This window comes from Klebsiella sp. BDA134-6 (assembly GCF_015601345.1).
Classification (GTDB): domain Bacteria; phylum Pseudomonadota; class Gammaproteobacteria; order Enterobacterales; family Enterobacteriaceae; genus Klebsiella; species Klebsiella grimontii.
Genome location: NZ_CP064784.1, coordinates 1,723,509 through 1,781,003 on the forward strand (window position 1 = coordinate 1,723,509; position 57,495 = coordinate 1,781,003).

The window sequence follows — 57,495 nt, forward strand, 5'->3', positions numbered from 1 at the left end:
AGTGGGTTTTCGGCGGCGTCAGGCCGGATGTCGCGCAGTTATCAAGGCGGGTATGATCGAACTGGCCGGGCGCGCAGGCGGCGTTGTAGCGGGCGATAGTTTGCGACAAGCGCTCCGCGTCCAGCCCCAGCTGGCGAGCCAATTCTTCGATGGTATTGGCCTGGGCGCCGGGGAAAACGGGCGGCATAAAGTGGCCGATCGCTTTGCTGTCGATAATCGAGTAACCGATTTGGCCGGGCTGGTGGGCGACCAGCCTGCCCCAGATGGCATAACGTTTGGGCCAGAAATCTTCCCCTTCGTCATAAAAGCGCCCGGCGTCACGGTTGACGACCACCCCCAGCGACACGCAATCCACGCGCGTACAGATCCCGCCATCGTACAGCGGCGCCCTGGCGTCAATGGCGACGCAGTGGGATTGCGAAGGATCGCCGATGATGTCAGCCCCGGCGTCAATCATAAATTTGAGTAACACGCCCTGGTTGAAGCGGGTGCCGCGGATGAGAAAGTTATCGGCTGGCCATTCGCCACGCTCATTCTGTCCCCATGCTTCTCGCAGCCACTCGCGGTTAGATTCAAATCCGCCGGCGGCGAGGACGCAGGTTTTGGCGACGATCCTTTCTTCGCCCGCCAGCGCAGCAACGAATTCGCCATTAGATAATTCGAGCGCCTGTACCGGCGTGTTGTAGCGGATTTGTACGCCCATCTGCTCCGCGCTGCGGTAATAGGCGTTGACCAGGGCTTTGCCGCCGCCCATAAAAAAAGCGTTGGTGCGGGCAACGTGCAGGGCGCCGGAGAGCGGCGGCTGAAAGTTAACGCCGTGCTGGCGCATCCAGTCCCGGCATTGCGATGAGGTGCGGATCACCAGGCGCGCCAGCGCTTCGTTGGTGTTACCCTCGGTGACGCGCAGCAGGTCCTGCCAGTACTCTTCTTCCGGATAGCTGTCGATTAAAACATCCTGCGGAGCATCGTGCATACAGCGAAGATTCCGCGTGTGCTGAGAGTTTCCGCCTCGCCATTCTCGCGGCGCAGCCTCCAGCAGCAGCACGGACGCGCCGGCTTCCCGGGCGGTTAACGCGGCGCATAGCGCGGCATTGCCGCCGCCAATCACCAGTACATCCACCATTTTTGGCTCCATTACGCTTTGCTTGATTGTTAAATTTGTAATGGAAATGTATGTGTTTTGGCCGTGAGAACGCTATGGCGTATTGCTAAAGGGGGGTTTAGTGCGCGTAAAGGCTGGCGCCGGGCCAGCGGCCTGACTCCACGAGCTGACGCATGACTTTCGCCAGTATTACCCGCGCGGCAAGGCCCGCTGGGGTCAGTTCATCATCTGAAAGGCTGACGAGAAAGTTTGGCCGACTGAGTATTGGATTCTCGACGCCGATCACTCTCAGGGACTCGCCGTCGAGATGGGAAATCGCCGCCCCCGGTTGCAGCGTGGCGCCCAGTCCGTCGCGGACGGCGCGCATCAGCAGGGCCAGACCGTCGATTTCAGCCACCACATCAACGTTGAGGGCGTGCTCCTGGCAGATTGCTTCCAGCCTGCCGCGCAGTCCATGCCCCAGGCTTGGCATTATCAGCGGGATAGCGGCCAGCTGGCCAGGCGAGATGCTCGCTTCGGGAAGGGGGGCCAGCACGTCATGGGTGCCAAGCAGAAACAGACGCTCCTCGAGAATAGGCCTGGCGCTCCAGCGCACAAGCTTCTCCTTCTGAAACACGATAGCTAAATCAAGCTGGCGGGTGTTGATCATGCGTTCCAGATTACCGGAGAGGCTCTCGACCAAATGCAGGCGGACGTCGGCATAGCTTTCGCGCATCGCGTGAATAAAAGGGACCCCAAGCACAGAGGCGGTGCTGGGGGCCATACCGACGCTGACGTGGCCGGAAAGGCGCGCCTCGCGCGCGGCGAGAACCGCATCGTCGGCGTGACGCAGCGCGAGCTGCGCCTGGGAGTAGAAGGCGAGACCAGCGCTGGTCGGCATTACGCCGCGCGAAGTCCTCTGCAGCAGACGGATGGCGAGTTCGTTCTCAAGGCGCGCCATCTGTTGGCTCAGCGCGGAGACGCCGATATTCAGATCAAGCGCGGCGCGGCCCATACTGCCGGTTTCAATAATGCGGACAAAATAGCGTAGCTGGCGAAGCTCCATGTCGACTCTCCGTACACGTCAGGATGTACTGACAGTAAACGTATTGCAGCGTGAGAGAAAGAGGCAGCAAATTCCGGGCAAAAAAAAGCCAACCTTCAGGTTGGCTTTTTGCGGGATACGATGCGGTGATTATTTCTCTGCCGCGTCGTGGGCATGTTCATCTTCGCGGCAGTCGCCTTCCGCACAGTGACCGTACAGGTACAGGCTGTGGTTGGTCAGGCGAATACCGTGCCTTGCGGCAATTTCACGCTGGCGCGCTTCGATGGAATCATCGCTAAATTCGATCACTTTGCCGCAGTCGAGGCAAATCAGGTGATCGTGATGATGCTGCTGCGTCAGTTCAAAAACGGATTTACCGCCTTCAAAATTATGACGGGTGACGATGCCGGCGTCGTCGAACTGGTTCAGTACGCGGTAGACGGTGGCCAGGCCAATCTCTTCACCCATATCAATCAGGCGTTTGTATAAGTCTTCCGCACTGACATGATGGTTATCCGGTCCTTGCAGCACTTCCAGGATTTTTAATCTCGGAAGCGTCACTTTCAGGCCAGCTTTCTTTAATGCGGTATTGTTGTCAGTCATGCGGAATCTGTCCTGTTGCTAAACGATCTACTTCCATCAGCGGAAGTAATACAGAGAATCACCCGATGTAATGCGTCTCATTATAGAACTGCCATGGTGAAATGAAAACTGCAAGCATCGGGCCTTGTATGCTGTCAAAAACGAGGCACTCGCTACAAAGTGCTTCACGCGACCCCGTTAAATCAGAGGACATTGTACAGATATGTGATTAAAAGTTAAAAACTTGTAGCTATAACTTTGATTGCTTTTATCTATCAATTCGACGAAATCTGATGATTTCGTCGTTTAGACTCAGGCATTCTTGATTTCTTCGAGGTGCAGCTCTTCAGAAATCTGTTTTACCCATTTTTCCACGCGTTCGTTAGTCAATTCTGGCTGACGATCTTCGTCAATGGCCAGGCCAACAAAGTGATCGTCATCGGCCAGGCCTTTAGAGGCTTCAAAATGGTAGCCCGCGGTCGGCCAGTGGCCAACGATAGTTGCGCCGCGCGGTTCGATGATATCGCGGATGGTACCAAGCGCATCGCAGAAGTATTCAGCATAGTCTTCCTGATCGCCACAGCCAAATAGCGCGACCAGTTTGCCGTTGAAATCGATCTCTTCCAGCGTCGGGAAGAAATCGTCCCAGTCGCACTGGGCTTCGCCGTAGTACCAGGTCGGAATGCCGAGCAGCAGGATATCGTGACCTTCCAGATCCTCTTTGCTGCTTTTGGCAATGTCGTGAACATCAGCAACATCTTTACCAAGCTGCTTTTGGATCATTTTTGCAATATTTTCGGTGTTGCCGGTGTCGCTGCCAAAAAAGATGCCGATGATTGCCATGAGTAAAATAACCTCTTGAAACTTAATGATGTGGTAGTGGCATAATGCCCGCAGATAGGGGCAATGATAGCAGAACAGAGAAGGACGCGGAAACAGCAATCACGCCCAACTGCACACTCTGCTACATGAAAGCTTATTTTTTGAGGGTTTTAGGCTTTATCCTGGCCGCGCAGGGCCGCCAGCTGGCTCATCAGCATCTCTTCGATAAGATCGCTGCGGTTCATATTACGGGCTTCCGCCAGCTCATTAAGCGCATCGACCGCATCGGCATTCAGCTTTAGCTCCACGCGCTTAAGACCGCGACTCTTGTCGCGTTTAAGCTGATTGCGTTTGTTGATGCGCAGCTGTTCATCACGCGAAAGCGGATTGGTTTTCGGTCTACCCGGCCGACGCTCGGTTGCGAACAAATCTAATGTCGTACGGTCCGTTTGTTCTTTTGCCATGATTCAGAGTGACTTCGGGGGAAACAAGCTATCGGGCATAGCCGACGCAGACAGCGCGCCATAATACATCAGGCGACGGGCTGCGCCAACGACCGCGGGCATTAAGCCGCGCGGTCGGGCAGATTTTAGCCAGTCAGGCGGCGATAGAGGTTAAATAACGACGAATTGCGCGGATCACGGCCTCCGGTTTTTCGGCATGCACCCAGTGCCCGGCGCCGGCGATAACGTGCGCACGCGCCTGGGGAAACTGCGCCAATAGTGCGTCACGGTATGCGTCGGTGACGTAGGGGGAGTTACCGCCGGGGATAAACAGCGCCGGATGTGGCCAGGCCGGAACGGTTTGCCAGCCGACGATATTATCGTACTGCTCCCACAGCACCGGTACGTTAAACCGCCACTGGCCGTCTACGAAGGACTTCAGCAGAAACTGAATCACGCCCTCTTCGTTAAGGTGCTGACGCATGACTGCCGCCGCCTGTTGGCGCGTTGCGGCGCCCGCGTCGGTGACGGCGTTGATGGCGGCGAAGATTTCATCATGACGGCGAACCTGATAATCCACCGGGGCGATATCAATGGCGATCAGGCCCGCGATGCGCTCCGGCGCCAGCGCGCTCAGCGCCATCACCGCTTTACCGCCCATGGAGTGACCAATAAAGGTAGCTTTCTCAATCTGTGATTCATTGAGAGTATCAAGCAGATCCTGGGCCATCGCGGCATAGGTCATTTCCGGCGAGCGCGGCGAAAGACCGTGGTTTCGCATGTCGACCTGTAAAATATCGCGATCGTGAACCAGGTCGCGGGCGAGGATCCCAAGGTTATCCAGGCTGCCAAAAAGGCCGTGGACCAGGACGATAGGGGGATTATTGTGCGGATTCTGTGCAGATTGCGCTCGGCTATTTAATTTCATGGCAAAGTTCTTTTTTTCGCTCCGTCGGGTTAGGGTATTATGTTGGACATTCTGCCATCCGGCTGCAAGACCCGGAAGATTTCCGAGTTTTACCGCCATCCTGGTTTGACGCTATCCGCGGTTGGGATTTGACCCTATAATCCCGACAACTTGTATTCAGAAAAAGATATCGCACTGGATTAAGATGAAAACAATTGAAGTTGATGATGAACTCTATAGCTATATTGCCAGCCATACCAAGCATATTGGCGAGAGCGCATCCGACATTTTACGGCGTATGTTGAAGTTTTCCGCCGTTTCCCAGCCTGTCGCACCGGTAGCGAAAGCCGCTCCGGCCCCTGCGCCAACGCCTGCCGCTGAAGTGAAGCCCGCTAATCCTCTGAAAGATAAAGTCCGCGCGATGCGTGAGCTGCTGTTATCTGATGAGTACGCTGAACAAAAGCGCGCGGTAAACCGTTTCATGCTGGTTCTGACTACCCTCTACTCCTTAGACAGCAAAGCGTTCGCGGAGGCGACCGAGTCCCTGCACGGCCGCACCCGCGTTTATTTCGCTGAGGATGAGCGCACGCTGCAGAAAAACGGTAATCAGACGAAACCTAAGCAGGTTCCTGGTACACCGTGGTGGGTCATTACAAATACCAATACCGGTCGCAAATGCAGCATGATCGAACATATCATGCAGTCTATGCAGTTCCCTGCGGAATTGATCGAAAAGGTTTGCGGTACAATCTAGTTAATTAACTTTTGCACCAGAAGGATCAGGCAATGGCAATCGATAAGCGCGCGGGTCAACCTGCGCAACAGAGTGATTTGATTAACGTCGCCCAGCTGACTGCCCAGTACTATGTGCTGAAGCCGGAAGTCGGCAACGCGGAACATGCGGTGAAGTTTGGCACCTCCGGTCACCGCGGCAGCGCGGCGCGCCACAACTTCAACGAGCAGCACATTCTGGCGATTGCTCAGGCAATTGCGGAAGACCGCGCGAAGAACGGGATCGCCGGCCCATGCTATGTCGGGAAGGACACGCACGCACTCTCCGAACCGGCTTTCATTTCCGTACTGGAAGTGCTGGCGGCAAACGGCGTTGACGTCATCGTTCAGGAAAACAACGGCTTCACCCCGACGCCGGCGATTTCCAATGCGATTCTGGTGCATAACAAAAAGGGCGGTCCGCTGGCTGACGGTATTGTGATCACGCCGTCCCACAACCCGCCGGAAGACGGTGGTATCAAGTACAATCCGCCAAACGGCGGCCCGGCGGATACCAACGTGACCAAGGTTGTCGAAAATCGCGCCAATGAACTGCTCGCTGCCGGTCTGCAGGGCGTCAAGCGTATTTCTCTTGATGCGGCGCTGGCCTCCGGCCACGTTAAAGAACAGGATCTGGTGCAGCCGTTTATTGAAGGGCTGGCGGATATCGTCGATATGGCGGCGATCCAGAAAGCCGGATTGACCCTCGGCGTTGACCCGCTGGGCGGCTCCGGTATCGAATACTGGAAGCGTATCGCTGAGCATTACAACCTCAATCTAACCATCGTCAACGACCATGTCGATCAGACCTTCCGCTTTATGCATCTCGATAAAGACGGCGCAATCCGCATGGACTGCTCCTCCGAGTGCGCGATGGCGGGCCTGCTGGCGCTGCGCGACAAATTTGACCTGGCCTTCGCGAATGACCCGGATTACGACCGTCACGGTATCGTCACGCCGGCCGGGTTGATGAACCCGAACCACTATCTGGCGGTGGCGATTAACTACCTGTTCCAGCATCGCCCGCAGTGGGGCAAAGATGTCGCTGTGGGTAAAACCCTGGTCTCCTCGGCGATGATTGACCGCGTGGTTAACGACCTCGGCCGTAAGCTGGTGGAAGTGCCGGTCGGCTTTAAGTGGTTTGTTGATGGTCTGTTTGACGGCAGCTTCGGCTTCGGCGGCGAAGAGAGCGCGGGCGCTTCGTTCCTGCGCTTTGACGGCACTCCGTGGTCCACCGACAAAGACGGCATCATCATGTGCCTGCTGGCGGCGGAAATCACCGCGGTCACCGGGAAAAACCCGCAGCAGCACTACGACGAGCTGGCAGAGCGCTTCGGCGCGCCGAGCTACAACCGTCTGCAGGCCTCCGCGACCTCTGCCCAGAAAGCGGCGCTGTCTAAGCTCTCTCCGGAAATGGTCAGCGCCAGCACCCTGGCGGGCGACCCGATTACCGCGCGTCTGACCGCGGCGCCGGGTAACGGGGCGGCGATTGGCGGCCTGAAGGTGATGACCGACAACGGCTGGTTCGCCGCGCGTCCTTCAGGTACCGAAGACGCCTATAAAATCTACTGTGAAAGCTTCCTTGGCGCTGAGCACCGTCAGCAGATTGAGAAAGAAGCGGTGGAAATTGTCAGCGAAGTGCTGAAAAACGCGTAAGTGACATGATGATAATCAGGCCCTTTTCAGGGCCTGATTTTTTTCGCAGGGATAGCGATGAAACTGGAACAAAAAAACGTTTTTTGGTTTTGGGGCGGGATGGATCTCTTTTATCTCTTGCAGTTTATTGGCTGGAACATCTACCACCAGCGAGTGCCACTTTACGACGATATCCTCTCCTTTTTACCGCTGCTGCAAACCTGGGGCTCCGCGGCCGCCTGGCTGTTTTCACTTCATTTTATTCTGACTGTCAGTATTCCCGCGTCGATGATTCTCTTCTGGCGCCAGAGCCGCTATGCGCCATGGCTGGCCTATGCGCAGACGCCGCTGCGTCTGGCCTTTATGCTCCCGTCGCTTTCGCTGGTGGTCTGGCTGGCACAGGCGATGGCATTTAAAAGCGCGGCCTTCTTTATTGCTCTGCTGCTGGTTTCAGAAGCGGCAAAAGTCGTGACGTTATGGCGATGCCGCAAGGTTTGACCTTACGTGTTATCAAGACGACACAGGGTTGCCGGGTATTACGCTGACTGAATCGGGCATAAACGGGTATTATAGCTTTGACCGGGTTTGCCCGTTTTAGTGAATATGCTGCTAAAGCAAACGAACAATCACGGCTAATTCTGCGATTTTAATCACAATTTTATTCCATCCAAAATGAAAGTTACCTGATATATATGATCAACTTCAAACTAAAAAAAGCTAAAAACTTGTTTTGATTTTGTATGATTTATGTCACTTACTGATATGGACGATTTTGTTATATTTATGTCATTAAATCCTGAATGCTTTCTTGAGAACGTCTATGTTACAAGTGAAACGTCATTCATTAATTGTGGAATATGTCGTAGAAAAAGGATGTGCCAGAGTTAATGAACTCTCACAGATATTTGGCGTATCTCCAGAAACTATTCGTCGAGATTTAACCTCGCTGGCGAAAAATAAAAAAATAGTTCGCAGTTTTGGCGGCGCAATGATTTCTGAAAATAACGCATCATTTTTAGCTGCCGATACGCCGACAAATCACGGGAACTTTGTCGATAAAGCCGAGGCCTTTATTAAGCGTACCAAAGAGCAGCCAGAACGTAAGATGCGCATCGCTAAAGGTGCGCTGCAGTTTATTCATGAGCATGAGTGCATTATCATGGATAATAGCAGCTCCTGCTGGTTTTTAGCACGCCAGCTGCCTGACATCGAGCTGACGGTGATTACCAATTCTTTGAATATTATTCAAACCTTAGCCTGTCGTAAGAAAATAAGAATAGTCAGCGTTGGGGGTGAATATTCTGAGCGCCACGGTGATTTTCACGGTCCGGTCGCCGAGTTCATTATCAACAACTTTAAGGTCAATAAGCTGTTTTTTTCTTGCCAGGGGCTCGACGCCGGGCTGGAAATAAAAGACAGCAATGAAGTTAACGTCCGGCTGAAGCAGGAGATGCTCAAAGTTGCCGATCAAAAAATCCTGATGGTCGATAGCAGTAAGTTTGAACGCTATTCACTCTATAAAATATGCGATCTGGCGGATATTGATGTGTTGATCACTAACGAATTACCAGCTGATATCTATCGCCAGCACCAGGTACATATTGTCGAGACTAAATAGCCGTTCTGCCAGATATTTTACAGGCATTATTATTTAATAGTCCTTGTGCCAAATGGAGGAGTATTGCGCTAGCAATACTATTCCTCTTCATTATTTATCCGAAAAAGAGGTTTACGATGGAACAATTACCTGAAGGTATGAAAGCGGTTGTCTGCCATGGCCCCCAGGATTATCGCTTTGAGAAAATTCCCCGCCCGGTCGCCAAAGAAAAGGAAGTGGTTATTAAGGTTGACGGGTGTGGAATCTGCGCCGGCGACTGCAAGGCCCAGGACGGCGCGCCGATGTTCTGGGGCGATAATCCGTGGGTAAAAACACCGGTAGTACCCGGCCATGAGTTTTACGGTCGGGTTGCCGAGTTAGGCCCGGGCTCCGCTGAAAAATATCAATTAAAAATTGGCGATCGCATCCTGGCCGAACAGATTGTCCCCTGCCATGAATGCCGTTTCTGTAAAACCGGAAAATACTGGATGTGTGAAACCCATGATATTTACGGCTTCCAGAAAGATGTCGCCGATGGTGGTATGGCTGAATATATGCGTTTCTCCGAACGCGCGATTATTCATAAAATTCCTGAATCATTAAGTGAAGAAGATGCTGCGCTGATCGAACCTATGGCCTGCGCAATCCATACGGTACGCCGCGGAGATATCGAACTGGATGATGTGGTTGTTATCGCCGGCGCTGGGCCGCTGGGGCTGTGTATGGTACAGGTCGCTCATCTGAAAACGCCGAAGAAACTGGTGGTCATCGACACGATGGACGACCGCCTGGCGCTGGCGAAAGCGTTCGGCGCCGACGTGGTCATCAATGCGGCGCAAGAGGACGCCATCGCTATCGTAAAATCCATGACCGATGGCTACGGCTGCGATGTGTATATCGAAGCGACGGGTGCCCCCATTGGCGTGACCCAGGGTCTGGAGATGATTCGTAAGCTGGGACGCTTCGTTGAGTTCAGCGTGTTTGGTAAAGAAACGACCGCCGACTGGTCGATTATTGGCGACCGTAAAGAGCTGGATATCCGCGGCGCGCATCTGGGACCTTACAGCTATGAAATCGCCATCGATCTCTTTGCGCGCGGTCTGCTGACCGCCAAAGGCGTGGTGACGCATTTCTATTCTATTGATGAATGGAAAGCCGCTTTTGAGATGGCTAAATCGCTCGATTCCATTAAGGTCGTCATTAAGCCATAAAAATTTTTAACTAGTTAAGTTCGCCATTTTTAATTATTACGCTAATGACCGTCGATGGCTGTTCATTAAATACTGCATTTCAATCATGGGGATAACTGAGATCAATATCGGTGGCTTCTGGCTATCCGTCAGCGGTGGATTTATTGCTCAGTATATCAGGCAGCATCCGTACCATGAAAACGCTGATAAATAATTTTTATTTCTCAGCGCATTACTCAATAAGGAGATAGTGAATGCCTGTAAAATTTAAGACTAAAGCAATACTCTCAGGACTTCTTGCGATGAGCCTGGTTGCCTGCGTTAATGCCAAACCTTTGACTATTGGTATGTCGTTCCAGGAATTGAATAACGAATATTTCGTCACCATGAAAGAGTCGCTTGAGCAGTCGGCAAAAGATATTAATGCCACCGTCTATACAGCGGATGCGGCGCATGATGTCTCCAAGCAGATTAGCGACGTTGAGGATATGCTGCAAAAGAAAATAGATATTTTGCTGATTAACCCAGCTGATAGCGTCGGTGCGGAAACCGCCGTACTGGCCGCTAAAAAAGCCGGCGTGGTGGTGGTGGCGATAGATGCTCAGGCTAATGGTCCGATAGATTCTTTTGTCGGCTCAAAAAACTATGATGCGGGCTTTATTGCCGGGGAGCACTTAGCCAAAGCGCTGGGTGATAAAGGCAACGTAGCGATTCTCGACGGAATTCCGGTAGTGCCTATTCTGGAGCGTGTGCGCGGCTTTGAAGATGCGATGAAAAAGCATCCCAATATTAAAGTGATTACCAAACTGAATGGTAAACAAGAGCGCGATACCTCCATGAGCGTGACGGAAAATATGCTGCAATCTAACCCGACGCTCAACGGTATTTTTAGCGTGAATGATGTTGGCTCACTCGGCGCTCTGGCGGCGATTCAGGCATCAGGACGCGATGTGAAGCTAGTGAGCGTTGATGGTTCCCCGGAAGCGGTCGCTGAAATTGCTAAAGGTAATACGCCGTTTATTGCCACCGCCGCTCAGTTCCCGCGCGATCAGCTGCGTATTGGTTTAGGCATTGCTCTGGCCAAACATTGGGGCGCGAATATTCCTAAGGAGATCCCTGTTGATGTGAAGCTTATCGATAAAACCAACGCCAAAGATTTCCACTGGTAATCGCCTTATTACGCCACAGCGGCTCTCGCTAATTCAGGTGAGCCGTGCCGGATTCTTATTAAAGTATGGCTCGCTATTTTACCGAGCCATTATGGAGCGATGTTTATGCCCAGCTTACTGGAAGTCAAAAACGTCAGTAAAAGCTTCCCCGGGGTCAAGGCGCTGGATAATGTCAATATCACCCTTGGCCGAGGGGAGGTGCATGCTTTATTAGGTGAAAACGGCGCGGGTAAATCGACGTTAATGAAAATCCTTTGCGGGATATATCAACCTGACGCCGGTAATATTTTTATTGATGGTAAGCAACAGCATTTTCATAACTATCGTGACGCGATTGCCTGCGGCGTAGGGATTATCTTTCAGGAGTTTTCTCTTATTCCCTATCTGAACGCTTATGAGAATATTTTCCTTAATCGCGAAAAGGTAAATAGTTTTGGCCTGTTAGATCGTAAAGCGATGCGCCGCGAGGCGTTGCGGATTTTTAAAGATCTTGGCGTGACCCTCGATCCCGATGAGCAAATTTGCCATCTCAGCGTCGCCGAGCAGCAGTTTGTGGAAATTGCCAAAGCGCTGTCGCTGGATGCGCGAATTCTCATTCTGGATGAGCCCACTGCGACCTTAACCCCGAGCGAAGCGGAGCATCTTTTCCGCGTGATGCGCGATTTAAAGGCCAAAGGCGTCGGGATGTTCTTTATTTCTCACCATCTAGAGGAGATATATGAGATCTGTGACAGCCTGAGCATACTCCGCGACGGCAAATATATCGGGTCGGCACAGGTCGACAATATCGATATCGCCGAGATGATCCAGATGATGGTCGGCCGTGAAGTGGAGAATATCTATCCCGAACGGCGGACGCTGGCGCATGATGACATACTACTAGAGGCGGAAATTCAGCTTACCGAAAGTAGCCAGGTCAATCGGCTGACGCTGCGCAAAGGGGAGATCTTAGGCCTCGCTGGGCTAGTGGGATCGGGACGTTCCGAAGCGATCCTGGCTCTGACCGGCGCGGATAAATGCTTCAAAAAACGCGTCCGCCTGGCCGGAAAAGAGGTGACGATAAAATCCACCGACCGGGCTCTGCGTCTGGGCATTGGTCTGTTGCCGGAAAGCCGAAAAACGCAGGGGCTGGTGCTGCCTTTTTCGGTCAAAGATAATATCTGGCTTAACAAACACGCCTGCCAGTTCTCGCTTATCCGCGATAACGAAGAGCGCCTGACCGCCGAGCGCTTAATTAGTCACGTTGGCGTGAAAACGCCGGATGCCGGGACCGCGGTGGGAACGTTGAGCGGCGGTAACCAGCAGAAAGTCGTTATTTCCCGTTGGTTGAATCATGATGTCAATATTCTTATTTTTGACGAACCGACTCGCGGTATTGATGTCGGAGCGAAATCAGAAATCTATCAGATTATGCGCGACCTCACCGCCCAGGGTATTTCAATAATTATGATTTCATCTGAGCTACCAGAGGTGATTGGCGTTAGCGACCGGGTGATGGTTTTTCGCGACGGTAATATCGTTGCCGAACTCGAGAGCGACCAAATCAATTCCACAGTGATTATGCTGCACGCTGCCGGTAATATTATTTAGGGAGTATTAAATGAGTAATGAAAACGTGTCATTAGCGCCCGCCGCATCTCCTGATAAAAATAAAAAGATGCTCCATGGTTTATTAAAAATGCCCGCGTTCCTGCCGTTTGTTGGTCTGGTACTCCTGTTCTCCTGTATGGCTATTTTTAATGACTACTTTTTAACGGTCGATAACTTATCGACCGTCGCCCGTCAGGTCTCGATTAATGCCATCATTGCTATTGGGATGACCTTTGCCATCCTGACCGGCGGGATCGACCTCTCCGTCGGCGCGGTCATGGCCCTGGCCGGTACCCTGATGGCGGGATTAATGAAGTACTACGGTTTAGATCCGTGGTTAGCCATTCTTATCGGCCTGTGTTCTGGCGTCGCCTTTGGCGCGCTGAACGGCTTTTTAACCGCCTACGGTAAAATGCCGCCGATTATCGTGACCCTCGGGGCAATGATTATTGCGAAGGGGCTGGCGCTAATCTATACCGGCGGCTATCCCATTTCCGGCTTACCGGATTCATTCGCTTTTTGGGGCCGCGAATATCTGTTCGGTATTCAGGTGCCTATTATTCTGATGGCGGTTTTATATCTCATCTTTTATATCGTCCTGAATCATATGCCGTTTGGTCGCTATGTTTATTCCCTCGGCGGTAATGAAGAAGCGGCGCGTCTGAGCGGCCTGCGGGTGAAATATTATAAATTGCTGGTTTACGTGATCAGCGGCTTTACTGCCAGTTTTGCCGGTCTTATTTTCACCTCGCGGGTGATGAGCGGCCAGCCGAATGCCGGCGTCGGATTTGAACTGGATGCCATTGCCGCAGTGGTACTCGGCGGGGCATCCATTGCTGGCGGTCGCGGAATGATTATCGGCACGCTGATTGGCGCCATGATGCTCGGCGTACTGAATAATGGTTTAAACCTTCTTGGGATCTCACCCTACGTTCAGTACGTGGTGAAAGGGCTTATTATTTGGGGCGCCACCTTTATTAGCTCAGCCAGACGTTAACTTATTTTAAATATGAGGCGAAGGGATATGAATTTTATCGGGGTTGATATCGGTGGTACGGTCACCAAAGCCGGTATATATAATGAGTTAGGGCAAGAGATTCACGTGGCGTCGCAATATGCGCAGGTATTATCTGAGCAGCCGGGCTTTACTGAGCGGAACATGCATGAACTATGGGACACCGTTTGTCGCGTGATAAAAAAAGCGCTGTATGAAAGCCAGGTGCCGCCGCTAAGCATCGGCGGGATCGGTTTCTCCTCGCACGGCAAAGGGCTCTACGCGATTGACAAAAAAGGCGAACCGGTGCGCAACGGGATTATCTCATCCGATACCCGGGCGCTGGCGTTTGTCAAAAAATGGTATCGCGAAGGTATAGACAAGCTGGCATACCCAAAAGGATTGCAGCAGCTGTGGACCGGACATCCGGTATCGCTACTGGCGTGGCTGAAAGCGCATGAACCGGCCAATTATGACAAGATCGATGCCGTTTTAATGGTGCACGACTACGTTCGTTTCCGCCTGACCGGCGAGGCGACGGCGGAGATCACCAATATTTCCGGCAGCAATTTTTATAACCAGTTTACCGCCCGCTATGACCGCGACATGATGGCGCTGTTTGGCATTGAGGAAGTGGCGGATAAAACCGCGCCGGTGGTGAACTCGACGGACTGCGTGGGCCACATTACCCTGCAGGCCTCGCTGGACTGCGGTTTATGCCCGGGGACGCCGGTTTTCGGCGGCTTTTTCGACGTGGTCGCCTCCGCCGTCTCCTCGGGCATTGATCGGGCGGATACTCTGAGCGCGGTGGCCGGAACCTGGAGTATCGCCACCTCGGTGACGGATAGTATTATTGCCAGTGACTTTCCCTACATCTGGGGGAAATACTGCATTCCGGGCAAATATTTCGTTCACGAGGGCAGCCCCACTTCGGCGAGCAATCTCTCCTGGTTTGTGAAGCAGTTTTTCCCTGACGATGACCGCTGCTACGACCATTTCGAAAGCTGGATCGCGCAAGATACCGACAGCAACCTCATTTTTTTACCCTATTTGTTCGGTTCCAATCTGGCGATGGATCTGCCCGGCGCGCTGGTGGGCCTCGCGGGGCATCATACGAAAAAGGATATTATTGCGGCCATCTATCGCGGGATCGTTTTTTCTCACCTGGTGCATCAGGACCGCATTATTGAACTCAATCGGGATATTCAAAAAATTCGCTTTACCGGCGGGCCGAGCCAGTCGAGAGGCTGGACGCAGATGTATGCCGATGCAGCCAATCTTCCGCTGGAAGTGGTAGATATCGAACAGGCCGGCTGTCGAGCCGCCGCGCTGTGCGCGGCGGCCGGTAGCGGAGCCTATGCTAACTTCAGCGAAGCGATTGCCGCCACGCAGCCCGAGGTGGTCTGCTATCAACCCGACGGCAATCGGCATCAGCAGCTGCGCGAAGGCTACGCCCGTTACTTAGCGGTCGCGCAAAGCCTCTCCAGGGCGACGGGAGCGGCGCAATGAAACCCAGACTTGGCATCTACGAAAAAGCGCTCCCCACGGCGCTGGACTGGCCGAAACGCTTCGAAATGGCGGCCGGCCTGGCGTTTGATTTTATCGAAATCTCCGTTGACGAAAGCCCCGAGCGGCAGGCCAGGCTGCACTGGAATCGGGGGCAGCGGCTGGCGTTCGTGGCGGACAAAATCAACAGCGGCATTGATGTGCCGAGCATGTGCCTCTCCGCGCACCGCAGCCATCCCTTTGGTAGCGTCAATCGCGATACACGGCTCAAGGCGCGGGAACTGATGCTGGATGCGCTGGATTTTGCCAGCCATGTCGGGATCCGCAACATCCAGCTGGCAGGCTATGACGTCTATTACGAATCCTCTTCGGCGCAGACCCGGGAATACTTTATTGAGGGCATCAACTGGGCGGTGGCCGAAGCGGCGAAAGCGCAGGTGATGCTGTCGATGGAAATTATGGATACCGCCTTTATGAGCAATATCTCCCGCTGGCTGGATCTCGAACGTAAGGTTTGCAGTCCGTGGTTTTGCGTCTACCCGGACGTTGGCAACTTAAGCGCCTGGCAAAACGACGTTCCCGAAGAGTTGAGTAAGGGCATTCATAAAATCACCGCCATTCATTTGAAGGATACCCAGCCCGTTTCGCACGCTTCGCTGGGGCAGTTTCGCGATGTGCCATTCGGGACCGGCTGCGTCGATTTTACCGAGATATTTCGCACGCTCTCGGCGCTGAACTATCGCGGCGCCTGGCTGATTGAGATGTGGGCAAAAAATGATGGCCTGGATAGCCAGCGAATCGCCGAGGCGAAAGCGTGGCTAACGGATAAATACCAGCAGGCGTTTCGTCCGCCCCAGTATGAAGGCATTGCGAATTCAGGAGTGAAGTATGTTGGATAACCTCAAGCAGGCGGTTCTTGATGCCAATCTGGCGCTGCCGAAATTTAATCTTGTGACCTTTACCTGGGGTAACGTCAGCGGTATCGATCGCGAGGCCGGGCTGGTGGTGATCAAACCCTCCGGCGTGGAATATGCCGTGATGACGGCCGAGGATATGGTGGTGGTGGAGCTGGCGACCGGCAGGGTGGTGGAGGGGCGCTATAAGCCCTCGTCGGATACGCCGACCCATCTTGAGTTGTATAAGGCGTTTAGCGGCGTGGGCGGAATTGTGCATACCCATTCGCGTCACGCGACGATTTGGGCGCAGTCGGGCAGGCCGCTGCTGGCGATGGGCACCACCCACGCCGACTATTTTTATGGGCCGATCCCCTGTACCCGCCCGCTCAGCGATGATGAAATCCGCGGTGATTATGAAACCAATACCGGTCACGTGATTATCGAAACGCTGGGCGCGCAGCATACCGATCCGCTCAGCGTACCCGCCGCGCTGGTCCACGGCCACGGCCCATTTGCATGGGGAAAAGATCCGGCGAACGCGGTGCATAATGCGGTGGTGCTGGAGGAGATTGCCTATATGAATATGTGGACCCGTCAGCTGAGCATTGACGAACAGCCGGTCTCTACGACGCTGCTGGATAAACACTATTTGCGTAAACACGGGGCAGGGGCCTACTACGGACAATAATCGCCGGCATTCCCCGGATGGCGGCGTAAACGCTTTATCCGGGCTACCGATTTATAGACGACGACGGGCCTGTAGCCCGGTTAAGCTAAGCGCGAGCCGGGGATCCGCTAAGGCATAAACCGGTAGCCGATCCCGGTTTCGGTCAGCAGATGTTGCGGGCGCGCCGGGTCGGCCTCCAGCTTCTGTCGCAGATGTCCCATATAGATCCGCAGATAGTGGCTGTGTTCCACCGCGTTCGGCCCCCAGACCTGGTTGAGCAACTGCCGCTGGGTCAGCACCTTTCCGGGATTATTGAGCAGTACCGCCAGCAGGCGAAATTCAATTGGCGTCAGATGGATCTCTTCGTCGCCGCGAACGATGCGGCGGGAGGGGATATCGACTTCGACATCGGCAAAACGCACCAGCGGCTCATCGGCCTGGGCGCCGGCATGGCGGCGCATTGCCACCCTCAGCCGCGCCTGCAGTTCACCGATACCAAAGGGTTTGCTGAGATAATCATCGGCGCCGGCGTCAAGCGCGGCGATTTTGTCCTGCTCTTCGGTGCGCGCCGAGAGGACGATAATCGGCATCTGGCTCCACTGGCGAACCTCGCGAATAAACGCGTTACCGTCACCATCGGGCAGGCCGAGATCGAGAATGGTTAAATCCGGCTTGCGGGTCGCGGCTTCGATCAGCCCGCGCTGCAGCGTTTCCGCTTCAAATACGCGCATGCCGTCGGCTTCCAGCGCGGTGCGCAGAAAGCGGCGGATAGCATGCTCATCTTCGATGATCAGAACGTTAATCACATTTCCTCGGCTAACTCTTCCAGTTCAGGGGGCGCTTCTCTCGGCAGTGTAACACGGAAACAGGCGCCGCCTTGCGGGCGCGTCGCGGCGCTAATCGTTCCGCCGTGCACCTCAACGATCGCCTGGCAAATCGCCAGGCCCAGACCGACGCCGGGGATCGCCGACTCTTTATTACCGCGGGCGAATTTATCAAAGATAGCCTGTTCCTGCCCGGCAGGAATACCCGGTCCGTTATCCCAAACCTCAAGCAGCAAATTGTGCGTGTCGACATGCGCGGTAATGCCGATTTGCGCCTCTGCTCCCGCGTACTTCACCGCGTTTTCCAGCAGATTAATCAGCACCCGTTCAAATAGCGGCCCGTCGACGTGAACCAGCAGCAGCGGGTCCGGCAGTGCGAGCTGAATATGCCGGCCGCCAAGCCCCGGCTCCAGCATACGCAGCGAGCTACCGACCACCTCTTCCAGCGTTAGCCACTCTTTATGCAAATTAAAGCCGCCGGATTGGATCCGCGCCATATCGAGGAGATTATTCACCAGCCGGGTGGTGTTGAGCACGTGCTGGCGAATCTCATTGGCCTGCGGCGCGTGTTTCGACCCTTCGCTGGCGAGATCGAGCGTCAGGATTTCCGCCTGGCCGAACAGCACCGTTAACGGCGTCCGCAGATCGTGGGACAGTGCCGCCAGTAGCGAGTTACGCAGGCTTTCTCGTTCGCTGTTCAGCCGCGCCTGCTCTTCGCTGGCGGTAAGCGTCAGTCTCTCCAGCGCGCTGGCGACCAGCAGGGTGAAGGTTTCCAGCAGGCGCTGCTGTTCGGGGATCATCAGCTGGCGCAGGTTGGCGGGTTCCACAACCAGCAACCCCCAGGTGCGGGCGGCGCTTTTCAGCGGCAGGATTTGGTACGGCACGCCGGGTAGCGTATCGGTACCCGCGCCGGCGGGCTGTCCCTTATCGAAGCTCCAGCGGGCAATGGCGTCATCCCAGGTGATGGCCGCCGTTTGCTGAGTTAGCGGAGAGAGCTGGTTTGTTTCATTGGGCAGCAGCAGCTGGCTGCGCGCCTGAAACGTCGAGGCGATAAAGCGCTCGCTGGTGGCGGCCACATCCTCACGGCTGCGGCCCACCGCCAACGCTTTTGACATTTCATACAGATGCCGGGTGCGCTGTTCGCGATAGCGCGCCACCCGCGCCTGGTAGCGTACGCCGGCGGTGAGATTGCCGATAAGCAGCCCGACGGTGAGCATCACGCTAAAGGTCAACAAATACTGCACATCGGAAACCGCCAGCGTGCCGCGCGGCGCGACAAAAAACAGGTCGAAGCTGACCACGTTAATCACCGTCGCCAGCACTGACGGCCAGCGGCCGTACAGGAGGGCGATAATCACCACGCCGAGCAGATACAGCATCACCAGGTTGGCGGCTTCAAAAGCCATCAGCCACTGCATGGCGACGACGGTTATCACCGCGCACAGAGCGATGGCGACGACGCATCCCTGGAGCTGCAAACGCCATTTTTCCATTGCGGTCCGGCCATCGCTGGCGCGAGCGGGCAGGGGAGCGGCCTTTTCATCCAGCGCGATCACTACCAAATCGAGGTCCGGCGCGTGGCGGGCCAGACGATCGGCGAAGCCGCTGCGGTCCCACCAGCGCCTTTTTTGCTGGCGGCCAATCACTATCTTGCCGAGATTATGTTCGCGGGCATAGTGCAGAACGGCCTTCTCTTCAGAAGGATCGGCGAGGGTGGCGGTTTCCGCTCCCAGCTCCTGAGCCAGCCTGAGCGCGGCGAGGATCGCCCGCCGTTTCGCTTCCGGCAGGCGATGCAGAGAGGGGGTTTCTACATACACCGCATGCCAGACGCTCCCCAGCCTGGCCGCGAGGCGGGCAGCGGCGCGAACCAGCTTTTCGCTGCCAGTGTTGTGGCCGATGCAGAGCAAAATGGCGTCACGGGTGTGCCAGACTTTTTCCTGTCCCTGACGATCGCGCCAGGCGCGCATTTGCTCATCGACCCGATCGGCGGTACGGCGCAGCGCCAGCTCGCGTAGGGCGATCAGGTTGCCCTTGCGAAAGAAGTTCTCAATAGCCCGCTCGGCCTGGCCGCCGATATAGACTTTCCCTTCATTGAGCCGCTGGCGGAGATCGTCGGGAGGCAGGTCGACCAGTACCACATCGTCGGCGGCGTCGAAGAACGGATCGGGGACGGTTTCACGGACCTGCACGCCGGTAATGCCGCTGACGACGTCGTTCAGGCTCTCCAGGTGCTGGACGTTAACGGTGGTAAACACGTCGATGCCAGCTTCCAGCAGCTCTTCGACGTCCTGCCAGCGTTTAGGATGACGGGAGCCGGGCGCGTTGCTGTGCGCCAGCTCATCGACCAGGATCAGCGCCGGGCGGCGGGCCAGCGCGCCGTCAAGGTCAAACTCTTTAACGTAGCGCCCGCGATGGGAGAGGCGGCGCTGGGGCAGGGTACTGAGCCCTTCAAGCATCGCCGCTGTCTCTTTACGCCCGTGGGTTTCCGCCACGCCAATCAGAATATCCAGACCCTGGGCGCGCAGCCGCTGCGCTTCCGCCAGCATCGCCCAGGTTTTCCCCACCCCTGCGCAGGCGCCAAAAAAAACCTTTAGCTTACCGCGATGCGGGGCGGCGGTGTGTTGCAGCAGGCGGTCAGGGTCCGGACGCAGCGGCTCGTCACTCATTTCACTTATCCTTCAGGGCATCCAGCGACATATTCAGCTGCAGTATATTTACCACAGGTTGGCCGAGAAAGCTGAGCAACGGTTTTTGCGTTGCCTCGTTGACCAGCTGCGTGACCTGCTCCACGCTCAGCTGCCGGGCTTTGGCGACGCGCGGCGCCTGCCACAGGGCGGCGGACGGGGTCAGACTGTAATCCAGTCCGCTCGCCGAGGCGGTGACCAGCTCCACCGGAACCCTGGGCGTGGCGTCCGGGTTGGCGGCGCGCAGGGCCTGCACTCGTTCGCTGATGGCTTTATCCAGCGCCGGATTGCTGGCGGCGAGGTTGCTGCCGCCGGATGCCAACGGATTATCCGGCATCTCCGCCGTGGCGGAAGGGCGCCCCTGGAAATAGCCCGGCGCGGTAAAGTTCTGCCCGATAAGGCTTGAACCGCGCACTTCGCCGTCAATCCTTAGCAGCGAGCCGTTGGCCTGCTGCGGGAACCACCACTGCCCTAGCGCGGTGGTTAATAGTGGATAGACGCCGCCGGTAAGCAGCGTTAACAGAATAAACAGCACAACAGCAGGACGAATCAATGACATGGTTTTTTCCTCACATCAGCCCGGTCAGGGTCAGTAACAGGTCGATCGCTTTGATACCGATAAACGGCACCAGCAGTCCGCCCAGGCCATAGACCCACAGGTTGCGGCGCAGCATCGCCGAAGCCGTCAGCGGCTTATAGCTCACCCCCTTCAGCGCCAGCGGGATCAGGAAGATGATGATCAGCGCATTAAAAATCACCGCGCTCAGGATCGCCGAAGAAGGCGAATGCAGATGCATCACGTTAAGCATCGCGAGCGGCGGATAGACCGCGGCAAAGGCGGCCGGAATAATGGCAAAGTACTTCGCCACGTCGTTGGCGATACTGAAGGTGGTTAATGAACCGCGGGTCATCAGCATTTGTTTACCGATATGCACGACCTCGATCAGTTTGGTGGGGTTGGAGTCCAGATCCACCATATTACCCGCCTCTTTCGCCGCCTGGGTACCGGAGTTCATCGCGACCGCGACGTCGGCCTGCGCCAGCGCCGGGGCATCGTTGGTACCGTCGCCGGTCATCGCTACCAGCCGTCCTTCCGATTGATACTGGCGGATCAGCGCCAGCTTGGCCTCCGGCGTCGCTTCGGCGAGAAAGTCGTCCACGCCCGCTTCCGCGGCGATAGCGGCGGCGGTCAGGCGGTTATCGCCGGTGATCATCACCGTTTTAATCCCCATTTTACGCAGCTGGGCAAAACGCTCTTTGATGCCGCCTTTGACGATATCTTTTAGCGAAATAATCCCCAGCACCCGCTCGCCTTCGGCGACCACCAGCGGCGTGGCGCCAAGACGCGCCACCTCTTCAACCTGTTTATCGACATCGGCCGGGAAGTGGCCGCCGTTAGCCTCAACGTGGCGGCGAATGGCATCCACAGAACCTTTGCGGATCATTCGCTGGTCAATGTTAATCCCGCTCATCCGGGTCTGGGCGGTAAATGGCACGAAGGTGGCGTGCAGCGATTGCAGATCGCGCTCGCGCAGATTAAAGCGCTGTTTTGCCAGCACCACGATGCTGCGGCCTTCCGGCGTTTCATCGGCCAGCGACGACAGCTGGGCGGCGTCGGCAAGGGTTTTCTCTTCCACGCCCTGCGCGGGCAGGAACGCTGAAGCCTGGCGGTTGCCGAGAGTAATGGTGCCGGTTTTATCCAGCAGCAGAACGTCGACATCGCCCGCCGCTTCAACCGCGCGTCCGCTGGTGGCAATCACGTTCGCGCCGAGCATGCGGCTCATCCCGGCGACGCCGATCGCCGACAGCAGACCGCCGATAGTGGTGGGGATCAGGCACACCAGCAGCGCCACCAGTACCGTCACGCTGACCGCGTTACCGCTCCAGGCGGAGAAGGGCCAGATGGTGGCGGTGGCCAGCAGGAACACCAGGGTCAGGGCGATAAGCAGGATCGTCAGGGCGATTTCATTCGGCGTCTTGCGGCGCTGGGCGCCTTCAACCATGGCGATCATCCGGTCAAGGAAGGTTTCGCCGGGATTGACGCTGCAGCGGATCACCAGCCAGTCGGAGAGGATACGCGTCCCGCCGGTCACCGAGGCGAAGTCGCCCCCGGACTCACGGATAACCGGCGCGGATTCGCCGGTAATGGCGCTTTCATCCACCGATGCGCCGCCTTCGATAACTTCGCCGTCGCAGGGAATAATATCTCCGGCTTCGACCAGCACCACGTCGCCTTTACGCAGATCTTCAGCGGGCACGTGGTCAATTTGCGCATCGTGCTGCGGCGCGCGCAGCTTACGGGCAAAGGCGGTCTTTTTGACCCCCTTCAGGCTGTTGGCCTGCGCTTTACTGCGGCCTTCGGCCATCGCTTCGGCGAAATTGGCGAACAGGACGGTGAACCACAGCCAGAGACTAATGGCGGCGGTAAAACCGGCGCTGCCGGCGATATGCCCGCTCGCCATGGCGATAGCGAGCAGGGTGGTCAGCAGGCTGCCGATCCAGACGATAAACATCACCGGGTTACGCCACTGTACGGCAGGACTCAGTTTTTTCACGGCGTCCAGCAGCGCCTGGCGCACCAGCGTCGGCTCCAGCAGGGCTAATGATTTGCGACTCATAACAGGTTGCTCCGCAATCGCTTAAAGTAAGGAAAAGTGTTCCGCCAGCGGGCCGAGTGCCAGCGCGGGAATAAAGGTCAGGGCGCCCACCAGCAGTACGGTGCCAATTAGCAGGCCGATAAACAGCGCGTCGTGGGTGGCGAGCGTACCGCTGCCGGCGGGCTGTATTTTCTTGGTCACCAGCGAACCGGCAATGGCCATCACCGGGACAATGACCGCGAAGCGGCCAACCAGCATGCAGAACGCCAGCAGCAGGTTCCAGAACGGCGTCGCCGCGCTCAGGCCGCCAAAGGCGCTGCCGTTGTTGTTGGCAGCGGAGGTGACGGCGTACAGCACTTCGCTAAAGCCGTGCGGTCCGGGGTTGAACATACCCGCGCGCCCGGCCTCGGTCATCATTGCCAGCGCCGTGCCGAGCAGCACCAGCGTCGGGGTTACGAGGATCGCCAGCGCGATCATTTTCATTTCGCGGACGTCGATCTTTTTGCCGAGGTATTCCGGGGTGCGGCCAATCATCAGACCGGCGATGAAGACCGCCAGCATGACGAACAGCAGCATGCCGTACAGGCCAGAGCCCACGCCGCCGAAGACCACTTCACCTATCTGCATCAGCCACATCGGCACCATCCCGCCCAGGGCGGTAAAGGAGTCATGCATGGCGTTGACCGCGCCGCAGGACGCGGCGGTGGTGACCACGGCGAACAGGCTGCTGGCGAGAATGCCGAACCGGCTCTCTTTGCCTTCCATATTCAGGCTGCTATCGGCGCCAAGGCTCAGCAGATGCGGGTTACCGCGCGTCTCCGCCCACATCACTACCGCCACGCAGACGATGAAGATCAGCGCCATCGCCCACAGAATCGCGCGTCCCTGACGGCGGTCGCCCACCACCTCGCCGAAGGCGAAGCACAGCGCCGCCGGGATGAGAAAGATCGCCAGCATCTGGACCAGGTTGGTCAGCGCGGTGGGGTTTTCAAACGGATGCGCCGAGTTGGCGTTGAAGAAACCGCCGCCGTTGGTCCCCAGCATTTTTATCGCTTCCTGCGAGGCCACCGGCCCCATCGGCAGCATCTGGCGTACGCCTTCAAGGGAGGTAAATCCCTGATTAGGCGCAAAACTCTGCGGTACGCCCTGCTGAATAAAGAACAGCGCAATCAGCAGCGAAATGGGCAGCAGCAGCCAGAGAGTAATGCGGGTCAGATCGACCCAGGCGTTACCCAGGGTGCTGACCTTCTGCCGGGCGTAAGCGCGGGTGAGGGCAAAGATCACCGCGATGCCGGTGGCGGCGGAGAGGAAGTTTTGCACCGCCAGCCCGGCCATCTGGCTAAGGCTACTCATGGTGGCTTCACCGGCATAGGCCTGCCAGTTGGTGTTGCTGACAAAGCTCACTGCCGTATTCAGCGCCAGATCCCATGACAGACCGGGCAGATGCTGCGGGTTAAGCGGCAGCGAACCCTGGAACATCAGCAGCGCGAACAGCGCCGCCAGACCCAGCGCGTTAAACAGCAGGATAGCGAATAAGTATTGATACCAGTTCATCTCCTGCGAACGAATGCCCGCCGCCCGCCATAAACCGCGTTCGATACCGGCCAGGCCCGGTAGCGGGACATCATTGATCATCGTCGCCAGCGCCGTGCCCAGCGGACGAGCCAGGATCATCAATAGCAGAATAAAGCTCGCGATGAGCAAAAATCCTTGAGCGGCCATCAGAATGCCTCCGCGTGTGTCAGGGCATAAACCAGATAAACCAGCAACAGGAACACCAGCGCTACGCCAGCGATTACGCCTGCAGTCACAATCCACCTCCGGGTGTATTTTCGATTTACGAGGAGAATAGGCAGTCGGGCGCAAAGATTTCGCAAAAATCAGCGACGGGGGTGTAAAAAAAATATAAAAATACCAAGCCCACAATTTAACTAATGGTTAGTATTAATTTAACTTTTTTGTAACTGAGTTACCGGATGAATGTAAATAAAGGCTAAATAGGTGCTTTTTAGTGGTCGGATGAGTAGTAAAATTACAGCCAAAGCGGTACTATTTTAAGCAGAGAAACATTGTAACTTTTCCGGCTTTGCTTGCCGGCCTGACAAAGGGGAGAGAAATTATGGCGTTGTACAAAACTTATCCTGCTCATATCATCTTTGCGCGTCGCGCTTTCGCCGTGACGGCTGGCGTGCTGGCGCTGCCGGTAATGCTGTTCTGGAAAGACCGCGCGCGTTTTTACAGCTGGCTGCACCGTGTGTGGGCAAAAACCAGCGAACAGCCGGTATGGATGGCGCAGGCGGAAAAGGCCTCCGCAGATTTTTATTAACCTTTGCAGATGGCCGAACGGCTAAGCCTGCTGAAGCGCAGGCGCTGCGCCTAAGAATTTTGTTATCAATCACGCCGCCGGTTTATCCGGCGGTTTTTTTTTGCCCGGAGTGGCTTACACTTATTAACCTCCCGCAGGCTAAGCCGGGGGGATAGCTGTTTAGACGTCGTATATATCCATTTTAATGATGAAAGGAATGTTATGGCCACCCATCTGGTCTGGTTTCGCGCGGATTTGCGCATGCACGATAATCTGGCGCTCGCTGCCGCCTGCCGCGACCCCCATGCAAGGGTGCTGGGGTTGTTTATCGCCACGCCAGGGCAATGGCGCCAGCACGGTATGGCGGCGCGCCAGGCGGCATTTATCGTTAGCCATCTTCACAGCCTGCAAGCGGCGCTGGCGGAAAAGGGGATCCCGCTGCACGTTGAACAGGCGGAAGATTTTGCCGCCAGCGTAAAACTGCTCGCCAGCTTCTGCGGACAGCAGCAGGTCACACATCTGTTTTACAACTATCAGTACGAAATTAACGAACGCCAGCGCGATGCCGCGGTGGAAAAAACCCTGACCGGAGTGACTTGTCAGGGTTTTGATGACAGCGTCCTACTGCCGCCAGGCAGCGTACTGACCGGCAATCGCGAAATGTATAAGGTGTTTACGCCGTTTAAAAATGCCTTTCTTCGCCGTTTACAGGAAGCGCTGCCCGAGTGCGTCGCCGCGCCGAAAGCTCGCGCGTGTGGCCCCATCGCTGCCGTGTCTGATGTGAAAATAGACTATCCGCAGACGCCCTTCGACGGCGAGCTGTTCGCCGCGGATGAAAAAAGCGCTATCGCCCGGCTCCGCGGTTTTTGCCAGCAAAAAGCGGCCGATTATGAACAGCAGCGCGATCTTCCCGCCGTCGAAGGAACCAGCCGGCTGTCGCCATGCCTGGCGGTGGGCGCGCTCTCGCCGCGCCAGTGTCTGCACCGTTTGCTGGTTGAGCAGGCGCGGGCGCTGGATGGCGAAGCCGGGGCGGTATGGCTCAACGAGCTTATCTGGCGCGAGTTTTACCGTCATCTGATGGTTTACTACCCAAACTTGTGTAAAGGTCGCCCTTTTATCGACTGGACCGATAACGTGGCGTGGTTGGATGATAAATCCGCGTTTCAGGCCTGGCAGCGCGGACAGACCGGCTTCCCGATTGTTGACGCCGCGATGCGTCAGCTCAATGCGACCGGCTGGATGCATAACCGCCTGAGGATGATTGTCGCCAGCTTCCTGGTTAAAGATCTGCGTATCGACTGGCGGCTGGGCGAGCGCTACTTTATCGAACAGCTTATTGATGGCGATCTGGCGGCGAATAACGGCGGCTGGCAGTGGGCGGCATCCACGGGTACCGATGCCGCGCCCTATTTTCGTATTTTTAACCCGACGACCCAGGGAGAACGCTTCGATAAAGCGGGGCGGTTTATTCGTCACTGGCTGCCGGAGCTGGCCGGAGTGCCAGAGAAAGCGGTGCATCAACCGTGGCTGTGGGCGGAAAAGCAGGGCGTAAGGCTGGATTATCCGCGCCCGATTGTTGACCACAAGCAGGCGCGGCTGGAGACGCTGGCGGCCTGGGAGGCCGCCAGAGAACTTAAGACTCCATCGCCAGGCGACGAGCCCTGATCTTAACGGAGTGATACAGCCAGATCGCCAGCACCAGGCCGACGCAGGCTAGCGCGCCCCAGGTTATCTGGCTGAACACCTCAATGTAGGCGTTAATCGAGTAGTTGATGGCCCCGGCGGCGTCGAACGACCCCTGCGAGGTCTGGTCGGCAATCACCCCCGCCAGATAGTTGGCGATAGCGCCGGAGAGCAGCATATAAATGCCGGTCAGCACGCCGGTCACGCCGGGGATCTGAATGCGGGTGATTTGCGACATCGCTACCGGGTCGATAAATAGTTCGGCAAAGCCCATCACCGCCAGACCTAATACCATCAGCGGCATCGAGGAGTGGCCATAGGCGGCTGACCAGCGGGCGCTGAGGGTCAGGATGCAGAACCCGGCGCTCATCAGGCCGAGGCCCAGCGCGAATTTGCCCCAGATACGTACGGTACGGTTGCCGTTGATATTCTCTTTCACCAGCCACGCCAGCACCACTCCGCAGAGCATCACCGCAAAGGCGTTGACCGACTGGAACATCGCGGTCGGTATTTCATAACCCATAAAATGCCGATTAACGAAACGGTCGATGTACAGGCTGATGGAGCTGCCACCCTGCTGCGCAAAGGCCCAGAACAGTAGACTGAAGCAGGTGAGCACCATAATCAGCCGCAGATCTTTACGCTGCCCGGCGGTCTCCGCGCGCAGGTAGATCCGCGTCAGTACCGCCAGACCGATAACTGTCGCCACAATCAGCGCATAGACCGACCACTCCTGCCAGAACAGCACGGTGATTAGCAGCGGCGCGGCGATCAGCAGCACCAGCAGCCAGCCCCAGTTTGGTAAAACAAAGCTCCGCGCCCGCAGCGCTTCGCGATTGACGCCCCGGGTATGGCGGAAATGGCGGTTGCCGCTGAGGAAAATGACCAGCCCGGCGATCATGCCTACCGCCGCCAGCGCAAAGCCCATCGCCCAGCTGTACTCCTCCTGCACGTAGCCGCAGGCGATTGGCGCAATGATAGACCCGACGTTGCCCGCCGCGTACATCAGCGAAAAACCGCCGTCGCGGCGCGGGTCGGTGGGTTCATACAGTTCGCCGAGAAGGCAGCTGACGTTGGATTTAAACAGCCCGTAGCCGCAGACAATAATCGCCAGCGACAGGTAGAGAAAGATGGGGGCGATTTCGCTCGCGCCGAGCACCAGATGGCCGATGGCCATCAACAGCGCGCCGAGCATCACCGCCATGCGGTTGCCCAGCAGCTTATCCGCCAGGAAGCCGCCGAGAATCGGCGTAACGTAGACTAAAGAACAGTAGGCGCTGAACAGCGCATAAGCATGATTATCGTCATACTTGAGCTGATTGGTGAGATAAAGAATCAGCAGCGCGCGCATGCCGTAAAAGCTGAAGTATTCCCAGATTTGCAGCGCGACGACGTAATAAATCGCCCGCGGCTGTGAGGATTGTGTGTTCATGTAATGCTTTGTCCTGCCATAAAAAAAGAAAGTCGATTTTTCTGCATGAATAACTATCAACTAGTGATATTCATGGCGTTATAGGCTTTCTGGTTATTTAATATGCTGTAATAGTGCATAAATATACACGAATGCGCGCTGGAGGGAGTAGACAAATTGCGGGATTTCGCGAAAAGTCAAAATGGACGGCGAAGCGGCAGAACTATCGACTGACCGGGCGGATACCGTTATGTTATCCCTCTGCATAGAATAATGACCTGGTGGAGCGGCAATGAAAAATAGTGAACTGGAACAACTGATTAATGAAAAGCTGAACAGCGCGGCCATCAGTGATTACGCCCCCAATGGGCTCCAGGTGGAAGGGCGCGAGACGATACAAAAAATCGTCACCGGCGTAACCGCCAGCCAGGCGCTGCTGGATGAAGCTGTGCGCCTGGAGGCCGATGCGGTGATTGTCCATCACGGCTATTTCTGGAAAGGTGAATCGCCGGTGATCCGCGGCATGAAGCGCAATCGCCTCAAAACGCTGCTGGCTAACGACATTAACCTCTACGGCTGGCACCTGCCGCTTGATGCCCACCCGGAACTGGGCAATAACGCCCAGTTGGCGTCGCTGCTCGGCATCAACGTGATGGGCGAAATCGAGCCGCTGGTGCCGTGGGGCGAACTGTCAATGGCGGTATCGGGCCTGGAGTTGGCTTCGTGGATTGAAGCGCGGCTGGGACGCAAACCGCTGTGGTGCGGCGACACCGGGCCGGACAAAGTCGTCCGCGTGGCGTGGTGCACCGGCGGCGGCCAGAGCTTTATCGACAGCGCCGCCCGCTTTGGCGTCGACGCATTTATTACCGGTGAGGTTTCAGAGCAAACCATCCACTCGGCGCGCGAGCAGGGGCTGCATTTTTACGCTGCCGGGCACCATGCTACCGAGCGCGGCGGAATTCGCGCGTTAAGCGAATGGCTAACGGAAAATACCGAACTGGACGTCACGTTTATTGATATCCCGAACCCGGCCTGATGAACGGAGGCAAAAGTGCAGCGAGCGCGTTGTTATTTGTTAGGTGAAACGGCAGTGGTACTGGAGCTTGAGCCGCCGGTATCGCTGGAAAGTCAGAAGCGGATCTGGCGGTTAGCCCAGCGTCTGGTAGGCCATACTGAGGTGGTGGAAGCCATCCCGGGCATGAACAACATTACCGTGATATTGCGTAATCCGCAGCAGACGGCGTGGGATGCGATTGAACGCCTGCAGCTCTGGTGGGAGGAGTGCGATACGCTCGAACCGGAGTCGCGGCAGGTTTCGGTCCCGGTGGTTTATGGCGGCGAATACGGACCGGATCTGGGGGAAGTTGCCCGCCATAGCGGCTTGAGCGAGAAGCAGGTGGTTGAGCTGCATTCGTCGGTGGAGTACGTGGTGTGGTTCCTCGGCTTCCAGCCGGGCTTCCCATATTTCGGCGGCCTGCCGGAGCAGCTGGCGATGCCGAGACGGGCGGAGCCGCGCCTGCTGGTGCCCGCAGGGTCCGTCGGTATCGGCGGGGCGCAAACCGGAATTTATCCGCTGGCGACGCCCGGTGGGTGGCAGTTGCTGGGGCGTACACCGCTGGCGCTGTTTGATCCGAAGCGCAAGGAGCCGGTGTTGCTGCGTTCCGGCGACCGGGTGCGTTTTGTGCCGCAAAAGGAGGGCGTATGTTAAAAATTATCCGCGCCGGAATGTATACCTCGGTGCAGGACGGTGGGCGTGAAGGGTTGCGTCAACTGGGCATCAGCCGCTGCGGCGCTATGGATAAGCCGGCGCTGGTCACCGCTAATCTGCTGGTGGGGAACGGCGCCAACGCCGCGGCGCTGGAGATAACGCTGGGCCAGGTGGATATTCAGTTTGAGCGTAACGGCTGGTTTGCGCTGACCGGCGCCGCCTGCGAGGCGAAGCTCGATGGCGAGCCGGTATGGGTGGGCTGGCGAACGGCGGTCAAGGCCGGGCAGCATCTGGTGCTCAAGAATCCCCAGCACGGCGTGCGCAGCTACCTGGCGGTGGCGGGGGGAATTGCGGTACCGAAGGTGCTGGGTTCGCGCAGCACTGACCTGAAAGTGGGGATTGGCGGCCTGGAAGGGCGACGCCTACAGGACGGCGACCGGTTGAAGCTGGGGAAATCGGATAAGCAGTTCCGCGGGCCGCGCGGCGTGAAGCAGCTGCCCATCGGCAACCGCATCCGCGCGCTGCCCGGGCCGGAGCACCAGGAGTTCGATAGCGTGTCGCAGGACGCCTTCTGGCGCTCGCCTTGGCAGCTTAGCCCGCAGAGCAATCGCATGGGCTACCGCCTGCAGGGGCAACCGCTGAAGCGAACGACCGATCGCGAGATGCTGTCCCACGGTCTGCTGCCCGGGGTGGTGCAGGTTCCGCATAACGGCCAGCCCATCGTACTGATGAACGACGCGCAGACCACCGGCGGCTATCCGCGGATTGCGACCATCATCGAAGCCGACATGTATCAGTTGGCGCAGATCCCGCTGGGACAACCGATCCACTTTGTTCCCTGTTCCCTGGAGGAAGCGCTGAAAGCGCGCGCCGACAGGCAACGTTACTTTGAACAACTGGCATGGAGACTTAACGATGAAGATTGATTTAAACGCCGATCTCGGCGAAGGCTGCGCCAACGATAGCGCGCTGCTGCAGCTGGTCTCTTCCGCCAATATCGCCTGCGGTTTCCATGCGGGCGATGCGCTGATGATGCTGCAGTGCGTTCGCGAAGCGCTGAAATATGGCGTCGCGGTGGGCGCGCACCCCAGCTTTCCCGACCGGGAAAATTTCGGCCGTACGGCGATGCAGCTGCCGCCGGAGACGGTTTATGCGCAAACGCTGTATCAGGTTGGCGCGCTGGCGGCGATGGTGCGCGCGCAGGGCGGCGAGCTGCGGCACGTCAAGCCGCACGGTATGCTGTATAACCAGGCGGCAAAAGATCCGCAGCTTGCCGACGCTATCGCCAAAGCGGTATATGACGTTGACGCGGGTCTGGTGCTGGTTGGCCTGGCGGGCAGCGAGCTGATTCGCGCCGGGCAACGTTATCAGCTGACAACTCGTCAGGAGGTCTTCGCCGACCGCGGTTATCTGGCGGACGGCAGCCTGGTGCCGCGCACCCAGGCTGGCGCGCTGATCGAAAGCGAAGAACAGTCGTTGGCGCAAACTCTGGAAATGGTGCAGCACAGCCGGGTGCGCAGTATCACCGGCGAATGGGCGCACGTAGTGGCGGAAACCGTCTGCCTACACGGTGACGGCGAGCACGCGCTGGATTTTGCACGCCGTCTGCGCGCGGCGTTTGCCGGACGCAATATACAGGTCAGTGCGGAAGTAGAAGAATAAAAACAATATTATCAATCAATTAACATTAGACAACAACTCACAACAACATACAGGATGTAATTATGGGAGAGTCATTATCTCTCTGGCCACTGATCGGTATTGCCGCGATCGTGGTCGGATTTGTTCTGCGTTTCAACCCGGTGCTGGTGGTTATTGTCTCCGGGATCATCACGGGTCTGACGGCGCATATGCCGATCGCGACCATTCTGGAGAAGCTGGGCGAAGGATTTCTCAATACCCGCAACCTGCCGTTTATTCTTCTGCTGCCGCTGGCGGTGATTGGCCTGCTGGAGCGGCACGGCCTGAAAGAGCGCGCGCAGACGTGGATCGCGAAGATCCGCAGCGCCACTGCCGGTCGTTTGCTTATCGTCTATCTGTTCGTGCGTGAAGTAACCGCGGCGATGGGCCTCACCAGCCTGGGCGGACATCCGCAAATGGTGCGCCCGCTACTGGCGCCGATGGCGGAAGGGGCGGCGGAGAAAAACTTTGGCGCCTTGCCTGGAGAGGTCCGCTATCGTCTACGCGCGATGTCGGCGGCGACCGATAACGTTGGCCTGTTCTTCGGGGAAGATATATTCGTTGCCTTCGGGGCGATTATCTTTATGCATAACTTTATGCTGGAGTCGGGGGGCATTCAGACTGAGCCGCTGCATATTGCCCTGTGGGGGATACCCACGGCGGTATGCGCCTTCCTGATCCACTCCGCCCGCCTGTGGCGCCTCGACCGTCATCTCCAGCGCGAGCTGGACAAGGTTAACGCCGGTCAGGCGAAAGGCGGTGCAGCATGAATTTTCAGCAAACCTGGCTGTACTGGTTGGCGGGCGTTGTCCTACTGTTGGTAGCAGTGATGTCATGGCGCGATAAGGCCAATCCGCGCAGGCTGACAACCGGCCTGTTCTGGGGACTGTATGGTCTGGTGTTTCTGTTTGGCGACTGGACCTATGAGCTGGTTGGCGACAAGCGCACCGTCAATATCGGCGTTGGCGTGGTGGTGGTGGTACTGGCGCTGATCGCCGGTTTTGGCGGCGTGCGCCTCGGCCGCTATCATCAGCGCTCGCAGGAAGAACGTACCGCCAGCGCCGCGCGTCTTGGCAACCGGCTGTTTTTCCCGGCGCTGGCGATACCGGTGGTGACGGTGATCGGCGTGCTGCTGTTTAATAATCTCCCCTCGCTGCAGGTCGCTATCTTTGGTCCGGGCAATCACGCCACGCTGATCACGCTGTTTTCAATGACCGCAGGTACGCTGCTCGGCCTGGTGATGGCTATCCGCATGACCCATGAAACCGCGGCGCAGCCGTTGCAGGAAGCTCGTCGCCTGCTGGATTCAGTGGGCTGGGCGTTTATTTTGCCGCAGATCCTCGCGGTGCTCGGGCTGCTGTTTACCGCCGCGGGCGTCGGCAATAGCATCTCCTGGCTGACCCAGCACTATCTGGCGGTAGACAGCCGGTTTATCGCCGTGGCCGTCTATACCCTGGGTATGGCGCTGCTGACGATGGTGATGGGCAACGCTTTCGCCGCGTTTCCCATCGTGACGGCGGGTGTCGGGATCCCGATTCTGGTGCTGCAGCACGGCGGTAACCCGGCGGTGATGGCGGCAATTGGCATGTTCTCAGGCTACTGCGGGACCCTGATGACCCCAATGGCGGCGAACTTCAATATCGTCCCGGCCGCGCTGCTGGAGCTGCCGGATAAAAATGCGGTGATCAAAGCCCAGGTGCCGACCGGCGTTATGCTGCTTATCGTGAACGTATTTTTGCTCTATTTCCTGATGTTCCTGTAAGGAGGGATCATGGCTGGCGTACTGATTACCGGTTTTGAACCGTTTGGCGGCGAAGCGGTTAACCCTTCGTGGGAAGTGGTAAAGCGGCTGGACGGCGCTATCATCGCCGGGCAGCCGGTGGTGGCGCGGCAGCTGCCGTGCGTCTTTGGCGAAGCCCTGACGGCGCTGAACGCCGCGCTGGAGGAGCTGAAACCTGTCTTAACGCTGGCGATTGGCCAGGCGGGCGGTCGCGTCGATATCACCGTTGAACGCGTGGCGATCAACGTCGATGATGCGCGGATCCCGGACAATAAAGGCCAGCAGCCGATCGATGTGCCGATCGTTGCCGGAGGCCCGGCGGCGTACTTTAGCACGCTGCCGATCAAAGCGATCGTGACCGCCCTGCGGAGCAAAGGTATCCCGGCGTCGGTATCGCAGACGGCGGGAACGTTTGTCTGTAATCACGTGATGTATGGCCTGCTGCATAGCCTGCGTAACGGCAGCGGCGCGAAGGGCGGCTTTATCCATATTCCGTATTTGCCGGAGCAGGCTGCGGCTCACCCTGGCGAAGCGAGTATGGCGGTAGACACGGTGCGTGCGGCGCTGGAAACGGCTATCGCCGTTGCCCTGCAGCAGGACGGAGACGTGAAAGTCGGCGGCGGCGCAACGCATTAACATAAGGATAAGATTATGCCGGAAGGTCCGGAAATTCGCCGCGCGGCGGATAGCCTGGAAGCGGCGATTAAAGGCGAACCCCTAACCGGGGCGTGGTTCGCCTTTCCGCAGTTACAACATTATCAATCTCAGTTGGTCGGCCAGCGAGTGACGCACATTGAAACTCGCGGTAAGGCGCTGCTGACCCACTTCTCCGGCGGGCTAACGCTGTATAGCCACAATCAACTTTACGGCGTCTGGCGGGTGGTGGACGCGGGGTCGCAGCCTGAAACGACGCGCGTTCTCCGCGTTAGGCTGCAGACCGCGCGCAAGGCGATTTTGCTCTATAGCGCCTCTGAGATTGAGATGCTGACGCCCGAGCAGCTCGCCCGCCATCCGTTTTTGCTGCGGGTCGGGCCGGATGTACTTGATATGCGCCTTAGCGTTGAACAGGTCAAAGCGCGGCTGCTGACGGCGAAATTCCGTAACCGCCAGTTCTCCGGTCTGCTGCTGGATCAGGCGTTTCTTGCCGGATTAGGCAACTATCTGCGGGTGGAGATCCTCTGGCAGGTGGGGCTGACCGGGCGGCATAAAGCCTCTGAACTGGATGAGAAACAGCTCGATGCGCTGGCGCAGGCGCTGCTGGAGATCCCGCGCTTGTCCTACAACACCCGCGGTGTGGTGGAGGAGAATAAGCACCACGGCGCGCTGTTTCGCTTTAAGGTTTTTCATCGCGAAGGGGAGGCCTGCGAGCGCTGCGGCGGAATTATCGAGAGGACCATGCTGTCGTCGCGGCCGTTTTACTGGTGTCCGGGATGTCAGCAATAAAAAAACGCGCCAGAAGGCGCGTTTTTTGTCGTAGCGATAGCCGACCTAGCGGGCGATATCGTTTTTGAAATCGCGCTTTTCGTAGCCGGTATACAGCTGACGCGGACGGGCTATTTTCATGCCGTCGCTGTGCATTTCGTTCCAGTGCGCAATCCAGCCCACGGTACGCGCCATCGCGAAGATAACGGTAAACATGGAGGATGGGATGCCCATCGCTTTGAGGATGATACCGGAGTAGAAATCGACGTTAGGGTAAAGTTTCTTCTCAATGAAGTACGGGTCGTTAAGCGCGATGTGCTCAAGCTCCATAGCCACTTCCAGCAGATCGTCTTTGGTGCCCAGCTCTTTCAGCACTTCATGGCAGGTTTCACGCATAACGGTGGCGCGCGGGTCGTAGTTTTTGTACACCCGGTGGCCAAAGCCCATCAGGCGGAAAGAGTCGTTTTTGTCTTTCGCGCGACGAACGAATTCCGGAATGTGTTCAACGGAGCTGATCTCTTCGAGCATCTTCAGCGCCGCTTCGTTGGCGCCGCCGTGCGCCGGTCCCCACAGGGAGGCAATGCCCGCTGCGATGCAGGCAAACGGGTTCGCGCCGGAAGAGCCGGCGGTACGCACGGTGGAGGTCGAAGCGTTTTGTTCGTGGTCGGCGTGCAGGATCAGGATACGGTCCATCGCGCGTTCCAGAATCGGGTTCACTTCATATTTTTCACACGGCGTGGAGAACATCATATTCAGGAAGTTACCCGCGTAGGAGAGGTCGTTGCGCGGATAAACGAAAGGCTGACCGATAGAATATTTGTAACACATTGCCGCCATCGTCGGCATCTTGGAGAGCAGGCGGAATGCGGCGATATCGCGATGGCGTGGGTTATTCACATCCAGCGAATCGTGATAGAACGCGGCCAGCGCGCCGGTGATACCGCACATAACGGCCATCGGATGTGAATCGCGGCGGAACGCGTGGAACAGACGGGTAATCTGTTCGTGAATCATAGTGTGGCGAGTAACGATTGTTTTGAATTCGTCGTACTGGGCCTGAGTCGGCTTCTCACCGTTCAGCAGGATGTAGCATACTTCCAGATAGTTGGAGTCGGTTGCTAACTGATCGATCGGAAAACCGCGGTGCAGCAGGATACCTTCATCACCGTCGATAAAGGTGATTTTAGATTCGCAGGATGCGGTTGAGGTGAAACCAGGGTCAAAAGTAAATACGCCTTTTGAACCAAGACTACGAATATCAATAACATCCTGACCGAGCGTGCCCTTTAGCACATCCAGTTCGATAGCAGTATCACCACCCAGGGTGATTTTTGCTTTAGCATCAGACATTTATGGTCTCCTTAGCGCCTTTATTGCTTAAGACTGCCGGGTGGTGGATTTGCATTCGGCCCGTAGCAGATGACGTTACCAGTTTGTTATGTTGCACATCGCTCTGCGTCGCGAAAAGGGCAGGGTACAGAGCAAGGGCGCTTGATGGTACGTCTTCAGCCTACGATGAAACAACAGCAAATCAGCGTTTTAGCAGCCCGAATATTATAAAACTATATACCACTAATAACTGTCCTGATTACATCGGTCAATACTCTCTCACTGTTGCATAACTTATTCTCAGGTAAAAGAGTGACCCCATAACTTTTGCGTATTATTGCATTTATCTGGTAATGGTTGTAACAATAATGTTTAATATTTGTCAAATCAGATGATTAAAAATTAAAAATATGTTGTTATCGTGACATTGATCACTGTTCGGGAGAAAACCCGACAAACTATATGTAGGTTAATTGTAATGATTTTGTGAACGGCCTATACTGCCGCCAGGTCTCCGGAACACCCTGCAATCCCGAGCCACCCAGCGTTATTTTGTCACGCTTTAACTCCTGGAAAGGCGTTTTAACATGACTTTTAGTTATAGATAAGGACGCTGTCTGACCCGCAAGCAGACCGGAGGAAGGAAACAATAAGAACAGCATGTGGGCGTTATTCATGGTAAGAAATGTGAAAAAACAAAGACCTGTCAATCTGGATCTGCAAACGATCCGGTTCCCAATCACGGCGATAGCGTCCATTCTCCATCGCGTATCCGGAGTGATCACCTTCGTGGCGGTCGGGATTCTGCTTTGGCTGCTGGGCACCAGCCTTTCCTCTCCCGAAGGTTTTCTCACTGCGGCATCCATTATGGATAGCTTCTTTGTGAAGTTCATCATGTGGGGCATCCTGACCGCGCTGGCGTATCACGCGGTAGTCGGTATCCGCCACCTGCTGATGGATTTTGGCTATCTTGAAGAAACCCTCGAAGTAGGGACACGCTCCGCCAAAATTTCTTTTGTTATTACTGTCGTGCTTTCACTTCTCGCAGGAGTCCTCGTATGGTAAGCAACGCCTCAGCACTAGGACGCAACGGCGTACATGACTTTATTCTGGTCCGCGCTACCGCTATCGTTCTGACCCTCTACATCATCTATATGGTGGGCTTCTTTGCCACCACCGGTGAAATTTCATGGGAAGTCTGGACGGGCTTTTTCTCCTCCGCGTTCACTAAAGTCTTCACCCTGCTGGCTCTCGTTTCCATTCTGATCCACGCCTGGATTGGGATGTGGCAGGTGTTAACGGACTACGTTAAACCACTGGCTGTACGCTTAATTCTGCAACTGCTGATCGTTGTTGCGCTGGTGGCTTACGTTCTTTATGGATTTGTTGTGGTGTGGGGTGTGTAATGAAATTGCCTGTCAGAGAATTTGATGCAGTTGTGATCGGTGCCGGTGGCGCAGGTATGCGCGCGGCGCTGCAGATTTCCCAGAGCGGCCAGACCTGTGCGCTGCTCTCCAAAGTTTTCCCGACCCGTTCCCATACCGTTTCCGCGCAGGGCGGGATCACCGTCGCGCTCGGTAATACCCATGAAGATAACTGGGAATGGCATATGTACGACACCGTTAAGGGGTCGGACTACATTGGCGATCAGGACGCCATCGAATATATGTGTAAAACCGGCCCGGAAGCGATTCTGGAGCTGGACCATATGGGGCTGCCGTTCTCCCGTCTCGAAAATGGCACGATTTATCAGCGTCCGTTCGGCGGCCAGTCGAAAAACTTCGGCGGCGAGCAGGCGGCACGTACCGCTGCGGCGGCTGACCGTACCGGTCACGCCCTGCTGCACACCCTTTATCAGCAGAACCTGAAAAACCATACCACTATTTTCTCCGAGTGGTACGCGCTGGATCTGGTGAAAAACGCCGATGGCGCGGTGGTCGGTTGTACCGCTCTGTGTATCGAAACGGGTGAAGTGGTTTACTTTAAAGCCCGCGCCACCGTGCTGGCGACCGGCGGCGCAGGCCGTATTTACCAGTCCACCACCAATGCTCATATCAATACCGGCGACGGCGTGGGTATGGCGATCCGTGCCGGCGTTCCGGTGCAGGATATGGAAATGTGGCAGTTCCACCCGACCGGTATCGCCGGCGCGGGCGTTCTGGTGACAGAAGGCTGCCGCGGTGAAGGCGGCTATCTGCTGAATAAACACGGCGAGCGCTTTATGGAGCGTTATGCGCCGAATGCGAAAGACCTGGCGGGTCGTGACGTGGTGGCGCGTTCCATCATGATCGAAATCCGTGAAGGTCGCGGCTGCGACGGTCCTTGGGGCCCGCACGCCAAGCTGAAGCTTGACCATCTGGGTAAAGAGGTTCTCGAATCCCGTCTGCCGGGTATTCTGGAACTCTCTCGTACCTTTGCTCACGTCGACCCGGTGAAAGAGCCGATTCCGGTTATCCCGACTTGCCACTATATGATGGGCGGTATTCCGACCAAAGTGAGTGGCCAGGCGCTGACCGTCAACGAGCAGGGCGAAGACGTGGTGATTCCGGGGCTGTTCGCGGTAGGCGAAATCGCCTGCGTATCGGTACACGGCGCGAACCGTCTGGGCGGCAACTCGCTGCTTGACCTGGTGGTCTTTGGTCGCGCGGTGGGTCTGCACCTGCAAGAATCTATCGCCGAGCAGGGCGTACTGCGCGACGCGACGGATGACGAGATCGACGCTTCGCTGGAACGTCTGAACCGCTGGAACGGCAACCGCAATGGTGAAGATCCGGTCGAAATCCGCAAAGCGCTGCAAGAGTGTATGCAGCATAACTTCTCGGTATTCCGCGAAGGGGACGCGATGGCGAAGGGCCTTGAGCAGCTGAAAGCGATCCGCGAGCGTCTGAAAAACGCTCGTCTGGACGATACTTCCAGCGAGTTCAACACCCAGCGCGTTGAGTGTCTGGAGCTGGATAACCTGATGGAAACCGCTTACGCCACTGCAATGTCTGCGAACTACCGTACCGAAAGCCGCGGCGCGCATAGCCGTTTCGACTTCCCGGATCGTGATGATGAAAACTGGCTGTGCCATTCCCTGTATCTGCCAGAGTCGGAATCCATGACGCGTCGTAGCGTCAATATGGAACCGAAGCTGCGTCCGGCATTCCCGCCGAAGATTCGTACTTATTAATGCGGAGACAGGAATATGAAACTCGAGTTTTCAGTTTATCGTTATAACCCGGACGTAGACGATGCTCCGCGCATGCAGGACTACACCCTCGAAGCGGAAGAAGGTCGTGACATGATGCTGCTGGATGCGTTAATCCAGCTGAAAGAGAAAGATCCGTCGCTGTCGTTCCGCCGCTCCTGCCGTGAAGGGGTATGTGGTTCTGACGGTCTTAACATGAACGGGAAAAATGGTCTGGCGTGCATCACGCCGATCTCCGCGCTGAATCAGCCGGGCAAGAAAATTGTTATCCGTCCGCTGCCAGGATTACCGGTTATCCGTGATTTGGTGGTAGACATGGGGCAATTCTATGCACAATATGAGAAGATTAAGCCTTACTTGTTGAATAATGGGCAAAATCCTCCGGCTCGCGAGCATCTGCAGTCGCCAGAGCAGCGTGAGAAACTCGATGGTCTGTACGAGTGTATTCTCTGCGCATGTTGTTCAACGTCTTGCCCGTCGTTCTGGTGGAACCCGGACAAGTTTATCGGCCCGGCAGGCCTGCTGGCCGCGTATCGCTTCCTGATCGACAGCCGCGATACCGAAACCAGCGAGCGCCTCGAAGGGCTGAGCGATGCTTTCAGCGTATTCCGCTGTCACAGCATTATGAACTGCGTCAGTGTGTGTCCTAAGGGGCTGAACCCGACGCGCGCCATCGGCCATATTAAGTCGATGCTGCTGCAGCGCAGTGCATAAGTAACCCGGTCTGTCCCGGATGGCGCTAGCGCTTATCCGGGCTACCAAAAGCAGTAGCCCCGGCAGCGTTCGCGCCGCCGGGAAATGAATACCCTAAATAATTCGAGTTACAGGACAAAACGGCTAGCCGTTTTGAACAGCGTTTGCGCTGGCCCCGTAGGGGCGAGGCCGAAGGCCGAGTCACGCGGCGACGCCGCGAATCCCCAGGAGCTTACTCAAGTAAGTGACTGGGGTGAGTGAGGAAAGCCAACGCACATGTAACTTGAAGTATGAAGGGGATGGCAGGAAATCTTTAAAAACCGCCAAATATGTACCAGTAATCAAGGCGTTCAGAGCGAGGTAAGGCGGCAACTGAACGCATCCCCGGGAGCATAGTGAACTATGTGACCGGGGTAAGTGAAGGCAGCTAACGCAACCGCAGCCTGAACGCCGAAGATTAATGGCAGTTTTTAAAGGTTCCTTAGCGGACGAAACCACAACTCATCCGCAACAAGTGAACCCCGGCACGTACAACTTCTGTGCGTGGTAGTTTCTACGGCGAAATAAGCATATAAATGCTTAAGGGATCACGATGCAGAACGGCGCAATGAAAGCCTGGCTGGACTCTTCTTACCTCTCTGGTTCGAACCAGAGCTGGATAGAACAGCTCTATGAAGACTTCTTAACCGATCCTGACTCTGTTGACGCCAACTGGCGTTCTATGTTCCAGCAGTTACCTGGCACCGGAGTCAAACCGGATCAATTTCATTCCAAAACGCGTGATTATTTCCGCCGCCTGGCGAAGGATGCCTCGCGTTACACTTCTTCGATTTCCGACCCTGACACCAATGTGAAGCAGGTTAAAGTCCTGCAGCTCATCAACGCATACCGCTTCCGCGGTCACCAGCATGCGAATCTCGATCCGCTGGGACTTTGGCAGCAAGAGAGAGTGGCGGATCTCGATCCGGCTTACCACGATCTGACCGAGGCCGATTTCCAGGAGATCTATAACGTAGGCTCTTTTGCCATCGGTAAAGACACGATGAAGCTGGGCGATCTGATCTCCGCCCTGAAGCAGACCTATTGCGGCTCCATTGGCGCGGAATATATGCACATTACCTCTACCGAAGAAAAACGCTGGATCCAGCAGCGTATCGAGTCGGTAGCGGGCAAAGCGAGCTTTAGCGCCGAAGAGAAAAAGCGCTTCCTCAGCGAGCTGACCGCGGCGGAAGGCCTGGAGCGCTACCTCGGCGCGAAATTCCCGGGCGCTAAACGCTTCTCGCTGGAAGGCGGCGATGCGCTGATCCCGATGCTCAAAGAGATTATCCGCCACGCGGGTAAGAGCGGCACCCGCGAAGTGGTGCTGGGCATGGCGCACCGCGGTCGTCTGAACGTACTGGTCAACGTGCTGGGTAAAAAACCGCAGGACCTGTTCGACGAATTCGCCGGAAAACATAAAGAGCACCTCGGTACCGGTGACGTGAAGTACCACATGGGCTTCTCGTCCGATATGGAAACCGAAGGCGGTCTGGTGCACCTGGCGCTGGCGTTTAACCCGTCGCACCTGGAAATCGTCAGCCCGGTGGTTATCGGCTCCGTACGCGCGCGTCTCGATCGTCTTGACGAACCGAGCAGCAACAAAGTGTTGCCGATCACTATTCACGGCGACGCCGCGGTTACCGGCCAGGGCGTGGTTCAGGAAACCCTGAACATGTCCAAAGCGCGTGGTTACGAAGTGGGCGGTACCGTACGCATCGTTATCAACAACCAGGTTGGCTTCACTACCTCCAACCCGCTGGATGCGCGTTCTACCCCGTACTGCACCGACATCGGTAAGATGGTTCAGTCGCCGATTTTCCACGTCAACGCCGATGACCCGGAAGCCGTGGCTTTCGTGACCCGCCTGGCGCTGGATTTCCGTAATACCTTCAAACGCGATGTCTTCATCGACCTGGTGTGCTACCGCCGTCACGGCCACAACGAAGCCGACGAGCCGAGCGCGACCCAGCCGCTGATGTACCAGAAAATCAAAAAGCATCCGACCCCGCGCAAAATCTACGCTGACAAGCTGGAAGCCGACAAAGTCGCGACGCTGGAAGACGCTACCGAGCAGGTGAACCTCTACCGCGACGCGCTGGATGCTGGCGAATGTGTGGTGCAGGAGTGGCGTCCGATGAACATGCACTCCTTTACCTGGTCCCCGTACCTTAACCACGAGTGGGATGAGAGCTACCCGGACAAAGTTGAACCTAAGCGTCTGCAGGAGCTGGCGAAACGCATCAGTACGGTGCCGGAAGCCGTTGAGATGCAGTCGCGTGTCGCGAAAATCTACGGCGATCGTCAGGCAATGGCCGCCGGTGAGAAGCTGTTCGACTGGGGCGGCGCGGAAAACCTCGCCTACGCTACGCTGGTAGATGAAGGCATTTCGGTGCGTTTGTCCGGCGAAGACTCCGGGCGCGGGACCTTCTTCCACCGCCATGCGGTGATCCATAACCAGAAAAATGGTTCAACCTATACGCCGCTGCAGCACGTCCACAACGGCCAGGGCCATTTCAAAGTCTGGGACTCCGTACTGTCGGAAGAGGCGGTACTGGCGTTTGAATACGGCTACGCTACCGCGGAACCGCGCACCCTGACCATCTGGGAAGCGCAGTTCGGCGACTTCGCTAACGGCGCGCAGGTGGTTATCGACCAGTTCATCAGCTCCGGCGAGCAGAAGTGGGGCCGTATGTGCGGTCTGGTGATGCTGCTGCCGCACGGCTATGAAGGTCAGGGGCCGGAGCACTCCTCCGCGCGTCTGGAACGCTACCTGCAGCTCTGCGCCGAGCAGAACATGCAGGTTTGCGTACCGTCCACGCCAGCGCAGGTTTACCATATGCTGCGTCGTCAGGCGCTGCGCGGTATGCGTCGCCCGCTGATCGTGATGTCGCCGAAATCGCTGCTGCGTCACCCGCTGGCGGTGTCGAGCATGGACGAACTGGCTAACGGCACCTTCCAGCCGGCAATCGGTGAAATCGACGATCTCGACCCGAAAGCCGTGAAGCGTGTTGTGCTGTGCTCTGGTAAGGTTTACTACGACCTGCTGGAACAGCGCCGCAAGAAAGAGCAAAAAGATGTCGCTATCGTTCGCATAGAGCAGCTCTACCCGTTCCCGCACCAGGCGGTACAGGAAGCGCTGAAACCGTATGCGCACGTGCATGATTTTGTCTGGTGCCAGGAAGAACCGCTCAACCAGGGCGCGTGGTACTGCAGCCAGCATCACTTCCGTGAAGTGATTCCGTTTGGGGCCTCTCTGCGTTATGCAGGCCGCCCGGCCTCCGCCTCTCCGGCGGTAGGATACCTGTCCGTTCACCAGAAACAGCAACAAGATCTGGTCAATGACGCGCTGAACGTCGATTAATTAAAGGATACATAATGAGTAGCGTAGATATTCTGGTTCCCGACCTGCCTGAGTCCGTAGCTGACGCAACGGTTGCCACCTGGCATAAAAAACCGGGCGATGCGGTTGTTCGTGACGAAGTGCTGGTAGAAATCGAAACTGACAAAGTGGTACTGGAAGTACCGGCTTCAGCGGATGGCATTCTGGACGCGGTCATTGAAGACGAAGGCGCCACCGTGCTTTCTCGTCAGATCCTCGGCCGCCTGCGTGAAGGCAACAGTGCGGGCAAAGAGTCCGGCGCGAAAGCCGATGCCAAAGAGTCTACTCCGGCCCAGCGCCAGCAGGCTTCTCTGGAAGAACAGAACAACGATGCGCTGAGCCCGGCGATTCGCCGTCTGCTCGCGGAACATAGCCTCGACGCGGCGGCCATTAAAGGCACCGGCGTTGGCGGCCGCCTGACCCGCGAAGACGTAGAGAAACATCTGGCGAACGCTCCGGCAAAAGCTCCAGCCCCGGCGGCGGCCCCCGCTGCTGCTGCTCCGGCTCCGCAGCTGGGCCACCGTTCTGAAAAACGCGTGCCGATGACTCGTCTGCGCAAACGCGTTGCCGAGCGTCTGCTGGAAGCGAAAAACTCTACCGCCATGCTGACCACCTTCAACGAAGTCAACATGAAGCCGATTATGGATCTGCGTAAGCAGTATGGTGACGCGTTTGAAAAACGTCACGGTATCCGTCTGGGCTTTATGTCCTTCTACGTGAAGGCGGTGGTTGAAGCGCTGAAACGCTATCCGGAAGTGAACGCCTCTATCGATGGCGATGACGTGGTGTACCACAACTATTTTGACGTCAGCATGGCGGTCTCCACGCCGCGCGGCCTGGTGACCCCGGTTCTGCGCGATGTCGACCTGCTGGGCATGGCGGATATTGAGAAGAAAATTAAAGAGCTGGCCGTAAAAGGCCGCGACGGCAAGCTGACCGTAGACGACCTGACCGGCGGTAACTTCACCATTACCAACGGCGGCGTATTCGGTTCTCTGATGTCCACGCCGATCATCAACCCGCCGCAGAGCGCGATTCTCGGAATGCATGCCATTAAAGATCGTCCGATGGCGGTGAATGGTAAGGTCGAAATTCTGCCGATGATGTACCTGGCGCTCTCCTACGACCATCGTCTGATCGACGGACGTGAATCGGTAGGCTATCTGGTCGCGATTAAAGAGCTGCTGGAAGACCCTACTCGTCTGCTGCTGGACGTGTAGTCAGCAAGAGTATTACCTACCGTAGGCCGGATAACACGCGCTAGCGCCGTTATCAGGCCTACAGGTTTATAATTATTCCCTGAAGGATGGACTGAACACATGAACTTACATGAATATCAGGCAAAACAACTCTTTGCCCGCTATGGCTTACCGGCGCCGGTGGGTTATGCCTGTACTACTCCGCGTGAAGCAGAAGAAGCCGCTTCAAAAATCGGCGCGGGTCCGTGGGTAGTGAAATGTCAGGTTCACGCTGGTGGCCGCGGCAAAGCGGGCGGTGTGAAAGTAGTTAAGAGCAAAGAAGACATTCGCGCATTTGCTGAACACTGGCTGGGCAAACGCCTGGTGACCTACCAGACAGATGCAAACGGCCAGCCGGTTAACCAGATCCTGGTGGAAGCGGCGACCGATATCGATAAAGAGCTGTACCTCGGCGCGGTCGTTGACCGTAGCTCCCGTCGTGTGGTCTTCATGGCCTCTACCGAAGGCGGCGTGGAAATCGAAAAAGTGGCGGAAGAGACCCCGCACCTGATCCACAAAATCGCCATCGATCCGCTGGCGGGTCCGATGCCTTACCAGGGCCGTGAACTGGCGTTCAAACTGGGTCTGGAAGGAAAACAGGTTCAGCAGTTCACCAAAATCTTTATGGGTCTGGCGACCATTTTCCTTGAGCGCGACCTGGCGCTGATCGAAATCAACCCGCTGGTGATCACCAGGCAGGGCGACCTGATTTGCCTCGATGGTAAACTGGGCGCTGACGGCAACGCGCTGTTCCGCCAGCCGGATCTGCGCGAAATGCGCGATCAGTCTCAGGAAGATCCGCGTGAAGCTCAGGCGGCGCAGTGGGAACTGAACTACGTCGCGCTGGACGGCAACATCGGTTGCATGGTGAACGGCGCGGGCCTGGCGATGGGCACCATGGACATCGTTAAGCTGCACGGCGGCGAACCGGCTAACTTCCTTGACGTTGGCGGCGGCGCTACCAAAGAGCGCGTCACCGAAGCGTTCAAAATCATCCTCTCTGATGACAACGTAAAAGCGGTTCTGGTTAACATCTTCGGCGGTATCGTACGCTGCGACCTGATTGCCGACGGCATCATCGGCGCGGTAGCCGAAGTGGGCGTTAATGTCCCGGTAGTGGTTCGTCTGGAAGGTAACAACGCCGAACTGGGCGCGAAGAAACTGGCTGACAGCGGCCTGAATATTATTGCAGCGAAAAGTCTGACGGATGCAGCTCAGCAGGTTGTTGCCGCAGTGGAGGGGAAATAATGTCCGTTTTAATTAATAAAGATACCAAGGTTATCTGCCAGGGCTTCACTGGTAGCCAGGGTACATTCCACTCTGAACAAGCCATTGCTTACGGTACGCAAATGGTTGGCGGCGTAACGCCGGGCAAAGGCGGTACCACTCATCTGGGCCTGCCGGTGTTCAACACCGTGCGCGAAGCGGTAGAAGCGACCGGTGCAACCGCATCCGTGATCTACGTTCCGGCGCCGTTCTGCAAAGACTCCATCCTGGAAGCTATCGATGCGGGCATTAAACTGATTATCACCATCACCGAAGGTATCCCGACGCTGGATATGCTGACCGTGAAGGTGAAGCTGGACGAAGCGGGCGTGCGCATGATCGGGCCGAACTGCCCGGGCGTGATCACCCCAGGCGAATGCAAAATCGGCATCATGCCGGGCCACATTCACCAGCCGGGTAAAGTGGGCATCGTTTCCCGCTCCGGTACCCTGACCTATGAAGCGGTTAAGCAGACCACCGACTACGGCTTCGGCCAGTCCACCTGCGTGGGCATCGGCGGCGACCCGATCCCGGGATCTAACTTCATCGATATCCTGAAGCTGTTCCAGGAAGACCCGCAGACCGAAGCGATTGTGATGATCGGTGAGATCGGCGGTAGCGCGGAAGAAGAAGCGGCCGCTTATATCAAAGATCACGTGACCAAACCGGTTGTCGGCTACATTGCCGGCGTGACCGCGCCGAAAGGCAAACGTATGGGTCACGCGGGCGCCATCATCGCGGGCGGCAAAGGCACTGCGGACGAGAAATTCGCGGCGCTGGAAGCCGCAGGCGTGAAGACCGTTCGCAGCCTGGCCGATATCGGCGAAGCGCTGAAAACCGTAATTAAGTAATAAGTAAAAAAACAGCCCTGACTTTCTGCATGGTTAAGGGCTGGTCCAATTTCGACATGGTTGGCCATCTGATGATGGCCTTTTTTTTTGCCCGTAACTCAGCTTTCCGCCAGTGCTTTCAGCCAACGAATTCCGCTTTCTGGCGAGGTCAAGACCGGAACCGGCGGAGTGGGTAGCTGCTGTAATACCCGGGCCATTGAGGCCTGTGCCAGCATGACCACATCCGCCTGGCTAAACGCGGTTTTTAGCCCGTCGGCGACAATCCGGTCATGGGTATCCATCTCTCCTGCCAGCAGCGCGTGAAAGGCCTCTTCCATTAATATGGGGGTAACGGCGCGCGGCTTACCGCTCTCCTGTATTTTGCGCTGGACGTAATCCAACGTCGGCTTTAGCGTGGTCGCTACGGTTGCCAGCACGGCGATACGCTCACCTTTTTCAATCGCTTCTTTGACCATCGCGCTGTCAATACGGGCGAGCTGGAGCGGCGTCAGAAACTGGCACTGTTCCACCGCCGTGCCAATAGAAGAGCAGGCGGTAATAAAAATATCGCAGTCCGCTTTTTCGGCAATATGCACGTAGTCGGCGATGCGGGCGGCAATATTCGGCGTTACCCCTCCGGCCTTCATGACCTGCTTGATCATGGATTCTTCCACCAGATGCATGACTTCCACTTCCGGCATGATATCGGCAATCAGCTGCTGCATCATCGCGAGCGTCGCTGAACTGGTGTGCAACATAGCGATCTTTTTCATTGGGTAATCTCCTCGAGCAAATTTTCCGCGACGGCCAGCGCCGCGTCGTGATCTTCCTGTGCCGATAGGCCGCCTACCGCGACGGCGCCGAGACATTTCCCGTCGTACAGAAGCGGGATCCCGCCGGGCAGGGCGGTAAAACGCGGATCGGCAAAGTAACTGATGTCCAGCTGCTCTTTTTGCAGGCGCTGTAAAAATGCCAGGGTGGTACAGCCGAGGCGACTGCTGGTACGCGCCTTGCGCTGAGTAAGTTCAATGGTTAACAATTTGGCATTGTCCATGCGTGCGAAGCTGAGCAGTTCCCCGCTGGCGTCGCACACCGCTACGCTTAGCGGGCGCTTTGTATAGCAGGAGTCAGCGAGGTCAAGCGCGAACGCTACGGCGCGTAAAGCCTGCTTCAGAGTGAGAGTCGTCATGGTGATTATCCTTTTGAAAGATGTTCAGAAACGGATTGAGCGGGATTTTTCGCGGCGGCCTGCGCCTGTCGGGCGTCCTTTTTGCGCCAGTAGTTCGCCAGCAGCGAGCCGCTGACGTTGCCAAGCGGAGTCATCACCGCGGAAGCAAGGCCCACCGTTGCCAGCTTGCCCATCGCGGCGGCAAGCCCCGATGCCATTCCGCCGTTTTGCAGTCCGACTTCAAAGGCCACGGTACGGGCGGACTGTACGTCCATGCGGAAGATCCAGCGACTCATCAGATAGCCAATCAGGAAACCGCCGAGGTTATGCATCAGCATGGCGAAACAGAGCAGGAAGCCGACCTGCACCAGGTTGTCGCGTCCCGCGGCGGCGGCGGTGGTCGTGAAGAAAATAATCCCTATCATCGAGATGGTCGGCATGATTTTCTTAATACCCTCAACGCGACCGTACAGCCAGTTGTAAAACAGCGCCCAGACGAGACCGCCAGCCACGAAGTTGACAACCACGGCGTACATTTGCGCTTCGGCGCCGGCGCTGGCGAACAGCGTGTTCCAGCCTCCGAAGCTCATATACAGCAGCCACAGGGCGCCGAGTCCGGCCAGTCCTTGCACAATACGACGGCCGCGTATGCTGGCGTAGGTTTTCAGGTAATCGTGTAAGATCGCCGCGCCGATAGGAATGAGCACGATTTTCACCACGTCCATCACCATTGCGGTCAGCTGAATGTCGATCATCGAGCCCGCCAGCAGGTTAACCCACAGCGGCGTCATCACCGTGGCCGCTAGGGTTGAAACCGCCGCTATCGATACCGCCAGCGCCAGGTTAGCGTTGGCGATGTAAACCATCACCGTCGAAGAGAGACCGCTGGGACACGCGCCAATCAGCAGGATGCCCACCGCGACTTCCGGCGGAAAGTTGAAGACCAGGGTAATGGTCAGGCCGAGCAGGGGCATAATGACAAAATGGCAGAAGGTACCGATAAACACCGCCCACGGCATTTTGGCGACATCGATAAAATCCTGGATCGTCAGCTTGGTGCCCATGCTGAACATGGTGGCCTGGATGACCAGGAAAACAATCCATTTATGGGTGATGTTAAAGCCGCCCCAGACGATCAGATCCGTAGACCAGGTCATCGCGGCAACGAAACCGGCGATGATCCACAAGGTAAACTGATAACTGCGTAACCCCGGCCAGTATCCTGCTCCCGCCGCAAAACCGGCGGTGAACATTACCAGCCCAGGCTGCCAGATCGCGGGTGAATGCATCAACGCACCTACCGCCGCCAGGGCGGCGCCGGCGATGCTGACGCCGAGACCGGTTTTGTGAATAACAGTGGTCATAGTCATAGCGAAATGTCCTTTCTGTTGTTATTGCTGCCGGGGTGGAATAGATAACATTTGCCGCGCAATATCGGGCGTGGCGACTTTCTTATCCATGCTGCGAATCAGGGTGGCGAGTTTGGCGACCTGCTGATAGTTATTGTGGGCTTTTTCTTCCGCGCTTAAATAATAGCTATCCTCAAAGCCAATTCGAACCTCGCTGGCGCCCATAGCGACCGCGGCAGCGATAATATCGAAATTCTTTCTGCCAAAATGCGTTATTCCCCATAAGGCCTCGCGGGGGAGCATACTGCGCATGGCAATTAATGCATCAACCGTGGCGGGGGTACTACCGCGATGCCCCAGTACAATATTAAACAGCATCGGTGTTTTGAATTTAATATTTTCCTGCAGAGCAAGGATGTTATTAATCATGCCAATTTCGAAAACTTCAAACTCGGGAATAATGTTATGGGTGATGATTTGTTTTGCACAATATTCGACGTCCGGACCGGGATTAAAGTAAACGGCATCGCCAAGGTTAACGGAGCCGACGTTAAGCGATGCCATCTCCACCCCTGAGCAGGCCAACGGCGCGCAGCGTTCGGCGATGGACAGCGAAGAGACTCCGCCGGTAGAGGCCTGAATTATCAGGTTTGAGTGGCGTATTACAGGGTCGATTGTGGCCTGAAAATCGACGGTGTCCGGCGTCAGACGCCCCTGCTTATCACGGACGTGCAGATGAACGATTGCCGCGCCATATTCCACGCTGGCGAGTATTTCCTGCGCCAGTTCTTCGGGTATGACTCGAGGGCAATCCGCGGCAACGGGTGCCAGCGAGATAATAACGGTATCCGACATGTTTTCCTCCGGTACAGAGAGATTAAAATTCCAGGTAAGGCGTTATCCAGCGTAATGATTCGGGGCCTGATGTTGACGGTTGATATTCACAACCAATCCAGCCCTCATAGTTCATATTTTTAATAAAATCGAATAACCATGCTTCATTTAATTCGCCGGTCCCAGGTTCATGGCGATAAGGAACAGAAGCAATTTGAATATGTTTGATAAGCGTAAAATAGCGTTCAATATTTTTGGCGACGTTGCCGTGAATTTTCTGGCAGTGATAAATATCAAACTGTAAACCGATATTGTCCCTGGCAACCTGGTGAATGATTGTGGCGGCCAGCGGAAAGCTATCAATAAAATAGCCGGGCATATCCTGCGAGTTTAATGGTTCAATCAGCACATCTATTCCCGCGACAGCCAGCACATCGCAGGCGATACGCAGCCTGTTGCGCAAGAGCTCAAGCTGGGCCTGATGCGTCAGAGTGTCGCAGCGCAACCCCGCCATAACGTGAACCCGGCGGCAGCCCAGCGCCGTGGCATAATGACGAGCCAGCTCCAGACTGCGATGAAACTCCTCTTCGCGCCCGGGTAGCGCTGCCAGCCCGCGTTCACCCTGAGACCAGTTGCCTGCAGGAGCGTTCATCAGCACCAGCGGAAGAGACGTTTGCCGTTGCGCCGCCTGCAGCTGTTCTAGCGGGTGTTGCCAGAGAAACAGCCCTTCAATGCCGTGAAAACCGGCCGCTTTTGCCGCCTGGAAACGTGCCGCTATCGGTAAATCGGTAAATAGCCAGTCGAGGTTAGCCGCGAGCTTCAGCATGATGCTCTCCCTCCCGGCTATCTACCAGATGCAGCTTCACGCCCTGGCTGGCAATAGTATGTTGCGCATCTTCCGGTAGCCGGTTATCAGAAACAATATCGGTTAACTGCTCCAGCCCGCAGATATGGAACATGCCGTATTTCCCAAATTTGCTGCTATCGCAGACCAGTACCCGACGCCGGGAAACGGTGAGCACCGCCTCCTTGACCGAGGCTTTCCCTTCGCTCGGCGTTGACATTCCGCGTTCGGTATCCCACGAAGAGGAGCTCAGAAACGCCACGTCAATATTAATGGTGCGAAGAAAGCTGGCGGCGCTTTTGCCAATGCTTGAGCGGTTGCGCTGATCCACCAGGCCGCCGGTGTGATAGAGCGTGATATGCGGCATATCCATCAGGTAGTGGCTGATGGAAAAGTCGTTGGTGACGACCGTCAGGTTAAAACAGCGGCTGGCGGCCACCGCTTTCGCCACTTCAAACAACGAGGTGCCGGCATCGAGGTAGAGCGTTTGACCCGGCTCGATAAGCATCGCCGCCAGCTGGCCCATTTTGCGTTTTACATCATGATGCAACTCCGCTTTTTCCCGCCACGGCAACTCGGATTTAAGCAGGTTATTAAGCTTCACGCCGCCGTTAATGGCGATAACTTTGCCTTCTTCTTCCAGCAGCTGAATGTCGCGGCGTACCGTCATATGCGACACGCTCATCAACTCCGCCAGTTCATTGAAAGAGGCGGCGTTTTTTTCATGCACGTAGCGGTAAATAAAGTCGCGCCGTTGTTCCGGGATCATCATCGCACCTCAGGCCTGTCGGGATTGTTCGAGTTCGGCCACCGCTGCTTCTGAGAGCGGGACATAGCCGAGCGGTTTTAAGGTCAGCCAGATACGGGCGCTGTCTTCCAGTTCCTCGGCGTTAAACACCGCCTCGCGCAGCGAGCGACCGCTCACTACCGGCCCGTGGTTAGCCAGCAGCGCCGCCGTATGGTCTGCGGCGATTTCACTGAGCGCGCTGGCAATGCCCTCGTGTCCGGGTTTGAAATAGGGCAGCAGCGGCAGCCGTCCGACGCGCATCACGTAGTACGGCGTTAACGGCGGCAGGCAGTTTTCCGGCGTGGTGCACGGTAGACAGGAGAGCGCGGTCAGCCACGGAGAGTGCAGATGTACTACGGCCCCGCAGGAAGGCCGGTGGCGGTACCACGCCAGATGCATAGGGACCTCTTTGGACGGCTTATCGCCGCTGAGATGCGCGCCATCGGCATCCAGTCGACTCAGGGTGGCGGCCTGCAGTTCACCCAGACAGGAATTGGTTGGGGTCACCAGATAGCCGCCATCCGCTAGCTTCACGCTGAGATTACCGGAACCGCCGCTGCTGTAGCCGCGCATAAACAGAGAGCGCCCATAGTGGACCAGTTGTTCGCGGAGTTGGTGTTCACTCACCGGATTCATGATGGATACTCCTGGGCCGTAAAAAAGAAATCTTCGTTGCCAAAATTGCCTGACTTCAGGGCCAGCGCCAGGCCGGAAGAGAAGACCCAAGGCACGCCCGGCGCGATTGCTCTGCCGACGGCCAGGCGCTTCACCTCTAGCGCTTCCACGACGGTGCCGGAGGTTTCTCCGCCAGCGACAATAAAAGTATTGATGCCTGCGGCCAGGAGTTTGGCGCTCAGCCGGGCGAAAGTGCGTTCGATTGCCCGGCTGGCGGCCTGTTCGCCATATTTCTGCTGAATGCGCTGTAGCGCCTCTGGCGGCTGGGTGGCATAAAGTAGCGGTGCGAGCGGGTTGCTGACATGCGCCATCGCCCAGGTAGACAGCTCATCGCTGTAGCTTTCGCTATCCGACAGGCAGCGGGCAACGTCAAGCAAACAGGATGCCGCCTGGGCTTTATAGCGGTTGACCTGGCGGTTACTCATCGCCGAACAGCTGCCGGAGAACACGACCGCTCTGACGGGAGAGGGAAAGCGGTGCGGCGACGCGACAGGATGACCGCCAGCGATAGCGGCCAGCGCGCCGCCGAGACCGGAACCTCCGGCCAGTAGCGGATATTCCTGCAGCGCCTGAGCCAGGGTATGGAGATCGGTGTCATCCAGCGTATCGACAATGACGTGGCGCGTCCCTTCAGTCTGATAGCCTTCTAAGGCGTAAGTGACCGCTTCCACACCGCTGCGAATCGTATTGAGAGCGATGTGCCCAACCGCGCTGGCCGTCTGCGCGGCCAGCAGGCGCGGTATGCTGGCATCGGTCATCGGATTTAGCGGATGTTTTTCCATACCGGATTCGTTAAGCAGTACCCCGTTCACAAACAGATGGCCGTGGACCACCGTGCGCCCATTTTGCGGCAGGGCGGGGCAGTGAACGATTAGCGGGGCCTGAATGTCGTTCATCAGCGCATCGCTTACCGGGCCGATGTTGCCCGCCGGCGTGGAATCAAACGTTGAGCAATACTTGAAATAGATCTGGCGGACGCCGACGTTTTGCCTTAGCCAGCGGGCGCAGGCCAGGGACTGGGCGACGGCCTGTTCTGCCGGTAAAGCGCGGCTCTTCAAAGAGATGACGATAGCGTCAACCTCTTCGTTCCAGCACTGAGTGATATCGGGCATACCGGGCAGAAGCGCGACTCGCCAGCCCTGTTCAGTCATAAAGCTTGCTATATCCGTTGCGCCGGTAAAATCGTCGGCGATAACGCCAGTAGTGACGGCCATGGATCCACTCCGTTCAAGTTGTTTTCACATTGAACCTATTATTCAGGAGGGCATTTCACATTCACATGATGATTCTCACAAACAGCAACATCACGAAAATGCATGAAATTTGCCTAATTAATTGAAATATAATAGTTAATTCTTTATCGGCCAGAAATTTATGCTCACAGCTTTCTGTGAAGATTCGTTAAAGTTTGAGAACGCTGGTCGCCTGAGCGCGGGCCGCTCTTTAGCATCGTCTTCCTGAACCGGCGTAACGGTTGTGCATTTTGATCATATTCATCTGTTTAAATGAGATTATTTTTTGCGTCAGTCATCATCCTTTTTATCCGCAATATTTTGCATATTAACTGCTTGCAAAAGCTTACGGAGAATAAGATGGCGGAAAATAAAATGGATAATCGCATCGTTTTTTTTAGCTCGTTAGCAGATGTTTTTTCCCGGGCAACGGGGCTGGCGGCGACGGTAATTAACGGATCAGACGATCGCTTACCCGATTGCTATGCGGGTGCAGAGTTCTTTTCCCTTCCGCTGGTTCAGAGCAATAAAATATGTGGGTATATTATTTTTGACCATCGAGCGGCAACCGATAATAATCATCGCTCGGCGGCGATAAGGCTACTGCATTTCATCGTTAGTCATTACTCAGCGGTGGAAGAAGCAGAGGAGGAAGGTGCGAGCCTGGCGCGACAAAAGAGCACTTTTTATTATGCGCAAAAATCGCCGCATGAAATAAAACTGGTGGCTGCTCTGCGCTATATTGATGAACATTTATATGATGAGCTGTCTCTGGAATCTGTTGCCGCCCATGTTTGTCTCAGTGCTAACTACTTCAGCCGTTTTTTTAAAAAGCGTCAGGGCGTAAACTTTAAGGTGTGGGTCAATCAGAAGAAAATGCAGCGTGCCGGAGAGTTGCTCGGTGACCCGGCTAATTCTATAGACAGCGTGGCGCGTAAGCTTCAGTTTGCGCAAACCAGCTACTTTTGCCGGGTGTTTCGCGCTGCTCACCGCACTACTCCTCAGTCGTTCCGCGAACGGAACCTCTGGAGATCTTCACCTCGCATCGGTTAACCTCGTATTCAGGTAATACAGATTTTTCCTGGAGCACTCATAATGTGTGCCCGATCGCGGAATTTTTCAATTATGCCCATGGCCATGTAATTAATTCCCATCGGCTCTCTTCATGTCTTCGCTAATAAACAAGTTAACGTGAAAAAATATTGACAACTTAATGCTTTTAATTGCGCATCAATCACGTTGTTTAAATTGTGTTTATTGTAGCGCCTGGGTATCATTGGTTATTATTTGATCGATTATAGTATGCATTAATCATGGAATAGATCAATGACATCTGAGGGTAAAATAAAATATAACACTCGGGGCTAATCTGATGTCCTTGCGCGCTTTTTTTATCTATTAAACAATTTTTGCACGGCGTAAATGGAAGACGTTATGAGAGGAAAAATACCCAAAACTGAATTACTGGTGACCTTTGAGGTTGTGGCTCGCCACGAAAGTTATACCCGGGCAGCGGAAGAGTTGGCTTTAACACAAAGCGCCGTGTTCCGACAAGTCACGGCGCTGGAGGATTTCCTCCATACGTCATTATTTAACCATGCTAAAAAAAGGATTTTTTTAAATGCGGCTGGCAAGCATTATTTGACTATCGTTAAGGAAACGCTTAACAAACTGGAGCGTGATACCAATTCGATTATGACATGGCAACCGACGGTGCAGGTTCTTGAGCTGGCCGTCAACCCTACCTTTAGCACCCACTGGCTAATCCCCAATCTGCGCGAGTTTAATAAATTACATCCGGGCATTATCGTTAATATTCATTCGCTGGCGAATATTGGCGATTTTCTTAGTCGCGAGTACGATGCCGCCATTATGCGCGAGGATTTTTGCTCTCCGTGGGCGGAGGTTGAGTATCTGTTCGAAGAGGAAATTCTGCCGGTGTGCGGCTGCGGGCTGTTGCCCGAACCCGGGCAGAAGCTGGCGGTGGAGGAGCTGCTGAGCGAGTTTCCGCTGCTGCATCAAAGCACGCGAATTCACGGCTGGCAGGAGTGGTTTGCGTTATCGAACATCACCAGCCCTCAGATCAACATTGGTCCGCGTTTTGACCTGCTCTCGATGCTGATTGCGGCGGTGCGTTCGAACCTGGGGGTTGCGCTGCTGCCGCGTTTTGCTATTCAACATGACCTGGATAGCGGCGAGATGGTGATCCCCTGCGATGTGCCGATTCGTACCGGAAACCGCTTTATTATGACGTGGCAGGAGGATAAAACGGAATCCCGGCATCTACAGGTATTCCGCGAGTGGCTGCTGCAAAAATCGGTGGTGTCGGCTGCCTGACGGCGTTTTGCAGAGAACTGTGAGCCCGTAGCCCGGTCAGCGCAGCGCCACCGGGAAGAAACCGCGCCGATGTATCAGGCCGGGCACATTCCCCGGAGGCGGCGCTGGCGCGCCTGTCCGGGCTACTGGCTCGCAGCCGACGGTGAACCGGTAGCCCGGCTAAGCGCAGCGCGAGCCGGGTAAAACTACCAGTCAATTCCTACCTGCGCCTGAATGCCCTTGTCAAAGGCATGCTTCACCGGACGCAACTCACTGACCGTATCGGCAAGCTCAAGCAATCGGGCGTGGCAGCCGCGGCCGGTGACAATCACGTTCTGCCCAGGCGGACGATTGACGATAGCGTCAATCACTTCCTGTGGATCCAGATAGTGATACGCCAGCATATAGGTGAGTTCATCCAGCACCACCAGATCGTAGCCCGGGTCGGCCAGCATCCGCTTGCTTTCCTGCCAGACGGCCGACGCCGCTTCAATATCCGCCTCCCGGTTTTGCGTTTCCCAGGTAAAGCCGGTCCCCATAATGTGAAACTCTACGCCGAGCGGTTGCAGAGTGTTGTATTCACCGTTATCCCACTGGCCTTTGATGTACTGCGCGACGCCGACGGTTTTACCATGCCCGACGGCGCGCGTTGCGGTGCCAAAGGCGGCAGTGGATTTGCCTTTACCGTTGCCGGTAAAGACGATCAGAATACCTTTTTGCTCTGTAGCCGCCGCCACGCGGGTATCAACCTGCGTTTTCAGCTTTTGCTGGCGCTGACGGTGGCGGTCAGGATTTCCACGCGCGTGCATAAACCCTCCTTAATGCCCCGCCGGACAGGTTGCGCAGCGATGCTGCTGCTCGAACTGGCTGAAGAAGTTATTACCCTTATCGTCAACCAGCACAAACGCCGGCAGGTTGTCGACTTCCATCATCCATACCGCTTCCATCCCCAGCTCCGGATACTCAAGGCAGCGTAAACTTTTCACATACTGCTGCGCCAGCAGGGCCGCCGCGCCGCCAATACTGCCGAGATTAAAGCCGCCGTGTTTATGGCAGGCGTCGGTTACCTGCTGGCTGCGATTGCCTTTGGAAAGCATGATTAGACTACCGCCTGCCGCCTGAAAAGCATCGACATACCCATCCATGCGTCCGCCGGTGGTCGGGCCGAGCGAGCCGCAGGCCAGATTATTCGGCGTTTTCGCCGGGCCTGCGTAGTAAACGATATGATTGCGCATGTACTCCGGCATCGGCTCGCCGTGATCGAGGCGCTCTTTGATTTTGGCATGGGCGATGTCGCGGGCGACGACAATCGGACCGCTCAGCGACAGCCGGGTGCC

General features: G+C 56.2%; 55 protein-coding genes (2 of these 55 running past the window's edge). 31 read left to right on the top strand and 24 right to left on the bottom strand.

Annotated features, from left to right (window positions below):
- From tcuA to ybfF, 6 genes are all read right to left on the bottom strand, one after another.
- Positions 1-1,123, bottom strand: partial view of an FAD-dependent tricarballylate dehydrogenase TcuA gene (gene tcuA, locus IYV58_RS07865; RefSeq protein WP_004130471.1) — the 5' portion only. Its footprint begins 281 nt before the window's first position; the window shows 1,123 of its 1,404 coding nt (coding positions 1-1,123); the start codon lies at positions 1,121-1,123; the stop codon falls past the left edge of the window.
- A 97-nt stretch (positions 1,124-1,220) separates the two neighbouring features.
- Positions 1,221-2,147, bottom strand: coding sequence for a tricarballylate utilization LysR family transcriptional regulator TcuR (gene tcuR, locus IYV58_RS07870; protein WP_004130473.1), 927 nt, complete (start codon positions 2,145-2,147; stop codon positions 1,221-1,223).
- A gap of 129 nt (positions 2,148-2,276) precedes the next feature.
- Positions 2,277-2,729: a ferric iron uptake transcriptional regulator gene (gene fur / locus IYV58_RS07875; protein WP_004130476.1), complete on the bottom strand. Its 453-nt coding sequence runs from the start codon at positions 2,727-2,729 to the stop codon at positions 2,277-2,279.
- A 291-nt stretch (positions 2,730-3,020) separates the two neighbouring features.
- Complete coding sequence (gene fldA / locus IYV58_RS07880) at positions 3,021-3,551, bottom strand: flavodoxin FldA (protein WP_004130478.1); 531 nt, start codon at positions 3,549-3,551, stop codon at positions 3,021-3,023.
- Between the two features lie 149 nt (positions 3,552-3,700).
- Positions 3,701-3,994 (bottom strand): LexA regulated protein, encoded by a 294-nt coding sequence (ybfE, locus tag IYV58_RS07885; protein WP_004130480.1) that lies wholly within the window; start codon positions 3,992-3,994, stop codon positions 3,701-3,703.
- A gap of 133 nt (positions 3,995-4,127) precedes the next feature.
- Positions 4,128-4,901 carry an esterase gene (gene ybfF / locus IYV58_RS07890; protein WP_004130483.1) on the bottom strand — a complete coding sequence of 258 codons (774 nt, stop codon included), beginning with the start codon at positions 4,899-4,901 and terminating at the stop codon, positions 4,128-4,130.
- 184 nt (positions 4,902-5,085) lie between these two features.
- On the opposite strand from ybfF, the gene seqA reads away from it, so the two are divergent.
- From seqA to araD, 11 genes are all read left to right on the top strand, one after another.
- Entirely contained in the window at positions 5,086-5,634 is a 549-nt protein-coding gene (gene seqA, locus IYV58_RS07895; protein ID WP_004130486.1) for a replication initiation negative regulator SeqA, read from the top strand.
- A 32-nt stretch (positions 5,635-5,666) separates the two neighbouring features.
- Complete coding sequence (pgm, locus tag IYV58_RS07900) at positions 5,667-7,307, top strand: phosphoglucomutase (alpha-D-glucose-1,6-bisphosphate-dependent) (protein WP_004130488.1); 1,641 nt, start codon at positions 5,667-5,669, stop codon at positions 7,305-7,307.
- A gap of 57 nt (positions 7,308-7,364) precedes the next feature.
- Entirely contained in the window at positions 7,365-7,784 is a 420-nt protein-coding gene (locus IYV58_RS07905) for a hypothetical protein (RefSeq protein WP_004130490.1), read from the top strand.
- 322 nt (positions 7,785-8,106) lie between these two features.
- Positions 8,107-8,904, top strand: a complete 798-nt coding sequence (locus IYV58_RS07910) for a DeoR/GlpR family DNA-binding transcription regulator (RefSeq protein ID WP_004130492.1) — start codon at positions 8,107-8,109, stop codon at positions 8,902-8,904.
- 116 nt (positions 8,905-9,020) lie between these two features.
- The gene (locus tag IYV58_RS07915; protein ID WP_004130493.1) at positions 9,021-10,094 is read left to right on the top strand and encodes an erythritol/L-threitol dehydrogenase; all 1,074 of its coding nucleotides are present in this window, start codon (positions 9,021-9,023) and stop codon (positions 10,092-10,094) included.
- 281 nt (positions 10,095-10,375) lie between these two features.
- Positions 10,376-11,242 (top strand): ABC transporter substrate-binding protein, encoded by an 867-nt coding sequence (locus IYV58_RS07920; protein WP_224325664.1) that lies wholly within the window; start codon positions 10,376-10,378, stop codon positions 11,240-11,242.
- 105 nt (positions 11,243-11,347) lie between these two features.
- Positions 11,348-12,832 carry a sugar ABC transporter ATP-binding protein gene (locus IYV58_RS07925; protein WP_004130495.1) on the top strand — a complete coding sequence of 495 codons (1,485 nt, stop codon included), beginning with the start codon at positions 11,348-11,350 and terminating at the stop codon, positions 12,830-12,832.
- Between the two features lie 67 nt (positions 12,833-12,899).
- Positions 12,900-13,829: an ABC transporter permease gene (locus tag IYV58_RS07930; protein WP_049115043.1), complete on the top strand. Its 930-nt coding sequence runs from the start codon at positions 12,900-12,902 to the stop codon at positions 13,827-13,829.
- A 27-nt stretch (positions 13,830-13,856) separates the two neighbouring features.
- Positions 13,857-15,335: an FGGY-family carbohydrate kinase gene (locus IYV58_RS07935; protein ID WP_049115039.1), complete on the top strand. Its 1,479-nt coding sequence runs from the start codon at positions 13,857-13,859 to the stop codon at positions 15,333-15,335.
- Positions 15,332-16,231 (top strand): L-ribulose-5-phosphate 3-epimerase, encoded by a 900-nt coding sequence (locus IYV58_RS07940; protein WP_004130498.1) that lies wholly within the window; start codon positions 15,332-15,334, stop codon positions 16,229-16,231. Before IYV58_RS07935 ends, IYV58_RS07940 begins: the two co-directional genes overlap by 4 nt.
- A complete protein-coding gene (gene araD / locus IYV58_RS07945) occupies positions 16,221-16,916 on the top strand; it encodes an L-ribulose-5-phosphate 4-epimerase (RefSeq protein WP_004130499.1) in 696 nt (231 codons plus the stop codon). Before IYV58_RS07940 ends, araD begins: the two co-directional genes overlap by 11 nt.
- A gap of 107 nt (positions 16,917-17,023) precedes the next feature.
- On the opposite strand, the gene kdpE is transcribed toward araD, so the two are convergent.
- Genes kdpE through kdpF form a run of 6 tightly spaced genes read right to left on the bottom strand, consistent with a single transcriptional unit; the run spans position 17,024 to position 24,811 of the window.
- Positions 17,024-17,701 carry a two-component system response regulator KdpE gene (gene kdpE / locus IYV58_RS07950; protein ID WP_049115036.1) on the bottom strand — a complete coding sequence of 226 codons (678 nt, stop codon included), beginning with the start codon at positions 17,699-17,701 and terminating at the stop codon, positions 17,024-17,026.
- Positions 17,698-20,385, bottom strand: coding sequence for a two-component system sensor histidine kinase KdpD (kdpD, locus tag IYV58_RS07955; RefSeq protein WP_049115034.1), 2,688 nt, complete (start codon positions 20,383-20,385; stop codon positions 17,698-17,700). The genes kdpE and kdpD overlap by 4 nt, the downstream gene beginning before the upstream one ends.
- Before the next feature lies 1 nt (position 20,386).
- On the bottom strand, positions 20,387-20,962 hold the full coding sequence (gene kdpC, locus IYV58_RS07960) for a potassium-transporting ATPase subunit KdpC (RefSeq protein WP_004130505.1): 576 nt from the start codon (positions 20,960-20,962) through the stop codon (positions 20,387-20,389).
- A gap of 10 nt (positions 20,963-20,972) precedes the next feature.
- Positions 20,973-23,021, bottom strand: a complete 2,049-nt coding sequence (gene kdpB / locus IYV58_RS07965; protein WP_004130506.1) for a potassium-transporting ATPase subunit KdpB — start codon at positions 23,019-23,021, stop codon at positions 20,973-20,975.
- Positions 23,022-23,042: 21 nt separating this feature from the next.
- Positions 23,043-24,722 (bottom strand): potassium-transporting ATPase subunit KdpA, encoded by a 1,680-nt coding sequence (gene kdpA / locus IYV58_RS07970; protein WP_004130507.1) that lies wholly within the window; start codon positions 24,720-24,722, stop codon positions 23,043-23,045.
- On the bottom strand, positions 24,722-24,811 hold the full coding sequence (gene kdpF, locus IYV58_RS07975) for a K(+)-transporting ATPase subunit F (RefSeq protein ID WP_077252547.1): 90 nt from the start codon (positions 24,809-24,811) through the stop codon (positions 24,722-24,724). The genes kdpA and kdpF overlap by 1 nt, the downstream gene beginning before the upstream one ends.
- Before the next feature lie 305 nt (positions 24,812-25,116).
- Here kdpF and IYV58_RS07980 point away from each other — a divergent pair, with 305 nt between their 5' ends.
- Complete coding sequence (locus IYV58_RS07980) at positions 25,117-25,326, top strand: YbfA family protein (protein WP_162626030.1); 210 nt, start codon at positions 25,117-25,119, stop codon at positions 25,324-25,326.
- 201 nt (positions 25,327-25,527) lie between these two features.
- The gene (gene phrB / locus IYV58_RS07985) at positions 25,528-26,970 is read left to right on the top strand and encodes a deoxyribodipyrimidine photo-lyase (RefSeq protein ID WP_049115031.1); all 1,443 of its coding nucleotides are present in this window, start codon (positions 25,528-25,530) and stop codon (positions 26,968-26,970) included.
- On the opposite strand, the gene dtpD is transcribed toward phrB, so the two are convergent.
- On the bottom strand, positions 26,939-28,420 hold the full coding sequence (gene dtpD, locus IYV58_RS07990; RefSeq protein WP_049115030.1) for a dipeptide permease DtpD: 1,482 nt from the start codon (positions 28,418-28,420) through the stop codon (positions 26,939-26,941). The genes phrB and dtpD overlap by 32 nt on opposite strands.
- A 271-nt stretch (positions 28,421-28,691) precedes the next feature.
- On the opposite strand from dtpD, the gene ybgI reads away from it, so the two are divergent.
- From ybgI to nei, 8 genes are all read left to right on the top strand, one after another.
- Positions 28,692-29,435, top strand: coding sequence for a radiation resistance protein YbgI (gene ybgI, locus IYV58_RS07995; RefSeq protein WP_004130511.1), 744 nt, complete (start codon positions 28,692-28,694; stop codon positions 29,433-29,435).
- A 15-nt stretch (positions 29,436-29,450) separates the two neighbouring features.
- On the top strand, positions 29,451-30,107 hold the full coding sequence (gene pxpB, locus IYV58_RS08000) for a 5-oxoprolinase subunit PxpB (protein WP_004130512.1): 657 nt from the start codon (positions 29,451-29,453) through the stop codon (positions 30,105-30,107).
- Entirely contained in the window at positions 30,101-31,033 is a 933-nt protein-coding gene (pxpC, locus tag IYV58_RS08005) for a 5-oxoprolinase subunit PxpC (protein WP_195729520.1), read from the top strand. Before pxpB ends, pxpC begins: the two co-directional genes overlap by 7 nt.
- A complete protein-coding gene (gene pxpA / locus IYV58_RS08010; protein WP_004130514.1) occupies positions 31,023-31,769 on the top strand; it encodes a 5-oxoprolinase subunit PxpA in 747 nt (248 codons plus the stop codon). The genes pxpC and pxpA overlap by 11 nt, the downstream gene beginning before the upstream one ends.
- A 62-nt stretch (positions 31,770-31,831) precedes the next feature.
- Positions 31,832-32,557: a DUF969 domain-containing protein gene (locus IYV58_RS08015; protein WP_004130515.1), complete on the top strand. Its 726-nt coding sequence runs from the start codon at positions 31,832-31,834 to the stop codon at positions 32,555-32,557.
- A complete protein-coding gene (locus tag IYV58_RS08020; protein WP_004130517.1) occupies positions 32,554-33,549 on the top strand; it encodes a DUF979 domain-containing protein in 996 nt (331 codons plus the stop codon). Before IYV58_RS08015 ends, IYV58_RS08020 begins: the two co-directional genes overlap by 4 nt.
- A 9-nt stretch (positions 33,550-33,558) precedes the next feature.
- Positions 33,559-34,203 (top strand): pyroglutamyl-peptidase I, encoded by a 645-nt coding sequence (gene pcp, locus IYV58_RS08025; RefSeq protein ID WP_004130519.1) that lies wholly within the window; start codon positions 33,559-33,561, stop codon positions 34,201-34,203.
- 15 nt (positions 34,204-34,218) lie between these two features.
- Positions 34,219-35,010: an endonuclease VIII gene (gene nei, locus IYV58_RS08030; RefSeq protein ID WP_049114984.1), complete on the top strand. Its 792-nt coding sequence runs from the start codon at positions 34,219-34,221 to the stop codon at positions 35,008-35,010.
- Positions 35,011-35,055: 45 nt separating this feature from the next.
- Here the strand turns inward: nei and gltA are convergent, their stop codons facing one another.
- A complete protein-coding gene (gene gltA, locus IYV58_RS08035) occupies positions 35,056-36,339 on the bottom strand; it encodes a citrate synthase (RefSeq protein ID WP_004100276.1) in 1,284 nt (427 codons plus the stop codon).
- A gap of 639 nt (positions 36,340-36,978) precedes the next feature.
- On the opposite strand from gltA, the gene sdhC reads away from it, so the two are divergent.
- From sdhC to sucD, 8 genes are all read left to right on the top strand, one after another.
- The gene (sdhC, locus tag IYV58_RS08040; protein WP_004130523.1) at positions 36,979-37,383 is read left to right on the top strand and encodes a succinate dehydrogenase cytochrome b556 subunit; all 405 of its coding nucleotides are present in this window, start codon (positions 36,979-36,981) and stop codon (positions 37,381-37,383) included.
- Positions 37,377-37,724: a succinate dehydrogenase membrane anchor subunit gene (gene sdhD, locus IYV58_RS08045; protein WP_004100278.1), complete on the top strand. Its 348-nt coding sequence runs from the start codon at positions 37,377-37,379 to the stop codon at positions 37,722-37,724. Before sdhC ends, sdhD begins: the two co-directional genes overlap by 7 nt.
- The gene (sdhA, locus tag IYV58_RS08050; protein WP_009651647.1) at positions 37,724-39,490 is read left to right on the top strand and encodes a succinate dehydrogenase flavoprotein subunit; all 1,767 of its coding nucleotides are present in this window, start codon (positions 37,724-37,726) and stop codon (positions 39,488-39,490) included. The genes sdhD and sdhA overlap by 1 nt, the downstream gene beginning before the upstream one ends.
- Before the next feature lie 15 nt (positions 39,491-39,505).
- Positions 39,506-40,222, top strand: coding sequence for a succinate dehydrogenase iron-sulfur subunit SdhB (sdhB, locus tag IYV58_RS08055; protein ID WP_004130526.1), 717 nt, complete (start codon positions 39,506-39,508; stop codon positions 40,220-40,222).
- 571 nt (positions 40,223-40,793) lie between these two features.
- On the top strand, positions 40,794-43,601 hold the full coding sequence (gene sucA / locus IYV58_RS08060; protein WP_004130528.1) for a 2-oxoglutarate dehydrogenase E1 component: 2,808 nt from the start codon (positions 40,794-40,796) through the stop codon (positions 43,599-43,601).
- A gap of 14 nt (positions 43,602-43,615) precedes the next feature.
- Positions 43,616-44,839, top strand: a complete 1,224-nt coding sequence (gene odhB, locus IYV58_RS08065; protein WP_004130530.1) for a 2-oxoglutarate dehydrogenase complex dihydrolipoyllysine-residue succinyltransferase — start codon at positions 43,616-43,618, stop codon at positions 44,837-44,839.
- Positions 44,840-44,938: 99 nt separating this feature from the next.
- A complete protein-coding gene (sucC, locus tag IYV58_RS08070) occupies positions 44,939-46,105 on the top strand; it encodes an ADP-forming succinate--CoA ligase subunit beta (protein WP_004130532.1) in 1,167 nt (388 codons plus the stop codon).
- Positions 46,105-46,974: a succinate--CoA ligase subunit alpha gene (gene sucD, locus IYV58_RS08075; RefSeq protein WP_004100288.1), complete on the top strand. Its 870-nt coding sequence runs from the start codon at positions 46,105-46,107 to the stop codon at positions 46,972-46,974. The genes sucC and sucD overlap by 1 nt, the downstream gene beginning before the upstream one ends.
- Before the next feature lie 98 nt (positions 46,975-47,072).
- On the opposite strand, the gene IYV58_RS08080 is transcribed toward sucD, so the two are convergent.
- From IYV58_RS08080 to otnK, 8 genes are read right to left on the bottom strand one after another with little or no spacing between them, the layout of a single operon-like run.
- On the bottom strand, positions 47,073-47,726 hold the full coding sequence (locus IYV58_RS08080) for an aspartate/glutamate racemase family protein (protein ID WP_004130535.1): 654 nt from the start codon (positions 47,724-47,726) through the stop codon (positions 47,073-47,075).
- Complete coding sequence (locus IYV58_RS08085; protein WP_004130536.1) at positions 47,723-48,142, bottom strand: GlcG/HbpS family heme-binding protein; 420 nt, start codon at positions 48,140-48,142, stop codon at positions 47,723-47,725. The genes IYV58_RS08080 and IYV58_RS08085 overlap by 4 nt, the downstream gene beginning before the upstream one ends.
- Positions 48,143-48,147: 5 nt before the next feature.
- The gene (locus IYV58_RS08090; RefSeq protein WP_004130539.1) at positions 48,148-49,491 is read right to left on the bottom strand and encodes a bile acid:sodium symporter family protein; all 1,344 of its coding nucleotides are present in this window, start codon (positions 49,489-49,491) and stop codon (positions 48,148-48,150) included.
- Positions 49,492-49,512: 21 nt separating this feature from the next.
- Positions 49,513-50,325 carry a beta-keto acid cleavage family enzyme gene (locus IYV58_RS08095; RefSeq protein ID WP_004130541.1) on the bottom strand — a complete coding sequence of 271 codons (813 nt, stop codon included), beginning with the start codon at positions 50,323-50,325 and terminating at the stop codon, positions 49,513-49,515.
- A 22-nt stretch (positions 50,326-50,347) separates the two neighbouring features.
- A complete protein-coding gene (locus IYV58_RS08100; RefSeq protein ID WP_142446199.1) occupies positions 50,348-51,130 on the bottom strand; it encodes a hydroxypyruvate isomerase family protein in 783 nt (260 codons plus the stop codon).
- A complete protein-coding gene (locus IYV58_RS08105; RefSeq protein ID WP_177447613.1) occupies positions 51,111-51,920 on the bottom strand; it encodes a DeoR/GlpR family DNA-binding transcription regulator in 810 nt (269 codons plus the stop codon). Before IYV58_RS08105 ends, IYV58_RS08100 begins: the two co-directional genes overlap by 20 nt.
- Before the next feature lie 6 nt (positions 51,921-51,926).
- Positions 51,927-52,571 (bottom strand): 3-oxo-tetronate 4-phosphate decarboxylase, encoded by a 645-nt coding sequence (locus tag IYV58_RS08110; protein WP_195729521.1) that lies wholly within the window; start codon positions 52,569-52,571, stop codon positions 51,927-51,929.
- Positions 52,568-53,824 carry a 3-oxo-tetronate kinase gene (otnK, locus tag IYV58_RS08115; RefSeq protein ID WP_087828658.1) on the bottom strand — a complete coding sequence of 419 codons (1,257 nt, stop codon included), beginning with the start codon at positions 53,822-53,824 and terminating at the stop codon, positions 52,568-52,570. Before otnK ends, IYV58_RS08110 begins: the two co-directional genes overlap by 4 nt.
- A 378-nt stretch (positions 53,825-54,202) precedes the next feature.
- On the opposite strand from otnK, the gene IYV58_RS08120 reads away from it, so the two are divergent.
- Both IYV58_RS08120 and IYV58_RS08125 read left to right on the top strand, forming a co-directional pair.
- Positions 54,203-54,895 carry a helix-turn-helix transcriptional regulator gene (locus tag IYV58_RS08120; RefSeq protein WP_004130551.1) on the top strand — a complete coding sequence of 231 codons (693 nt, stop codon included), beginning with the start codon at positions 54,203-54,205 and terminating at the stop codon, positions 54,893-54,895.
- Positions 54,896-55,276: 381 nt separating this feature from the next.
- The gene (locus tag IYV58_RS08125) at positions 55,277-56,179 is read left to right on the top strand and encodes a LysR family transcriptional regulator (RefSeq protein ID WP_049112043.1); all 903 of its coding nucleotides are present in this window, start codon (positions 55,277-55,279) and stop codon (positions 56,177-56,179) included.
- A 185-nt stretch (positions 56,180-56,364) separates the two neighbouring features.
- Here IYV58_RS08125 and cobO read toward each other — a convergent pair whose 3' ends face one another.
- Positions 56,365-56,967 (bottom strand): cob(I)yrinic acid a,c-diamide adenosyltransferase, encoded by a 603-nt coding sequence (cobO, locus tag IYV58_RS08130; protein ID WP_004130554.1) that lies wholly within the window; start codon positions 56,965-56,967, stop codon positions 56,365-56,367.
- Positions 56,968-56,976: 9 nt separating this feature from the next.
- Positions 56,977-57,495: the end of a class I fumarate hydratase gene (locus IYV58_RS08135; RefSeq protein ID WP_195729522.1), read on the bottom strand. 1,134 nt of this gene lie beyond the right edge of the window; only the last 519 of its 1,653 coding nucleotides appear in the window; its start codon lies off the right edge, out of view; it ends in the stop codon at positions 56,977-56,979.

Bases quoted from the DNA above. Each gene is read 5' to 3' on its own strand.
- IYV58_RS07940 (WP_004130498.1), top strand. From the start codon at position 15,332: ATGAAACCCAGACTTGGCATCTACGAAAAAGCGCTCCCCACGGCGCTG.
- pgm (WP_004130488.1), top strand. From the start codon at position 5,667: ATGGCAATCGATAAGCGCGCGGGTCAACCTGCGCAACAGAGTGATTTG.
- sdhC (WP_004130523.1), top strand. From the start codon at position 36,979: ATGTGGGCGTTATTCATGGTAAGAAATGTGAAAAAACAAAGACCTGTC.
- pxpC (WP_195729520.1), top strand. From the start codon at position 30,101: ATGTTAAAAATTATCCGCGCCGGAATGTATACCTCGGTGCAGGACGGT.
- phrB (WP_049115031.1), top strand. From the start codon at position 25,528: ATGGCCACCCATCTGGTCTGGTTTCGCGCGGATTTGCGCATGCACGAT.
- IYV58_RS08105 (WP_177447613.1), bottom strand. From the start codon at position 51,920: ATGATGATCCCGGAACAACGGCGCGACTTTATTTACCGCTACGTGCAT.
- IYV58_RS07925 (WP_004130495.1), top strand. From the start codon at position 11,348: ATGCCCAGCTTACTGGAAGTCAAAAACGTCAGTAAAAGCTTCCCCGGG.
- IYV58_RS07920 (WP_224325664.1), top strand. From the start codon at position 10,376: ATGAGCCTGGTTGCCTGCGTTAATGCCAAACCTTTGACTATTGGTATG.
- nei (WP_049114984.1), top strand. From the start codon at position 34,219: ATGCCGGAAGGTCCGGAAATTCGCCGCGCGGCGGATAGCCTGGAAGCG.
- IYV58_RS08090 (WP_004130539.1), bottom strand. From the start codon at position 49,491: ATGACTATGACCACTGTTATTCACAAAACCGGTCTCGGCGTCAGCATC.
- fur (WP_004130476.1), bottom strand. From the start codon at position 2,729: ATGACTGACAACAATACCGCATTAAAGAAAGCTGGCCTGAAAGTGACG.
- pxpA (WP_004130514.1), top strand. From the start codon at position 31,023: ATGAAGATTGATTTAAACGCCGATCTCGGCGAAGGCTGCGCCAACGAT.
- sdhD (WP_004100278.1), top strand. From the start codon at position 37,377: ATGGTAAGCAACGCCTCAGCACTAGGACGCAACGGCGTACATGACTTT.
- ybfF (WP_004130483.1), bottom strand. From the start codon at position 4,901: ATGAAATTAAATAGCCGAGCGCAATCTGCACAGAATCCGCACAATAAT.
- IYV58_RS08120 (WP_004130551.1), top strand. From the start codon at position 54,203: ATGGCGGAAAATAAAATGGATAATCGCATCGTTTTTTTTAGCTCGTTA.
- pcp (WP_004130519.1), top strand. From the start codon at position 33,559: ATGGCTGGCGTACTGATTACCGGTTTTGAACCGTTTGGCGGCGAAGCG.
- cobO (WP_004130554.1), bottom strand. From the start codon at position 56,967: ATGCACGCGCGTGGAAATCCTGACCGCCACCGTCAGCGCCAGCAAAAG.
- ybgI (WP_004130511.1), top strand. From the start codon at position 28,692: ATGAAAAATAGTGAACTGGAACAACTGATTAATGAAAAGCTGAACAGC.
- dtpD (WP_049115030.1), bottom strand. From the start codon at position 28,420: ATGAACACACAATCCTCACAGCCGCGGGCGATTTATTACGTCGTCGCG.
- fldA (WP_004130478.1), bottom strand. From the start codon at position 3,551: ATGGCAATCATCGGCATCTTTTTTGGCAGCGACACCGGCAACACCGAA.
- seqA (WP_004130486.1), top strand. From the start codon at position 5,086: ATGAAAACAATTGAAGTTGATGATGAACTCTATAGCTATATTGCCAGC.
- IYV58_RS07905 (WP_004130490.1), top strand. From the start codon at position 7,365: ATGAAACTGGAACAAAAAAACGTTTTTTGGTTTTGGGGCGGGATGGAT.
- IYV58_RS08110 (WP_195729521.1), bottom strand. From the start codon at position 52,571: ATGAATCCGGTGAGTGAACACCAACTCCGCGAACAACTGGTCCACTAT.
- IYV58_RS08020 (WP_004130517.1), top strand. From the start codon at position 32,554: ATGAATTTTCAGCAAACCTGGCTGTACTGGTTGGCGGGCGTTGTCCTA.
- kdpA (WP_004130507.1), bottom strand. From the start codon at position 24,722: ATGGCCGCTCAAGGATTTTTGCTCATCGCGAGCTTTATTCTGCTATTG.
- kdpD (WP_049115034.1), bottom strand. From the start codon at position 20,385: ATGAGTGACGAGCCGCTGCGTCCGGACCCTGACCGCCTGCTGCAACAC.
- IYV58_RS08015 (WP_004130515.1), top strand. From the start codon at position 31,832: ATGGGAGAGTCATTATCTCTCTGGCCACTGATCGGTATTGCCGCGATC.
- IYV58_RS08080 (WP_004130535.1), bottom strand. From the start codon at position 47,726: ATGAAAAAGATCGCTATGTTGCACACCAGTTCAGCGACGCTCGCGATG.
- araD (WP_004130499.1), top strand. From the start codon at position 16,221: ATGTTGGATAACCTCAAGCAGGCGGTTCTTGATGCCAATCTGGCGCTG.
- IYV58_RS07935 (WP_049115039.1), top strand. From the start codon at position 13,857: ATGAATTTTATCGGGGTTGATATCGGTGGTACGGTCACCAAAGCCGGT.
- sucA (WP_004130528.1), top strand. From the start codon at position 40,794: ATGCAGAACGGCGCAATGAAAGCCTGGCTGGACTCTTCTTACCTCTCT.
- IYV58_RS07910 (WP_004130492.1), top strand. From the start codon at position 8,107: ATGTTACAAGTGAAACGTCATTCATTAATTGTGGAATATGTCGTAGAA.
- IYV58_RS08100 (WP_142446199.1), bottom strand. From the start codon at position 51,130: ATGCTGAAGCTCGCGGCTAACCTCGACTGGCTATTTACCGATTTACCG.
- ybfE (WP_004130480.1), bottom strand. From the start codon at position 3,994: ATGGCAAAAGAACAAACGGACCGTACGACATTAGATTTGTTCGCAACC.
- kdpB (WP_004130506.1), bottom strand. From the start codon at position 23,021: ATGAGTCGCAAATCATTAGCCCTGCTGGAGCCGACGCTGGTGCGCCAG.
- sucC (WP_004130532.1), top strand. From the start codon at position 44,939: ATGAACTTACATGAATATCAGGCAAAACAACTCTTTGCCCGCTATGGC.
- IYV58_RS08095 (WP_004130541.1), bottom strand. From the start codon at position 50,325: ATGTCGGATACCGTTATTATCTCGCTGGCACCCGTTGCCGCGGATTGC.
- IYV58_RS08085 (WP_004130536.1), bottom strand. From the start codon at position 48,142: ATGACGACTCTCACTCTGAAGCAGGCTTTACGCGCCGTAGCGTTCGCG.
- IYV58_RS08125 (WP_049112043.1), top strand. From the start codon at position 55,277: ATGAGAGGAAAAATACCCAAAACTGAATTACTGGTGACCTTTGAGGTT.
- kdpC (WP_004130505.1), bottom strand. From the start codon at position 20,962: ATGTCATTGATTCGTCCTGCTGTTGTGCTGTTTATTCTGTTAACGCTG.
- sucD (WP_004100288.1), top strand. From the start codon at position 46,105: ATGTCCGTTTTAATTAATAAAGATACCAAGGTTATCTGCCAGGGCTTC.
- sdhA (WP_009651647.1), top strand. From the start codon at position 37,724: ATGAAATTGCCTGTCAGAGAATTTGATGCAGTTGTGATCGGTGCCGGT.
- IYV58_RS07915 (WP_004130493.1), top strand. From the start codon at position 9,021: ATGGAACAATTACCTGAAGGTATGAAAGCGGTTGTCTGCCATGGCCCC.
- gltA (WP_004100276.1), bottom strand. From the start codon at position 36,339: ATGTCTGATGCTAAAGCAAAAATCACCCTGGGTGGTGATACTGCTATC.
- otnK (WP_087828658.1), bottom strand. From the start codon at position 53,824: ATGGCCGTCACTACTGGCGTTATCGCCGACGATTTTACCGGCGCAACG.
- odhB (WP_004130530.1), top strand. From the start codon at position 43,616: ATGAGTAGCGTAGATATTCTGGTTCCCGACCTGCCTGAGTCCGTAGCT.
- sdhB (WP_004130526.1), top strand. From the start codon at position 39,506: ATGAAACTCGAGTTTTCAGTTTATCGTTATAACCCGGACGTAGACGAT.
- IYV58_RS07930 (WP_049115043.1), top strand. From the start codon at position 12,900: ATGCTCCATGGTTTATTAAAAATGCCCGCGTTCCTGCCGTTTGTTGGT.
- tcuR (WP_004130473.1), bottom strand. From the start codon at position 2,147: ATGGAGCTTCGCCAGCTACGCTATTTTGTCCGCATTATTGAAACCGGC.